At 61.8% G+C, this 44,065-nt stretch carries 33 protein-coding genes and 2 pseudogenes (1 of these 35 only partly in view); 16 read left to right on the top strand and 19 right to left on the bottom strand.

Annotated features, from left to right (window positions below):
- Nucleotides 1-208, bottom strand: a 208-nt coding sequence (locus UB23_RS30210; RefSeq protein ID WP_236695844.1) for a hypothetical protein, incomplete at its 3' end; no start/stop codon positions are given.
- Between UB23_RS30210 and UB23_RS07305 the strand changes: the two genes are divergently transcribed.
- The 5 genes from UB23_RS07305 to UB23_RS07285 all read left to right on the top strand — a co-directional run bounded on the left by UB23_RS07305 (nt 198) and on the right by UB23_RS07285 (nt 2,722).
- The gene (locus UB23_RS07305; RefSeq protein ID WP_045058649.1) at nt 198-494 is read left to right on the top strand and encodes a DUF5629 family protein; all 297 of its coding nucleotides are present in this window, start codon (nt 198-200) and stop codon (nt 492-494) included. The genes UB23_RS30210 and UB23_RS07305 overlap by 11 nt on opposite strands.
- A complete protein-coding gene (locus tag UB23_RS07300) occupies nt 481-1,656 on the top strand; it encodes a lactonase family protein (protein ID WP_045058648.1) in 1,176 nt (391 codons plus the stop codon). The genes UB23_RS07305 and UB23_RS07300 overlap by 14 nt, the downstream gene beginning before the upstream one ends.
- A gap of 156 nt (nt 1,657-1,812) precedes the next feature.
- Nucleotides 1,813-1,992: a hypothetical protein gene (locus UB23_RS07295; protein ID WP_045058647.1), complete on the top strand. Its 180-nt coding sequence runs from the start codon at nt 1,813-1,815 to the stop codon at nt 1,990-1,992.
- Nucleotides 1,993-2,255: 263 nt separating this feature from the next.
- Nucleotides 2,256-2,468, top strand: coding sequence for a hypothetical protein (locus UB23_RS07290; protein ID WP_045058646.1), 213 nt, complete (start codon nt 2,256-2,258; stop codon nt 2,466-2,468).
- A complete protein-coding gene (locus tag UB23_RS07285; RefSeq protein ID WP_045058645.1) occupies nt 2,465-2,722 on the top strand; it encodes a hypothetical protein in 258 nt (85 codons plus the stop codon). The genes UB23_RS07290 and UB23_RS07285 overlap by 4 nt, the downstream gene beginning before the upstream one ends.
- Before the next feature lie 36 nt (nt 2,723-2,758).
- On the opposite strand, the gene UB23_RS07280 is transcribed toward UB23_RS07285, so the two are convergent.
- The 10 genes from UB23_RS07280 to UB23_RS07235 form a co-directional block, all read right to left on the bottom strand.
- A complete protein-coding gene (locus UB23_RS07280; RefSeq protein WP_045058644.1) occupies nt 2,759-3,355 on the bottom strand; it encodes a glutathione S-transferase in 597 nt (198 codons plus the stop codon).
- Nucleotides 3,352-6,993: an AAA family ATPase gene (locus UB23_RS07275; RefSeq protein WP_045058643.1), complete on the bottom strand. Its 3,642-nt coding sequence runs from the start codon at nt 6,991-6,993 to the stop codon at nt 3,352-3,354. The genes UB23_RS07280 and UB23_RS07275 overlap by 4 nt, the downstream gene beginning before the upstream one ends.
- Nucleotides 6,990-8,234, bottom strand: coding sequence for an exonuclease SbcCD subunit D C-terminal domain-containing protein (locus UB23_RS07270; RefSeq protein WP_045058642.1), 1,245 nt, complete (start codon nt 8,232-8,234; stop codon nt 6,990-6,992). The genes UB23_RS07275 and UB23_RS07270 overlap by 4 nt, the downstream gene beginning before the upstream one ends.
- A 180-nt stretch (nt 8,235-8,414) precedes the next feature.
- Nucleotides 8,415-10,055, bottom strand: a complete 1,641-nt coding sequence (locus tag UB23_RS07265; protein WP_045058641.1) for a BatD family protein — start codon at nt 10,053-10,055, stop codon at nt 8,415-8,417.
- Nucleotides 10,052-11,794, bottom strand: a complete 1,743-nt coding sequence (locus UB23_RS07260) for a tetratricopeptide repeat protein (protein WP_045058640.1) — start codon at nt 11,792-11,794, stop codon at nt 10,052-10,054. The genes UB23_RS07265 and UB23_RS07260 overlap by 4 nt, the downstream gene beginning before the upstream one ends.
- A complete protein-coding gene (locus tag UB23_RS07255; RefSeq protein WP_045058639.1) occupies nt 11,791-12,870 on the bottom strand; it encodes a vWA domain-containing protein in 1,080 nt (359 codons plus the stop codon). Before UB23_RS07255 ends, UB23_RS07260 begins: the two co-directional genes overlap by 4 nt.
- Entirely contained in the window at nt 12,863-13,357 is a 495-nt protein-coding gene (locus UB23_RS07250) for a DUF4381 domain-containing protein (protein WP_045058638.1), read from the bottom strand. Before UB23_RS07250 ends, UB23_RS07255 begins: the two co-directional genes overlap by 8 nt.
- Nucleotides 13,354-14,298, bottom strand: coding sequence for a DUF58 domain-containing protein (locus UB23_RS07245; protein ID WP_045058637.1), 945 nt, complete (start codon nt 14,296-14,298; stop codon nt 13,354-13,356). Before UB23_RS07245 ends, UB23_RS07250 begins: the two co-directional genes overlap by 4 nt.
- 5 nt (nt 14,299-14,303) lie before the next feature.
- Entirely contained in the window at nt 14,304-15,263 is a 960-nt protein-coding gene (locus UB23_RS07240) for an AAA family ATPase (protein ID WP_045058636.1), read from the bottom strand.
- 188 nt (nt 15,264-15,451) lie between these two features.
- Complete coding sequence (locus tag UB23_RS07235; protein ID WP_045058635.1) at nt 15,452-15,805, bottom strand: hypothetical protein; 354 nt, start codon at nt 15,803-15,805, stop codon at nt 15,452-15,454.
- Between the two features lie 504 nt (nt 15,806-16,309).
- On the opposite strand from UB23_RS07235, the gene UB23_RS07230 reads away from it, so the two are divergent.
- Nucleotides 16,310-21,211, top strand: coding sequence for an NAD-glutamate dehydrogenase (locus UB23_RS07230; RefSeq protein WP_045058634.1), 4,902 nt, complete (start codon nt 16,310-16,312; stop codon nt 21,209-21,211).
- A 178-nt stretch (nt 21,212-21,389) separates the two neighbouring features.
- Here UB23_RS07230 and UB23_RS07225 read toward each other — a convergent pair whose 3' ends face one another.
- The 4 genes and pseudogenes from UB23_RS07225 to UB23_RS28345 all read right to left on the bottom strand — a co-directional run.
- Nucleotides 21,390-22,100 carry a hypothetical protein gene (locus UB23_RS07225; RefSeq protein WP_045058633.1) on the bottom strand — a complete coding sequence of 237 codons (711 nt, stop codon included), beginning with the start codon at nt 22,098-22,100 and terminating at the stop codon, nt 21,390-21,392.
- A gap of 228 nt (nt 22,101-22,328) precedes the next feature.
- Nucleotides 22,329-22,745: a cupin domain-containing protein gene (locus UB23_RS07220; protein ID WP_045058632.1), complete on the bottom strand. Its 417-nt coding sequence runs from the start codon at nt 22,743-22,745 to the stop codon at nt 22,329-22,331.
- A gap of 97 nt (nt 22,746-22,842) precedes the next feature.
- On the bottom strand, nt 22,843-23,136 hold the full coding sequence (locus UB23_RS07215) for a putative quinol monooxygenase (protein ID WP_045058631.1): 294 nt from the start codon (nt 23,134-23,136) through the stop codon (nt 22,843-22,845).
- 242 nt (nt 23,137-23,378) lie between these two features.
- Nucleotides 23,379-23,558, bottom strand: a pseudogene (locus tag UB23_RS28345) (aminotransferase class I/II-fold pyridoxal phosphate-dependent enzyme); the annotation flags it as partial.
- A gap of 148 nt (nt 23,559-23,706) precedes the next feature.
- Between UB23_RS28345 and UB23_RS07210 the strand changes: the two are divergent.
- On the top strand, nt 23,707-24,228 hold the full coding sequence (locus UB23_RS07210; protein ID WP_045058630.1) for a GNAT family N-acetyltransferase: 522 nt from the start codon (nt 23,707-23,709) through the stop codon (nt 24,226-24,228).
- Between the two features lie 109 nt (nt 24,229-24,337).
- Nucleotides 24,338-24,832: a hypothetical protein gene (locus UB23_RS07205; protein ID WP_045058629.1), complete on the top strand. Its 495-nt coding sequence runs from the start codon at nt 24,338-24,340 to the stop codon at nt 24,830-24,832.
- 143 nt (nt 24,833-24,975) lie between these two features.
- Here the strand turns inward: UB23_RS07205 and UB23_RS07200 are convergent, their stop codons facing one another.
- Entirely contained in the window at nt 24,976-27,324 is a 2,349-nt protein-coding gene (locus UB23_RS07200; protein WP_045058628.1) for a tetratricopeptide repeat protein, read from the bottom strand.
- An 87-nt stretch (nt 27,325-27,411) separates the two neighbouring features.
- On the opposite strand from UB23_RS07200, the pseudogene UB23_RS28340 reads away from it, so the two are divergent.
- From UB23_RS28340 to UB23_RS07165, 8 genes and pseudogenes are all read left to right on the top strand, one after another.
- Nucleotides 27,412-27,573, top strand: a pseudogene (locus UB23_RS28340) (DUF3313 family protein); the annotation flags it as partial.
- 248 nt (nt 27,574-27,821) lie between these two features.
- Nucleotides 27,822-28,322: a thiol peroxidase gene (gene tpx / locus UB23_RS07195; protein WP_045058627.1), complete on the top strand. Its 501-nt coding sequence runs from the start codon at nt 27,822-27,824 to the stop codon at nt 28,320-28,322.
- A 184-nt stretch (nt 28,323-28,506) separates the two neighbouring features.
- On the top strand, nt 28,507-29,817 hold the full coding sequence (locus UB23_RS07190) for an MdtA/MuxA family multidrug efflux RND transporter periplasmic adaptor subunit (RefSeq protein WP_045058626.1): 1,311 nt from the start codon (nt 28,507-28,509) through the stop codon (nt 29,815-29,817).
- The gene (locus tag UB23_RS07185; RefSeq protein WP_045058625.1) at nt 29,814-32,918 is read left to right on the top strand and encodes an MdtB/MuxB family multidrug efflux RND transporter permease subunit; all 3,105 of its coding nucleotides are present in this window, start codon (nt 29,814-29,816) and stop codon (nt 32,916-32,918) included. The genes UB23_RS07190 and UB23_RS07185 overlap by 4 nt, the downstream gene beginning before the upstream one ends.
- Nucleotides 32,915-36,022, top strand: coding sequence for an efflux RND transporter permease subunit (locus UB23_RS07180; protein ID WP_045058624.1), 3,108 nt, complete (start codon nt 32,915-32,917; stop codon nt 36,020-36,022). Before UB23_RS07185 ends, UB23_RS07180 begins: the two co-directional genes overlap by 4 nt.
- Nucleotides 36,019-37,497, top strand: a complete 1,479-nt coding sequence (locus tag UB23_RS07175) for an efflux transporter outer membrane subunit (protein WP_045058623.1) — start codon at nt 36,019-36,021, stop codon at nt 37,495-37,497. The genes UB23_RS07180 and UB23_RS07175 overlap by 4 nt, the downstream gene beginning before the upstream one ends.
- 270 nt (nt 37,498-37,767) lie before the next feature.
- Nucleotides 37,768-39,849 carry a putative bifunctional diguanylate cyclase/phosphodiesterase gene (locus UB23_RS07170; RefSeq protein ID WP_045058622.1) on the top strand — a complete coding sequence of 694 codons (2,082 nt, stop codon included), beginning with the start codon at nt 37,768-37,770 and terminating at the stop codon, nt 39,847-39,849.
- Between the two features lie 104 nt (nt 39,850-39,953).
- On the top strand, nt 39,954-40,700 hold the full coding sequence (locus tag UB23_RS07165) for an SDR family oxidoreductase (RefSeq protein ID WP_045058621.1): 747 nt from the start codon (nt 39,954-39,956) through the stop codon (nt 40,698-40,700).
- Nucleotides 40,701-40,724: 24 nt separating this feature from the next.
- Here the strand turns inward: UB23_RS07165 and mapR are convergent, their stop codons facing one another.
- The 3 genes from mapR to UB23_RS07150 all read right to left on the bottom strand — a co-directional run.
- Complete coding sequence (mapR, locus tag UB23_RS07160) at nt 40,725-42,134, bottom strand: GntR family transcriptional regulator MpaR (protein WP_045058620.1); 1,410 nt, start codon at nt 42,132-42,134, stop codon at nt 40,725-40,727.
- Between the two features lie 106 nt (nt 42,135-42,240).
- Nucleotides 42,241-43,671: a cytochrome c oxidase accessory protein CcoG gene (gene ccoG, locus UB23_RS07155; RefSeq protein WP_045058619.1), complete on the bottom strand. Its 1,431-nt coding sequence runs from the start codon at nt 43,669-43,671 to the stop codon at nt 42,241-42,243.
- A gap of 195 nt (nt 43,672-43,866) precedes the next feature.
- Nucleotides 43,867-44,065: the 3' portion of a DUF3203 family protein gene (locus UB23_RS07150; protein WP_045058618.1), read on the bottom strand. The gene runs 35 nt beyond the window's last position; the window shows 199 of its 234 coding nt (coding positions 36-234); the start codon falls outside the window, past its right edge; its stop codon occupies nt 43,867-43,869.

Here is a 44,065-nt window from a genome sequence, read left to right as displayed (position 1 = left end):
GATACAAGGAGCTGCCGCAGGCTGCGATCTTTTGATCTTTTGATCTTTTGATTTTAAATATCTTGAAATTGCGACAAAGCAGATCAAAAGATCGCAGCCTGCGGCAGCTCCTACGGGGAGGGTGTGTGATATAGGGGTGGTGGGCAGGATAATCCCGACCACCGCATTGAGCTATCATTGCGTCTTTCTTTTGAAGATTGACTGCCATGACCGATACCTTGCTCAACGCCCTCGAACACTGCGACATGCTGGAAATCGACGGGCTGCATGCCTTCGATTTCTCTCTCGATGACGACGATAACCTGCATATCGAATGCATGGACGGCCGTGCGCTCAAGCGGTGGGCGTTCAGCATGGCGCAAATCCAGGCGGCGACGTTTGATGCGGCCTTGAAGAGCTGGATCATCACCGGCGACTCCGGCGAGCACCGCCTGGTGCCGATGGAAGCCATCGGCGGTGACAACGAGGAGGACGACGAGCATGCGGATGCGTAATTTCTGGCCGTTGCTGATGGCTGGCAGTGTGGGCGCCATGGGTGTGCAGGCAGCACCCCCGGCGGATTACCAGTTGCTGGTTGGCACCTACACCGCCGGCGCGAGTCAGGGCATCTACCGCCTGAACTTCGACAGCGCCACCGGCCAGATCGACGCGAAGCCGCTGCAGGTGGTCGAGAGTGAAAATCCTTCCTGGCTGACCTTGTCCCGGGACCAGCGTCACCTGTTCGTGGTCAACGAAAACGGCCCCGGCCAGAAAGACCCGGTCGGGCGGGTCAGCAGCTACTCGATCGATCCGAAAACCCATGCCCTGAGCCTGATCAATCAGGTGCAGAGCCTGGGCAACGAGCCGACTCATTCAAGCCTCAGTGCAGACGCCAGCCACTTGTTCGTCAGCAATTATTCCGTGGTCGAAGACCCGGGCGGCACTCTGGCGGTGTTGCCGGTGGGCGCGGATGGCAAGCTGAAAACCGTGGTGCAGTTGAGCAGCCATGCCTCAAGCCGGGTCAACCCCGAGCGGCAGATGTCGGCGCACGTGCATTCGACCGTATCTTCGCCAGACGGCAACTACGTCTTTTCCAACGACCTGGGCGCCGATAAGGTGTTTGTCTATCGCTTCGACCCCAAGGCCAATCCGGATTTGCCGCTGGTGGCAGCCACCCCTGCGTCCGTCCAGTTACCACCCGGTAGTGGGCCGCGGCACTTGCTGTTCAGCGGCAATGGCAAGCATGCCTGGCTGACCATGGAAATGAGTGCGCAAGTGGCCGTCTTTGACTATCAGGACGGCAAGCTTGCGCAGACGCAAATGGTCGAGCTGGCCGCCGGCCAGCCGGCATCGGACAAAGCCGCCGCTGCGCTGCATGCTTCGGCGGATGGCAAGTTCCTGTATGTCAGCAACCGGGGTACCGCTAACGAGCTGCTGGTGTTCGCCATCGATCCTGGCACTGGCCAGCTCAAGGAGCTGCAGCGGCGCTCGGTGGAAGGCGACCACCCGCGCGAGTTCGCCCTCGACCCAAGCGGCAAGTTCCTGCTGATTGCCAATCAGAAGAGCAACCAGATTGTCGTGGTCGAACGCGATGCCCAGAGCGGTCTGCTGGGTAAAACCGTGCAGAAGCTGCCAATGGATGCCCCCAGCGACCTCAAGTTTCTGGTGCGTCAATAGGCCGCAGCCCCCGGCTGATGGGGCTTGCGCTGTTCTATCAATGAGGCTGATATCTGGAAGTGCTACAAAGCATTTCAGGACGCTAACCCTCGGAGGTTAAGTTTGCTTCACGGCCCCACCGGGCAAGTAAGCCAACTGACTCCGAGGATTACCGCCATGAACTTCAATCTCTTCTCCGTAATCGCCGCATCCGCCATTTCCGCTACCGTTGTGTTGCCCACCAGCGCCAGCGTGGAAATCAGCAACAAAAAATCCCACACCCAGAGCTACACCCAGAAATACCTGCAGCAGAGCGCCAACTTCTATGCTGCGCTGGATCACAAAACCCAAGCCTGAAATCCACGAATTTCTTCGCACTCCCCCCGTAGGAGCTGCCGAAGGCTGCGATCTTTTGATCTTGCTTTTTAAAGATCAAAGTCAAAAGATCGCAGCCTTCGGCAGCTCCTACGCGCGCGTGTGCTCATTGGTTTGTTTAAACGTCGCGATAGACGGGTTTAATGATCAAGCAAGCTGATGATCACTATGGAAAACCCTGAGTGGTTGGCCCGGGGTTTTTGATTGATCCTGTGGGCTCTGAAACATGCCCACGGGAGAACACCATGGCCAGCGCAATCCTCACCTCCGCCAAACACGGCGCCTACCTGGCCATCGGTCTCTACGTGGTCCTGGTGTCGTTCGTCAGTATCTCGGCGCACATGCAGCATGATTTTGAAGCACCGATTCAGGTCGCTTATCCCGCCATCCAGTTTGAACACCGCGTGCAGAACGCCGTGGTTGATCACCCAGACGTGGCGGGAGTGGCAGGGTCATGAAAGGCAGCAAACTCGGGGTGGTGGCTTTTTTGGCGTTTATGACCAATGTCACGTCACTGGCAGGCGTCGGGCAAGGCTCGGCTGGCGCTGTAGCACGGTCAATCGAAGCCAATCACAACATGGCTCACAATATTCAGACCGCCAAGTCCCTGGGGCTCATGGCTGGAAACCCTCCTGCCAAACGCGCCGGTGATTTTTTCGGGCCGTTCCAGGTGGATTGCGCGGTGCTGCGGATGTGTGAAGTGTTGGCCTAACCCACCGAACCCGCGGGCATACGGGTACACGGGGGTTCATTTGTGCATGATTGAGGTGAACAACTCTGATTCGATGAAGCGCTGCAACCAGGCCTGCAACCGAACATACGGCGTCTGCGCAAACCACTCCCTGTCCACGTGCGCAAATTGCCGCACGAACGGCAGCAATGCCACATCCGCCAGACACGGATGATCGGCCAGCAAGTAGTCATTACGCTGCAGCATCTCATCCAGTTTGCTCAAGAATTTCTCACCCTCGGCCCGGTAGAACGCCATCGGCTGTTCGGGATAACGCTCGGCGTACTTGTAGTGATTGAGGTGCACCTTGAACGCCTGGTCGTTCTCCTCGATCAACGCACGGGTCTGCGCCTGACCGGCAGGATCATCCTTGAGCGACCAGTCCGCCGGATCGTTCTGTTCCAGTGCCCAGCGCATGATCGCCAGGCTCTCATCGATCACCGCGCCGTCGATGCTCAGCACCGGCACCGTGCCCTTGGCCGACAGTGCGAGCATCTCCGGAGGCTTGGCCTTCAGGCTGACCTCGACGATGTCCACGACCACCGCCGAGTAGCGCAGGGCCATGCGTGCCCGCATGGCGTATGGGCAACGGCGGAAGGAGTAGAGCGTAGTCATTTGACCTCCAGGGTACTCAGGCCATTGCCCTGGCGGTGGACCTGGATCTGCACCGGAATCCGCTCATGCATTTCCTGTACGTGGGAAATCACCGCGACCTTGCGACCCTGGGCCTGCAGGCCGTCGAGGGCGTCCATGGCCAGTTGCAGGGATTCCGGATCGAGGCTGCCGAAGCCTTCGTCGATGAACAGCGATTCGATCTTCAGGGTGCTCGAGGCCATCGATGCCAGGCCCAGGGCCAGGGCCAATGACACCAGGAAGGTCTCGCCGCCGGACAGCGAATGCACGGACCGCAGCTCATCGCCCATCTCGGTGTCCATCACCAGCAGACCGAGCATGCTGCCACCGCGCTTCAAGCGATAGCGCCGCACCAGCTGGCGCAACTGCACGTTGGCGTGGTGCACCAGCAAGTCGAGGTTGTAAGCCTGGGCGATCTTGCGGAAGGTGTCGCCGGTGGCCGAGCCGATCAGCGCGCTGAGCCGCGCCCAGCGCTGGTATTCGGCATAGGCGTCGGCAATTCGTTGCGCCAGTGCCTGATTGGCGGTCTGCCGGCGTTGGTCCTCCGCCTGCTCGGCGCGCAACTCGGCGCAAAGGTGTTCGCTGGCGGCGAGCTGGCCCTGCAGCTCGGCGAGCGCGGTCGCCAGTTGCTCTGCGTCCAGATTGCCGTTGTGCTGCGCCTGATGACTGGCCAGGCGCTTGTCGCGCTCATGCAGCAGCACCTTGGCTTGCTCCAGGGCTTTTTCATTGAGCTGCAAGCGTTGACGTAATTGGCCGAGCTGCTGGTCGTCGACGCCAAGTAGCTGTTCAAGCCCGCCGTCATCCAGCTCCGGGTGCAAGGCGCGCCAGTCGACGATCTTCGCACTCAGCTCGCGCTCTTCGGCTTCCAGGGCGATCAGGTGCTCCTGCTGCGCCTTGAGCTCGGCGGCCAACTGCACCAGGCCCGTGCGCACCGATTGCAGGTCCTGGCTGACTGCCGATTGGGCATTGCGCGCCTGCTCAACCGCCTGATCCAGTTGCTGCTGCCAGTGTTCGGCGCTGTCATGGGCACCCAACAACTGGGCAAGTTGCTGTTGGCAGGCCTGTTGCTGCTCGGCGAGGGCGTTGAACTGCTGCAGCGCCGCTTCCAGCTGCTGGACGCGCGTCAGTTGGCGATCCTGTTCCTTCTCCAGCGTCTGCTGGCGTTGTTGCTGCTCACTGAGTTCGTCGCGTTGCTGATCAAGCTGTTCCAGGCGCTGGGTGATCTGCCGGTCCAGCTGCATGAAGGTCGCGGCCGGCTCATTGCGCAAGGCGTCCAGCGTCTGGGCGGGGAGCAGGCTGCTGAAGGCGCTCAGTTCCTCATCCAGGCGCTGGCGATCATTGCCCAGCTCGCGTTGCTGATTGGCCAGGTGCTGGGTCGCCTGCTGGCTCGCGGTCTCGGCGTTGCGCAGCTGCTGTTGCAGGCGCGCGGCGTCCTGTTGCAGGGTGAGCAGGGCGGTTTGGCGCTGTTCGTCCTGGCTGATGCTCTGGTTTAACTGGCTGTTTTGCTGGGCCAGCCAGGCATCGCGCCGAGCGCCGTCCTGGTTGAACAGCTGGGCCGACAGCGGGTGCGCTTCGAGGCTCGGCGCCAGGCTGCCTTGTTGCGCGACCAGTTGCTCCTGCTGTTGCAGCAACTCCTTTTGCTGGGCGATGACGCCGCCGACCTCGGTGCGCAGGTCCGTGAGTTTTTCCTTGAGCGCATCCACCGCTTGCTGGGCGTTGGCCTGTTCACTCTCATCGTGGCGGCCCAGGCTTTGCAACAACGCCTCGGGCTGATGATAAGGATGGTCGGGGCTGCCGCAGACTGGGCAGGGCTGATCGTCCTGCAATTGCTCGCGCAGCTCTTCGACACTGGCGCTGCGGGCCAGGCGCTGGCGCTCGAGCAGTTCACGGGTGACGGTCAGGGTCTGTTCGGCGACAGCCAGTTCGTTCCTGGTCTTGACCCCGTCCTGGGTCAGCCGCTCGCGTTCCTGCTGGGCTGCGCCCTGGCGCTGCTGCAGTTCGGCGACGCGTTGGTCGAGCGCCTGCTGGCTGGCCCACAGTCGCGTCAGTTCTTCGAATGCGCGCAGTTGCTTGCGATTGTCCTGCAACAGATTGCCGAGCAACTGGATCTGTTCGGCCACCGCCTCCGGCTCGGCACCAGCCTCTTTGTAGAGCACTTCCAGATTGTGTTTTTGCCCGGCCCATTCTGCAGCGGCCTGGCTGGCGTGTTGCTCCAGGGACGCCAACTCCGCCTGGCCCTTGTTCAGGCGATTACCGATCAGCATCAATTGCTGCAAGCGGTCGCGGTAGGCATTCCAGGCATCGCTCAGCGGGGCCAGGTGAGTGCTTTGCTCAAGCTCGGCGCCAATGCGCTGCAGGCGTTCGACCACTCGTTGCTGCTGATCGAGCAGCCCTTGAATGGTGTTTTGACCTTCGGTGCAGGCCTGTTCGGCTTGCTGCTTGCGTTCGGCGCTGAGGCCGGTGTCCTTGATCAGGCGGGCGAGGCTGCTTTGTGCTTCGAAGGCCTGGCGCAGCAGTGGCGCGCCCGATGTGTGCTGAGCCTGTGCCTCGCTCAGCGCTGCTTGTGCATTGCCCAGGCTCTGTTCGAGTTGTGCCTGGCGCGCCTGCAGATCCTGTTGTTGCCGGGTCTGCTGCTGAATCTGTGCAGCCAACGGCGCAAGCCGGGCCTTGAGTTCGCTCTGGCGGGCGAACTGGTGCCTTTGTGGCGCCAGTTGCTCCAGGCGGGTCAACTTCAAACGATCGCCGGCCAGGTGCTGCCAATCCTGTTGGGCGCTGGTCCATTGTTCGGTGGCGCCCCGTTGTTCGTCCTGCAAATGGCGCAGTTCCTTGAGCCAGGTGTGCTGCAACTCAAGCTGCTTGAGTTGCGCCTGCTGGTGCTTGAGTTGCTGCTGCGCCTGGTTGAAACGTTCATCGAGTTCGGCGCGAGCTTCGGGCGGCAGCGGCGTCACGCCGGTGGCCTGGTCCTGCAGCAACTTGTGGGCCTCACGGGCGTCCCTGGTCTTGTCGAACGCGCGACGACCGAGACGGGTGTACAAGGCCGTGTCGGTGAGTTTCTCCAGCAGTTCGCTGCGTTCGTTGTCGTTGGCCTTGAGGAAGGCGCTGAATTCGCTCTGGGCGAGCAGGACGGCGCGGGTGAACTGCTCGAAATTCAGGCCCAGAACGGCTTCAAGCTGCACCTTGAATTCGACCTTCTGACTGGCCAGCAATTGATCCTGGTCGAGGTCGCGCAGGCTCTGGCGACTGGCCTGCAGCTTGCCACCGGCTTTCTCCCGAGCGCGATTGGCTTCCCAGCGCGCGCGGTAGCGGCGGCCGTCGATGCCGACGAAGTCGACTTCGGCATAGCCTTCGCCCGTACCGCGACGCAGCAGGGTGCGTGGGTCGCCGGTACTGATTTCGCCGTCGGCGTCGGGGGCCTTGGCGGACACCTGGGCATTGCTCAGCCGTGGCACGGCGCCGAACAACGCCAGGCACAGGGCATCGAGCAAAGTACTTTTGCCGGCACCGGTGGGCCCGGTGATGGCGAACAGACCCGCGCTGGCCAACGGCTCGGCGGTGAAGTCGATTTCAAATGGCCCGGCCAGGGAGGCGAGGTTTTTCAGGCGGATCGCGAGGATCTTCATGGCTGTTCGCTCTCGGTCTGAACGTCCTGCAATAACTCGGCGAAGTCTTTGAGCGTCTGCTCATCGACCTCACTCCCGTAGTTGTCCTGCCAGGCGCGGCTGAACAGTTCCTGCGGCGTGAGCTGGTCCAGTTCGATCAGCGCCATGGCGTCATCGGCACCGTCGCGCCCGCCATTGCCGGCGTACTCGGCGGCGATGCGCACCAGGCGCACGGCCTTGCCTTGCAGGGCGGTCTCGACCTGGTGGCGCAAGTCCGGCTGCGGCTCGTCGAGGCGCACGCGCACCTCCAGCCAGGGCTGGCGCTGGACGTCGGCCAGCAGGTCGATGTTCGGCAAGTCGGCCAGTTGCAGGAGAATGTCCGCCAGGGGCGCGGGGCCGATGCGCTGCAGGTTGACCGCCCGGGGGATGAGCTTGGGTTCGACGCTGACCAGGGTCTCGCCATCCAGCGTGATGTCGAGGATCTGGTGCCGATAACCGATTTCGGAAAACGACAAGGGGATCGGCGAGCCGCTGTAGCGGATCCGTTCTTCGCCGTTGACCTTCTGCGGCTTGTGCAGATGACCCAGTGCCACGTAGCTGATGCTTGGGCCGAACAGGCTGGCCGGCAGCGCTTCGGCATTGCCGATGATCAGGCTGCGCTCGGAGTCTTCGGACACCGAGCCGCCGGCCATGTGGGCGTGGCTGATGGCGATCAGCGCCTGCCCGGGCTTGCGCTTGGCGTTGGCGGCGGCGATCAGCCATTCGTGCACCTGGCCGATCCCGCGCAGGTAGTTGTCGCCCAACTGCGCGCCGGTGACTTCCGCCGGGCGCAGGAACGGCAGCGCCAGGCACCAGCCTACGACCTTGCCTTTGGCATTGGGCAGCGGCAGCAGCAGGCGTTCGGCGTCGAGCTGCCCGTCGTCGAGCCACAGCACCCGACCCAGGGCATGCGTGCGCAAGCGGCGCATCAAGGGGGCTGGCAGTTCGATACGTGAACCGGAATCGTGGTTGCCGGCGATCATCACAATGGTCAGCTTGGGTTGCTGCTCATGGGCGCTGACGATGAAGTCGTAGAGGCGTTCCTGGGCCTTGACCGGCGGGTTGACGGTGTCGAACACGTCGCCGGCGATCAGCAGCACATCAGGCTGGTCGAGTTTCAGTTGGCGCAGCAGCCAGTCAAGAAAGCAGCCGTGTTCGAAATCGCGTTCCTGCCCGTGCAGGTTTTGCCCAAGGTGCCAGTCGGAGGTGTGGAACAGACGCAAGGCAAACTCCGTTGGAGATAAGGTGATGGCCGCGTGAACAATGAAAGCGGCGAAAGGGGGAGAGTTTACTGGCAAAAAGTCAGGAATGCCGTAAGGCAGAAAAGATCGCAGCCTGCGGCAGCTCCTACGGGTGTACGCCGTCCTTTTGCAGGAGCTGCGGCAGGCTGCGATCTTTTGATCTTATTTGGGATACAACGGCGGCAGGCCACTGTCGCCCACCGGGTCCTGGACCCGCTCGGCAATCGGGATCGCCTTGATCGCCCGCCACAGGTCATCGCCTTGCCAATACTGGCCGGTCTCGCTGTACAGGGCGCCATTGAGGCCGTCCAGGGCATCGGACAGCGGGACGAAGCGTGCGGCCATGTCGGCCAGGGTTTCCGGTTGTTGTCGAGCCCAGGCATCCAGGGCCTGGCGGGTGGCGTGGGAATCGTTGGCCTGGCAGGCGCGCTTGAGCTCGTCGAGCACGGTGCGTGGGCTCGGGCCTGTCTGCGCAGCACGCAGGATCGCCGGTTGCCAGCGCGCACGCCACCACAGGCCGAACCCCAGTAATGTGGTGCAGGCCAGAAGCAACGTGCTGAGTTTCCACCACCACAGGGTTTCGCTGTCGGCGCTGCTCATGGCTTGCGGGGTGCTCGCGGGGGTGTCGACCACCAGGCTGGGGTTGTTGGCCACCTGCAGGGTTTGCGCGGCCAGGCTGGTGTGCTCCAGGTGATCTTCGAACGTGTTCCACCAGACCACGTCGACGGCAGGCAACTCGATCGCACCGCTGCGGGTCGGTACCAGGGCCTCGCGTTCCTCGCGGCTGCCCACCAGGCCGCGCTCACCGTTGTGGTTGGCCAGTACCGGTTGATCGGGATAGCGGCGCAGCCCATTGATCTCGGTGGCCGGTAGCGGTGGCAGCTGCGAACTGGCCAGGCCCTCGGCCTTCAGGGTCAGGCTGCGGGTCAGTGAATCGCCCACTTGAGCCTGGTCCGCAGGTGGGTTCCAGCTCTCGCTCAGGCTGATGCTGCGCGCCGGCAGCCAGGGTACGTCGGCGGGCCAGGTGGCGGGCTTGGCCTTGACGTCGAGCAGGATGGCCGGGGAGCCGACGCGCATCAGTTTTCCGGATTTCGGTGCCTGGGCGTCGCCGTCCTGGGCCGGTTGCGTATCGACCAGGGTGGCGCTGAATACCTGCGCCGGAATGGTTAATTCGCCGCTGTGCTGGGGGTAGATGGCATAGCGCATCTCGATCACGCCGTGGCGCAGGTCGTTGATGACTTTCTCGTAGGTCCGCGACTCGCCCAATTGCTCGATGCGCGCATCGGGGATCTGCAAGGGCGTCAGGCTGCTGTCGTCGTACAGCGACACCGAGTGATAAATGCGCAAGGTCAGGATCGCCTGGGCCTGCACGTACACGCTTGTCTGATCCAGGCTGACTTCGAGGAAAACCGGCTGCAGCTTTTTCGCGCCGTCCTGGGTTTCGCCCTCGACCACTTGCACGGTAAGTGGCTCGCTGTGCGCATCGCCCAGCTGCAACGAGGGAATGACCACGCTGCCGTTCTGCCGGGGCAGCAGGGTGACGATCCAGCGGGTGGTGGCCTGGTTATCACCGTTGAGGGTATTGAGCTGGTTGACCTGGCGGGTACCGCGTACTTCGAAGAAGGGCTCCAGTGGCGCCAGGTCCGGTTTGCCGAATTGGGTCACATCATCCGATTCCAGGGTCAGCTCCACGGTCTCGCCGGAGCTCAGGCGGCCGCGATCGACGCTGGCGACCAGGCCCGCCGCCTGGGCTTGAACGGTGCAGCACAGCAGTGCGAGTAAGGAGGCGGTGAAGCGGTTCATCGAGTGGTTCCCTGATCCTGATGTTGTTGCTGTTCGTACCAGAATTTGCGTCTGAGCAACTCTCCCGGGTCATCCGGGATCTTGCGCAGCCATTGCTCCAGGGCCTGGCGCTGCTCGCCGTCAATCGCCTCGGCGGCCGGGCGCAACGGCGGCGTGGTGTGCTGTTCGTCGCCCAGTTCGCTGCCGGGCACTTCATCGGCCCCGGGTTTTGGCGGGGTGGTCGGCTCATCTTCGCCGGGCTCCGGGCTGCCCTGCGGTGCATCGCTGGCGGACTCACCTTCGCTGGCCGGCTGGGTCGCGGCGCCAGGGGCCGGCTCGGGCTCGGAAGCCGGTGACGGGTCGTCGGGTTCCTGCTGCGCCTCCACCGCCGGCGGGGTGGTCTTCTGCTTGAGCAGGTCTTCCACCAGCGCCTTGTTGGTCAGCGCCGGACGCAAATCCGGCTGGCGTTCCAGTGCCTGGTCGTACGCGTCCAGTGCCGCTTCGAGTTCGCCGCTGCGAGCCAGGGCATTGCCACGATTGTAGTGGGCATGCGCGTCGTCGCCCTGGGCAAACCGCTGGGCGGCGCCACTGTAGTCGCCGGCCTCATAGAGCGCGACACCTTGCCACTGCGGATCCTGGAAGTGCTGCGCAGCCTCGGCCGGGCGTTTCTGCTTGAGCAGGTGCAGCCCTTGCTGGTCCGGGCGCAACCACAGGTCTTCGAACTCGAAGGCATAACTTTTCTGCGGCATCAGCAACAGCAGCGGCAGGCAGAACAGCCAGCCCCGTCGACCGGCGCACGCCGCCAGCAACAGCAGCGGCAACAACAGCCAGTAACCCTGATCCGCCCAGGTGTCGAGGCGCAGGGTCTGGCCGTCGTTGCGCATTGCCCGCGGACCGTCGAACAGTCCCAGGGCCCGCAGGTCGGTGTCCTCCAGGCGAGCGTGGCGGTAGCGGCCGTCCATGGCGTTGGCGAACGCTTTGAGGCCGGGCTCGTCGAGGCGAGGCACCAGGATCGCGCCCTGGTCGTCCTTGAGGAAGCTGCCATCCTCCTGGGTGATCGGCGCGCCCTCGGCGGTGCCGATACCGAGCATCAGCAATTGCGTGGACTGGCCCCCCAGTGCCTGGCGAATGCCCTGACGCTCCTGTTCGGTGAGGGTGGCGCCAATCAGCAGGATGCGTCCGTCGCCAAGCGCCGCCTGCTTGAGCAGCGCAAGTGCCTTGACCACCGCCAGGTCAGCGCGATGGCCCGGTTGCGGCATCAGCGATGGCTTGAGTGCGTCCAGAAGATTGCGGCTGGTGGCCAGGTCGTCGGTCAGGGGCACCAGTGTATGGGCGCTGCCGGCATAGACAACGATCGCCGTTTGCGCATCGCTGCGATGCTGCAGCAGATCGAACAGCTTGCGCCGCGCTTGCTCCAGGCGGTTTGGCGGCACATCCGTGGCGAGCATTTCCGGGGTCAGCTCCAGCACCACCACCAGTGGGTCGGCAGGTTTCTGGCTGGTTTGCTCGACGCGCTCCCAACCCGGCCCAAGCAGGGCCACAAGCCCCAGCGTCCAGGCCAGGCCGAGGGCCACCCAAGGCAGCTTGCTATCGCGTCCACTGCCGCCACTGAGCAGCGCCGCATGGAAGGCCGGCGGCAAGATCATCTGCCAGCGACCCGCCCGTTTTTGCCGGTGCCACAGCTGCCACAGCAACCAGGCCAGCAGCGGCAATACCAGAAGCCAGGCGGGACGGAACCAGAAGGGCCAGAGCGCGCTCATCGGCGTCTCCGCAGGCGCAGGCGCTCAAGTCGTTTGCGCCAGTCGGGCAGTTGCGATTGCAAGAACAGTTCCTTGGTGAACAGGCGTTGCAGCAGGTTGTTTGGCCAGCGTTCGCGGGCCACCAGCAACATGCTCAACACCAGCGCGAGTGCCAGCGGCCAGTGGTAAAGCGATTGGGCCGGGCGCGCCTGGGTCGGCTGCTGAGTCACCGGCTCCAGCTGGTCGAGGGTGTCTTTGATCGACTCCAGCTCCTTGCCGTCGCGTGCGCGGAAGTAGCGGCCGCCGGTGACCTCGGCGATCGCGTTGAGCGACGGCTCGTCCAGGTCCAGGCTCGGGTTGACGCCGAGAAAACCTGCAGTGCCGCTTTCCTCGGGATCGGCGCCGATACCGATCGGGTAGATCTTTACGCCCTCATTGGCGGCCAGGCGCGCGGCCGTCAGCGGATCGATCTCGCCACCATTGTTGGCGCCGTCCGTGACCAGGATCAACACGCGGCTGTTGGCCGGGCGCAATCGCAGGCGTTTCAGGGCCAGGCCAATGGCATCGCCAATAGCGGTGTTCTTGCCGGCGATGCCGATGCGCGCCTCGTCAAGCCATACCCGCACGGTGCGACGGTCAAAGGTCAGCGGGGCTTGCAGGTAGGCCTGACTGCCGAACAGGATCAGGCCGACCCGATCGCCCTCGCGACCTTCGAGAAAATCCCCCAGCAGGTGCTGGACCAGCACCAACCGGCTGATGTCTTCGTCCTGCCAGCGCATGTCGGGGAAATCCATGGAGCCTGAGACGTCCACGGCCACCAGCAGGTCGCGGCCACTGGCGGCGATTGGCAGCGGCTCGCCGAGCCATTGCGGGCGTGCAGCAGCTATCAGTAACAACAGCCACAGCAAAATGTACGGTGCCTGCTGGCGCCAGGCCGGGAGATTGGCGCGGGCACGACGTCGAGCCAGGCCTTCAAGGTCATTGAGAAAGCTGACTTTCAGTGCGGGCTCGCCACTGTCGGCCACCGGCAGCAGCACCCGCATCAACCAGGGCAGCGGCAGCAGGGCGAAGATCCACGGCCAGGCGAACTCAAACATGTTTGCGAATCCAGGTGTCGATGGCCTGGGTCAGGCCGGCGATGGCCTTGTCATCGAGTTTGCACTCGGGCTTGTAGGCGCCTTCGACCAGCACCATCCAGCGCGTCAGTCCGGCAGCCGGGCAGCGGTTATCGAGGAACGCCAGCCATTTGCGCCCGTTGAGCGTGTGGCTCTGGCTGTAGGGGTAGTGGTTGCGGCACAGGCGTTTGAGCAGCCCGTTGAGTTGCTGCAACCAGGCGCCCGCCGGCGCGCCATCGTAGGGCTTGGGCATCATGGCCAGTTCCGCCAGGGCGGCGATACGCACCGGGTCCAGCGGTTGCTCGGCGCGCACGATCGGGCGCTTGTCGGGAATCAACCGACGCAGCTGCCACAGGCCGAAGCCGAGCAGTGGCAGTAGCAACAGCAGCAGCCACCAGCCGGGCGCGGGTGGCCAGAAACCGATCGGGGAGGGGGTGATCAGCGGTTGCAATTGCTCGAGGCTGCTCATCGACCTTTCCCCGGTTTTTGCGGGTTGAGGTACTCGCGCAGTTGCTCGACCATTTCACTTTGGGTGCTCAGGGGCATCAGCAGCACCCGCAACTTCTGCGCCAGCAGTTCCCAGCGGGCGACGCGCGCTTCAGCCTGGGCGCGATAGGCCTGGCGCAGCTCGAAGTTGAGGGTGTCGAGTTCCAGTTGCGCGCCGCGCTCGGCGAAGCGCAACAGCCCCGCAGCGGGCAGGGCATGATCGAGTGGGTCGGACACCGGCAGCAGCAGCAGGTCGCAATGACGGGATAACAGGCTCAGCTGTTGCTCGGAGCCTTCTGTCAGGGCGCGCTCATCGCAGATCACGATCACCAGGCTGCCCGGACGGAGCACTTCCCGGGCGCGGCGCAGGGCCAGGTTGAGGGCGTCGCGATGGGTCTCGCCCTCGGTGTGCAGGGACTGGTTGACCCGCACCAGGCGGTTGAGCAGTTGCAGCAGGCTTTGCTTGCTGCGGCGCGGCTTGATCTCGTAATGCTCATTGTCGCCGAACACCAGGCCGCCCACGCGGTCGTTATGGCCCAACGCAGCCCAGCCGATCAGGCTCGCTGCCTGGGCAGCCAGCACCGACTTGAACATCAGTCCGGAGCCGAAAAACAGCCGGCGGCTCTGTTCGACCATGATAAAAATCGGCCGCTCGCGCTCTTCATGGAACAACTTGGTGTGGGGTTCCTGAGTGCGCGCGGTCACGCGCCAATCGATGGTGCGCACATCGTCCCCTGCCTGGTAGACCCGTACCTGATCGAAATCCACGCCCCGGCCGCGCAGCTTGGAGTGATGCAGGCCAATCAACGGGCTGCGCTGGCTCGGCGTGGAAAACAGCTGCACCTCGCGCACGCGATGGCGCATTTCGATCAATTCGGCGAGGCTGACACGAATACCCGGCTCGGGCTGCGGGAGGCTGTTCATCGGAGTCAAGCGACGGCTACGACGTCGAGAATCCGCTGGACCACCCGGTCCTGGTCAATGCCTGCGGCTTCGGCTTCGAAGGACAGAATGATGCGGTGACGCAACACGTCGAACAACACCGCCTGGATGTCTTCCGGGCTGACGAAGTCGCGACCCGCGAGCCAGGCATGAGCCCTGGCGCAGCGGTCCAGGGCGATCGAGCCCCGCGGGCTTGCGCCATAAGCGATCCACTCGGCCATCTCCGGATCGAACTTGCCCGGGGTGCGGGTGGCCATGACCAGTTGCACCAGGTACTCCTCCACGGCGTCAGCCATGTACAGCCCGAGGATTTCCTTGCGCGCGGCGAAGATCGCCTGCTGGCTGACCCGACGCTCGGGTTTGGTTTCGCCGTTAAGCGCTTCGCCGCGGGCCTGCAGCAGGATCCGGCGCTCGACTGCAGCATCCGGAAAGCCGATCTTCACGTGCATCAGGAAGCGGTCAAGCTGGGCCTCGGGCAGGGGATAGGTGCCTTCCTGTTCGATGGGGTTTTGCGTCGCCATCACCAGGAACAGCGGCGACAGGTCATAAGTACTGCGCCCAACGCTGACCTGGCGCTCGGCCATGGCCTCCAGCAACGCCGACTGCACCTTGGCCGGGGCCCGGTTGATCTCGTCAGCCAGCACCAGGTTATGGAAGATCGGCCCTTGCTGGAACACGAAACTGCCGGTTTCCGGCCGATAGATTTCCGTGCCGGTGATGTCGGCGGGCAACAGGTCGGGGGTGAACTGGATTCGATGGAACTGCGCCTCGATGCCCTCGGCGAGCTCCTTGATGGCCTTGGTTTTAGCCAGCCCGGGAGCGCCCTCGACGAGCATATGGCCGTCGGCGAGCAAAGCGATGAGCAAGCGCTCGATGAGTTTTTCCTGGCCGAGAATCTGCGTTGAAAGAAAGGTTCGCAGCGCGAGCAGCGCTTCACGATGTTCCATCGATGACTGTTCCTGGAAAGGGTGACCGCAGACGTTGCGATAACGCCGAGGGCTGGGGGCATTACTTTAATGCATGGTGGGGGGTGGCGACTAACGGCTTTTTGCGTGAAGTGAGGGAAATGATGGCAGAGATCGTTTGAAATTTGCAGGGCCGGGGCTTGCCCGCGATGAGGCCCGTCTGAACGCCATCAAAGCTCGCTGATATAGGTCCCGGTCCCCTTGAGAATGTTCTGCAAAGTCTCCTCCACCTCAGGCAGATCACCCGCCGCAGTGCTGTGAATGATCTCCAGGCAATCATCCCCATTCAGCGCATCGACATCCCCTGGAGCGATTTCGATCAGCAGGCGGGTAGGGCTCAGGGTCACTTTTACACCTTCCAGGGTCGAAGGCTCACCGTCCAGGGTGATGTCCAGCGCGTCTTCGTCCGGGTAGCGGGTCATCAGGAACATCTCGCCCTGCTCGCTGTGGCAGGCGAGCATGGCCATGTTGTCTTCTTCGTCATCGCATGGGTTGACGATCAACAGGGCGGTGGTCATTTGCATGGGTAAATCCTGGCTCGAGGAGCGTTGTTGAGGTGAAGAAAGGGCAATTCTGCCAGCCGCCGGGAATTTCTGCTCGTCTGAGTGTCAGAGCATGTGTCGTGAACATCCGAGGCGTTACTGGTCACTTCCAGCACGAATGCGCCGCAAAACAGGGCTTAAGCCGGCCTTTTTGTCACACGACTGCTAGTGTTGTTCGATGCGCAGCCTACAACCTGCGTGCGGATGACCGAATATGTCGCAGCACCGCAAGCAGGCACATTGTCGCACTCGTTAAGCTGCGCATCGAATGGATACCCGTAAAGACAGTGCGCAATCCATCGCGCAGTGGTTTTTGCAGATGCCCATTCATGGAAGGTGAATGTGACCCGAGTGTCTCGTCCAGCTTCACCCACCTGTGACCCTGTTTCCTCTGCCCGAGAATCAGGAACAGGGTGACGGATCGCCCCGCGAGGGGTTTTGCACGCGACGCTTCCATCAATAACAAGCCCAAGCGGAGTACCACAGATGGCGTTCTTCACCGCAGCCAGCAAAGCCGACTTCCAGCACCAACTGCAAGCGGCACTGGCGCAGCACATCAGTGAACAGGCACTGCCACAAGTGGCGCTGTTTGCTGAACAATTTTTCGGCATCATTTCCCTCGACGAGCTGACTCAACGTCGGTTGTCCGACCTCGCCGGGTGCACCCTTTCTGCGTGGCGCCTGCTTGAGCGCTTCGATCACGCGCAGCCGCAAGTGCGCGTCTACAACCCTGATTACGAACGCCACGGCTGGCAGTCGACCCACACTGCGGTCGAAGTGCTGCACCACGACCTGCCGTTCCTGGTGGACTCGGTGCGTACCGAGCTGAACCGTCGCGGCTACAGCATTCATACCCTGCAAACCACTGTGCTGAGCGTGCGTCGCGGCAGCAAGGGCGAGTTGCTGGAAATCCTGCCAAAAGGCACCCAGGGCGAAGGGATTCTCCAGGAATCCCTGATGTACCTGGAAATCGACCGCTGCGCCAACGCGGCCGAACTGAACGTGTTGAGCAAAGAGCTGGAGCAGGTGCTCGGTGAGGTCCGCGTGGCGGTCGCCGATTTCGAGCCGATGAAAGCCAAGGTCCAGGAAATCCTGACCGGCCTCGATAACAGCCAGTTTGCTGTCGACCCTGAAGAAAAGAACGAAATCAAAAGCTTCCTGGAATGGCTGGTGGGCAACCACTTCACCTTCCTCGGCTACGAAGAATTCGTGGTAAGCGATGAAGCCGATGGCGGCCACATCGTCTACGACCAGGATTCGTTCCTTGGCCTGACCAAATTGCTGCGCACCGGCCTGACCTACGACGACCTGCGCATCGAAGACTATGCCGTGAAGTACCTGCGCGAACCGACCCTGCTGTCGTTCGCCAAGGCCGCGCACCCAAGCCGTGTGCACCGTCCGGCTTACCCTGACTACGTGTCGATCCGTGAGATCGATGCCGACGGCAAGGTCATCAAGGAATGCCGTTTCATGGGCCTGTACACCTCTTCGGTGTATGGCGAGAGCGTGCGGGTCATTCCGTACATCCGCCGTAAGGTCGAGGAAATCGAACGCCGCTCCGGCTTCCAGGCCAAGGCTCACCTGGGCAAGGAACTGGCGCAGGTGGTTGAAGTACTGCCACGCGACGACCTGTTCCAGACCCCGGTCGACGAGCTGTTCGCCACCGTGATGTCGATCGTGCAGATCCAGGAACGCAACAAGATTCGCGTGTTCCTGCGCAAAGACCCGTACGGTCGTTTCTGCTACTGCCTGGCCTACGTGCCGCGCGACATCTACTCCACCGAAGTGCGCCAGAAGATCCAGCAAGTGCTGATGGATCGACTGAAGGCCTCGGACTGCGAGTTCTGGACCTTCTTCTCCGAGTCCGTGCTGGCCCGTGTGCAACTGATTCTGCGGGTTGATCCAAAGAACCGCCTGGACATCGACCCGGTCCTGCTGGAAAAAGAAGTGGTGCAGGCCTGCCGCAGCTGGCAGGACGACTACGCCAGCCTCACCGTTGAAAGCTTCGGCGAAGCCAGTGGCACCAACGTGCTGGCAGACTTCCCCAAAGGCTTCCCGGCCGGCTATCGCGAGCGTTTCGCGGCGCATTCGGCTGTGGTCGACATGCAGCACCTGTTGAGCCTGAACGAAAAAAATCCGCTGGTGATGAGCTTCTATCAGCCGCTGGGCCAGGTCTCCGGCAAGCGCGAGCTGCACTGCAAGCTGTATCACGCCGATACCCCGCTGGCCCTGTCCGACGTGTTGCCGATCCTGGAAAACCTCGGGCTGCGTGTGCTCGGTGAGTTCCCGTACCGCCTGCGCCACAACAATGGCCGCGAGTTCTGGATTCACGATTTCGCCTTCACCGCCGCCGAAGGCCTGGACCTCGATATCCAGCAACTCAACGACACCTTGCAGGACGCGTTCGTCCACATCGTGCGTGGCGATGCCGAGAACGATGCGTTCAACCGCCTGGTACTGACCGCCGGCCTGCCATGGCGTGACGTGGCGCTGCTGCGTGCCTACGCGCGCTACATGAAGCAGATCCGCCTGGGCTTCGACCTGGGCTACATCGCCAGCACCCTGAACAACCACACCGACATCGCTCGCGAGCTGACCCGGTTGTTCAAGACCCGTTTCTATCTGGCGCGCAAGCTCACCGGCGACGATCTGGAAGACAAGCAGCAACGTCTGGAACAAGCCATCGTCACCGCACTGGACGATGTCCAGGTGTTGAACGAAGACCGCATCCTGCGTCGCTACCTGGACCTGATCAAGGCCACGCTGCGCACCAACTTCTACCAGACTGATGCCAACGGCCATAACAAGTCGTACTTCAGCTTCAAGTTCAACCCGCATCAGATTCCCGAGCTGCCAAAGCCAGTACCGAAGTTCGAAATCTTCGTCTACTCGCCTCGTGTTGAAGGCGTGCACCTGCGCTTCGGCAATGTCGCTCGTGGCGGCCTGCGCTGGTCTGATCGTGAAGAAGACTTCCGTACCGAAGTCCTGGGCCTGGTAAAAGCCCAGCAGGTGAAGAACTCGGTCATCGTGCCTGTGGGTGCGAAGGGCGGCTTCCTGCCACGGCGCCTGCCATTGGGCGGCAGCCGTGACGAGATCGCGGCAGAGGGCATCGCCTGCTATCGCATCTTCATTTCCGGCCTGCTGGACATTACCGACAACCTCAAAGACGGTGCGCTGGTACCGCCGGTCAACGTCGTGCGCCATGACGACGATGACCCGTACCTGGTGGTGGCTGCGGACAAGGGCACTGCGACCTTCTCCGACATCGCCAACGGCATCGCCATCGACTACGGTTTCTGGCTCGGTGACGCGTTCGCCTCCGGTGGTTCCGCCGGTTACGACCACAAGAAAATGGGCATCACCGCCAAGGGCGCGTGGGTGGGCGTACAACGCCACTTCCGCGAGCGCGGCATCAACGTCCAGGAAGACAGCATCACCGTGGTGGGCGTCGGCGACATGGCCGGCGACGTGTTCGGTAACGGCTTGCTGATGTCCGACAAGCTGCAACTGGTCGCAGCGTTCAACCACCTGCACATCTTCATCGACCCGAACCCGCAGCCGGCCAACAGCTTCGCTGAGCGTCAGCGCCTGTTCGACCTGCCGCGTTCGGCCTGGTCGGACTACGACACCAGCATCATGTCCGAGGGTGGCGGGATCTTCTCCCGTAGCGCCAAAAGCATCGCGATTTCCCCGCAGATGAAAGAGCGCTTCGACATCAAGGCAGACAAGCTGACCCCGACCGAACTGCTGAACGCCTTGCTCAAGGCGCCGGTGGACCTGTTGTGGAACGGCGGCATCGGCACCTATGTCAAGGCCAGCAGCGAAAGCCACGCCGACGTTGGCGACAAGGCCAACGATGCACTGCGCGTGAACGGCAACGAGCTGCGCTGCAAGGTCGTGGGCGAGGGCGGTAACCTGGGCATGACCCAGCTCGGTCGCGTGGAATTCGGCCTCAATGGTGGCGGTTCCAACACCGACTTCATCGACAATGCTGGTGGCGTGGACTGCTCCGACCACGAAGTGAACATCAAGATCCTGTTGAACGAAGTGGTTCAGGCCGGCGACATGACCGACAAGCAACGCAACCTGTTGCTGGCGAGCATGACCGACGAAGTGGGCAACCTGGTGCTCGGCAACAACTACAAGCAAACGCAGGCGCTGTCCCTGGCAGCTCGCCGTGCCTTGCCGCGGATTGCCGAATACAAGCGCTTGATGAACGACCTGGAAAGCCGCGGCAAGCTGGACCGCGCCATCGAGTTCCTGCCGTCCGAGGAAGCGATCAACGAACGCATCGCCGAAGGCCATGGCCTGACGCGTGCCGAGCTGTCGGTGCTGATCTCCTACAGCAAGATCGACCTCAAGGAGCAGTTGCTGGGCTCCCTGGTGCCGGACGACGACTACCTGACCCGCGACATGGAAACCGCTTTCCCGCCAAGCCTGGTGAGCAAGTTCTCCGCGGCCATGCGCCGTCACCGTCTGAAGCGCGAAATCGTCAGCACCCAGATCGCCAACGACCTGGTCAACCACATGGGCATCACCTTCGTTCAACGACTCAAAGAGTCGACCGGCATGAGCCCGGCGAACGTGGCCGGCGCCTATGTAATCGTGCGCGACATTTTCCACCTCCCGCACTGGTTCCGTCAGATCGAAGCCCTGGACTACCAGGTGTCGGCAGACGTGCAGCTGGAGCTGATGGACGAGCTGATGCGCCTGGGTCGCCGCGCTACGCGCTGGTTCCTGCGTGCCCGTCGCAACGAGCAGAATGCTGCCCGTGACGTCGCCCACTTCGGTCCGCACCTGAAGGAGCTGGGTCTCAAGCTCGACGAACTGCTCAGTGGCGAGATCCACGAGAACTGGCAGGCGCGCTACGAGGCGTACGTTGAAGCCGGTGTGCCGGAACTGCTCGCACGCATGGTGGCTGGTACTTCGCACCTGTACACGTTGCTGCCGATCATCGAGGCCTCCGACGTGACCGGCCAGAACCCTGCGGACGTGGCCAAGGCCTACTTCGCCGTGGGCAGCGCACTGGACATTACCTGGTACCTGCAGCAGATCAGTGCCTTGCCGGTTGAAAACAACTGGCAGGCCCTGGCCCGTGAAGCGTTCCGCGACGACGTCGACTGGCAACAGCGTGCGATCACCATCTCGGTCCTGCAACAGGGCGACGGTTCCCAGGACGTGGAAACACGCCTGGCACTGTGGATGGCAGAGCACGCGAGCATGATCGAACGCTGGCGCGCAATGCTGGTGGAAATCCGCGCCGCCAGTGGCACGGACTACGCCATGTACGCCGTGGCCAACCGGGAGTTGCTGGACCTGGCCTTGAGCGGGCAAGCCGCAGTGCCTGCTCCTGCGACGGTCAGCGCAGAGCTGGAACCGGCGGCTTGAACAGTCGCTGAATGAAAAAAACCCGCATTGAGAGATGCGGGTTTTTTTTGTTGGGGTGTAGCTGCAAGGGCCCCTTCGCGGGCAAGCCCGCTCCCACTGAGTTTTGTGTTGGACACATAATCTCCACACTACACCGAACCCTGTGGGAGCGGGCTTGCCCGTGAAGGGGCCCTTAGACTCAATACAACTTATCGCTTTTATTATCATCAATCATCGATACATTACTTGTCGGTCCGGTCAATAAATTACTGAGCGACTGGTCAAACTTCTGCAATGCCCGAACTTGCACTTCCTGCTGTTCGTTGATGTCTGCAACTATCTCTTCGCTGCGCTTGTAATCAGCCCATAAAGGGCTCAATGACCTGGTGTCGTACCCGCGAGCGGTGCCGATATAGTCAAGGTTGCGATCATAGAAGTGCGCACTGACATCCGCTTCCACATCCGAACTGCGCGAGGTAATCAACTGGCTGCGGGCATCGACGACTGCTGCCACATCAGGCCTCGCCGCGCGCAGGCTCTGCATGTCCGGGTATTCCGTCACAGAGCCAAACTGGCGCTGCAACGAAGCCTTGACCCAGTCCACTGCCCTGTCCGGTGCAGAGGTGGCCACGTAGGCGTCATGAATGGATTGCACCAGCAGGCTCTGGCCGAAGCCCGTCCCCGCGTTGGCGCGGTAATCATTGAGGTAAGCGCGATTGGTCTGGGTATTGCGACTGTAGACAATGCCTACGGATTTGTCGGGCCCGCTGGGCACCTTGGTGGAAGCGCTGCGGCCTACCGGTTGGGAGAATATCCCATGCAGAGGACCAACCGATTCAGGTGCAGTTGGAACGGAGCAGCCCGTTATGATAACCGTCATTGTCAGTGTACTGATCAGCACTCGTTTCATGGTGTTTCTCCAGTGAAACAGCTTAATTCATGAAGTTTGTCGCCGACATCGATTCGGCAGTCATTCAAAGATTAGCCCTGTCAGCATTTAATGAAATGGCGCATGTGACGGCACGGATGCAGTCATTAGTTTTGTTCGGCGTAAAGATTGGCGACTCATCGCTCGGAGAAATAAAAAGGCCCAAATAATTGAAATGGGCCTGATTATTTATGGACCTTTGCTCAGCTATCAGTTTTTCAACGGGATCAACACTTTCTCGTCCGGCGACAGCACCATGAATACCAACAGTTTCGCGGGTTGGGTTGCGCTGGCGTTTTTCGAGACCAGGTGTTCCGAGCCGGCGGGCTCGTACCAGTATTCACCAGCCTTGTACGACACTGCTTGTTCGCCTTTGACCTGCGAGATGATCTCGCCGGACAGCACGTAGGCCATGGCGGTGCCTTCATGCTTGTGAGCGATAGAGGCCTGTCCGGGCTGGTAATCGACCTCGATCATCAAGGCTTTTTTGCCGGGCACGTTTTTCAGCATCTGGTCTTGCAGCACCGTGACCTTTTCCGATGGCGCAGCTTCGTGGGCCAGTGCAGCAGCGGAAACGGTCAGGGCCAGTGCCGCAAGGGGAGCAGCAAAGTAATGCAAGGCTTTCATGGTCGGTCACCTCGGGTAGTGGGTTGTCCAAACCCACATTAGTGCGCAGGTGAGGCCAGGCAAACAGCCAATTCCCTGGAAGGTCAGGTGACCAATCTCAGCGGATGGGGAAACTGTTGAAATCCACCGCATTGGCCAGTTGGTTGTCGATCAGGCCGATAAAGCCTTGTACTTCAGGGCAGTTGAAATGCATCTGCATGGCCGCTTCCGATTGCCAGCGGGCGCTGACGTTCCAGCGGTTACTGTCCTCGGGGCAGCGGTCGACCATGTACGACTCGCAGCCTGGCTGCTGGCGCAGGGTTTCAACAATTCTCTGCAGTTGCTTGCCAAGCTCTTCGGAACGGCCGGCAGCAGCCTGCACCTGTACGGTATTGATGACTTCGGTGGACATTGCTCACACTCCTGAATCAGGCCGGACGAATCCTGCTCACTGAGGGATTAGCGCCTTAGCAGGATAGGCCTGTGCCCCGAGACCACCAATAGCCAATCGCCGGATAAACCCCTACGCCAATCGATCAGGCGACGAGCTGTAGAATGTCGCTTACGGTTCAGGGCAAGGTCGATGTCCAGGGTTTCAATGGCACCAAAACCCATGAGCAACCCGTCTCTTGGCGCCTGCTGCAGTAGAAACCCTCGATTCGGTGGATAGCCTGGAGCCTCCATGGCCACCAGGCTGCCGGGACGGGTCAGCACCCTGGATATCAGGTCCAGTGCCCGTTGTGCGCCGTTGCACACCACCACATCGTCATACTGGCAATTGACCCCACGGGAAAAAGCGATATGCCGGGCAATTGCATTGCGCAGCGCCTGCAGGGGAATATGCAGAAGTTGCGTGGCTGAAATGGCCGACTTCAACGCCTGGAAGAGCCTAGCCTTGGGTTTGCGCCAACCCCCCGGTTGTTGACGGGTGCAGGAAGGTTATACAGTGGGTGGCCATGTCTGTATCAAGGATGAGTCACCCATGTCTGGCATCGATTCCGTCATAAGCCTCGAACGTTTCAACGAATCCCATCTCGAAGGCGTCGCCGCGCTCTACAACGAAACGGCGATCACGCGCCAGGTGCTGCAGATGCCGTATCAGTCCGTAGAGGTCTGGCGCTCGCGCATTGAAGCAGGCAACGAGCGCGCACTGAAACTGGTGGCACTGCATCAGGGCGCTGTCATCGGCCACCTGGGGCTTGAACAGTATTCGCGAGTGCGTCGCAGCCATGCGGGCAGCTTTGGCATGGGCGTCGCTTCAGCGTGGCAGGGCAAGGGCGTCGGCTCGAGATTGCTCGGCGCCGCCCTGGATATCGCCGACAACTGGATGAACCTGCTGCGGGTCGAGCTTTCGGTGTATGCCGACAATGAAGCGGCTATTGGCTTGTACCGCAAATTCGGCTTCGAGACCGAAGGCCTGTTTCGTGACTACGCCGTGCGTGACGGGGTGTTGGTGGATACCTTGAGCATGGCGCGCCTGCGTCGCACGCTCACCTCCCACTGATTGGGCCGGCAGCGCAAAAAAACACCGCTGGCGCGTTTAGTCGTACGCCGGCGGCTCGCTTCTGCCATGCTCCATGTCCGCAGCACTGCTTCAACCAAAGGACACCGCAATGGACGACGTACAGCAATTGGGTCAGATGCTTCGCCAATACGCCGATAGCGAAGCGCACAAGAAGCAACTGTTTGAGGCGCAATCGGCCGTGTGGGCGACGCGTATAGGCGAGTTGTTCGACCAGATCCAGCTGTGGCTGGAACCGGTCAAGACGCCCAACCTGCTGGAAGTCAGTCGCGAGGCTTATGTTGCATTCGGGCCAAGTGTTCCGGTGGAAACGTCGAAGTTCAATACCGAGAAGCTGAGCATCGTGATCGCTGGCAAGCCTGTGGAATTCGTTCCCGATGTGATGGGCACGGGCGGGCAGATTTCCCTGGCGGTCATGGGCCTGACGGCTGCCCGTTATGGCAGCGTTTCGCTGGTCTGCCTGCCGCCCTCCAACAGCTGGCAGTGGCGCAAGACCAACGGCCTGAAGGACGCGGATACCTTTGCCTTCGATGCGAATTTCCTCGCGCAGCAACTGCAAAGCCTGATCCCCCGCGAGCGCGGCTGAAAGACAGATAACACACTCTGATCTTGCGGGATTTGACTCTGCGGGCGTCAGCCTGCGCAGGGTCGAATCGGTGCGTAACTGATGCCAGGTGCCCGAGAGCGCCATCAGGCAGGGGAACCTGGAGTGCGGTGCCGGACGGGCCGTTATTTCAATGCCGGGTCGCCCACGTTCATTTTCTTCCAGCCTTGCAGCAACACCTGGGCCTTGGGTTCCTGGCCGTTCTCCAGGTAATACTGGATCAGCGAAAGTCGTGCGTTGCGATTGGCCGGCTGTTCCTTGAGCAGCCGTTCCAGCTCCAGGCAAGCCTCGTCAACCTTGCCGCTGTCGTGCAGCGCTACGGCCAGTACATAGCCGTATTGCGCGTTCTGCGGCTCCAGTCGGGCCGCCTTGAGCAGGGCAGGCATGGCTTGGGCGGTTTTGCCGGCGCGAATCAGGGCCAGGCCAAGGGAATGCTGGAGCAGCGCTGCTTGCGGGTGGTCCTTGAGGCCCTGGTCGAGGAGTGCCTGCGCTTCCTGTTTGCGTCCGGCCGCTTCCAGCCATTGCACCAGGGTGACCAGTGCCGGGTAGAAGTCGGGGTCGCGCTTGAGCGCAGTGCGCAACAACCCTTCGACTTCAGCGCTGCGCCCGCTGGCCTGATACAGCATGGCGAGGTTGAGGTTGGCTTCGGCACGTTCGGCCAGGCTCTTCTGCACTGCTTCATACTCGCCGATTGCCACGTCCCAATTGCCCCGGGCGTTGCCCAAACCATCGCGGGCCGCGCCGAGCAGGTCGCGTGCGGCGGCAATCCGTACGGCCTTCACCGGGTCAACCAGCAATGGCGTCAGCAGGGGTGCGCGTTCGGCCGGCGGCAGGATGGCGCTGATCGCCCGGATGGCGCTTTCACGTACCTGTGGCGCCAGGTTGTTCAAGTCTTTGCTTGCCAGCTTCAAGGCCTGTTCGCTGGGGTACAGCGCCAACTCGGCCAGCAGCGTCGCGCGCTGGATGGCCGGCAAATTGCTGCGTTGCAACTGCTCGTACAGGGCTTGGGCGGCACCGGGCTGGCCATTGCGGATCAGCCACAGGCTTTCGTCGTAGCGCGGGGCCTGCGGGGCAGAGGCGGCATTCCAGAGCTTGAACTGTTCAGTGACCTTGTCACTAGCCCTGCCCTGGTGACAGGTCAGGCAGGCGTCCGGCGTGCCGAGTTTTTTTGCGCGTTCCGGGTTGGGAATGCTGAAGCTGTGGTCGTGACGGAAGTCGTTGCCCATGTAGAACTTGCCGGGCATATGGCAATCCACGCATTGCGAGCCGGGTTGCCCCATGGTGTGCCGGGTGTGTTCGATGGAGTCGTAGTTCTTCGCTTGCAAGCCCTTGCCGTCCACCCCGGCGACGGCGGTCTTGCCCGCCGTGTTGTGGCATTGCAGGCAGACGCCATTACCGGGCGCCTTCAGTTCGTTACTGTGAGGGTTGTGGCAATTGCTGCAGCGCACGCCCTTGTCGGCCATTTTGCTCTGGGCGAAGGAGCCGTGCTCGAACACCTCATCCTTGATCTTGCCGTCCAGCGCATACAGTTCGCGCGTCAGTGCGCTGGGCAGGTAGTCGTCCATCAGCCGCTTGCCGACGGTAAAACCGTCTCCCAGGGGCGCTCGCCGGGAATGGCAGCGGGCGCAGGTTTCCAGTTCGACGGTTGCGTTCTGGTCCTTGAGATCCACGGCAAAACCCTTGTGGACCAGGTCACCTTTTTTCGCCGTCCACTGCAGATGGTTCGAGGCCGGGCCATGGCATGCCTGGCAGCCGACACCGAGGCTATTCCACTGACTGTCGAAGGTGTTTTTTGCGGCATCGAAATTGCGCTTGAAGCCGGTGGTGTGGCACTCGACGCACATGAAATTGGCGTTCTGGCTCGGCTTGCTCCAGTGCAACGGATTCTTGAAGTTGACGCCCTGGCCCGGGTACAGGTGAAACCAGCGATGCTTCTCGGTATCCCACGCCACACCCAACGCCTGCAGCCGACCTTCGCCGACTTCTATCAGGTATTGCTGCAACGGCGCGATGCCAAAGGTGTAGGCCACCTTGAAGTCCGCATTCTGGCCATCGATGCCAGGGGTGTTGACCCAGAAAGCATCGTCCTTGCGCGAGAAGCGTGTGGTTTCGTTTTCCGCCTTGAAGCTGACGTTATTGAAGTCACCCAGCACCGTGTCGGTATTGGCGTCCTGCATGGCCAGCTGGTGATGGGAACCTTGCCAATCCTTGACCTGGGGACTGTGGCAGCCTTGGCATTGCGCTTCGTCGACCATGGTCGCGGGGGCCATTGCGACGGGGCGCGCCTTGGCTGGTTGGGCAGTCGGAGCAGGTGCGAGGGCAACCGGGGTTGGTGTGCTGCTCAGCAGAAACCAGCCGATCCCCGCCACTGCCAGGAGCAGCGTCGCGATGATGACCGGAAACAGCAAGCGCCCCGTCAGGTTGGAAGGCGAATCAGGCTTCGGATCTGCAGCTTTATTCTTATGTTCAGGCATTGCGACTTCCGTAGTCCAGGTGCGATTGCCTTCAGGCGCGCGTGCAGCATCGGTGCAGCTTTGCCGGATGCCCGGCCCGTGTCAATCGACCAGGCGCTCAAGCGCGAAATTGGCAAGTCCTTGCCGCTGGCCGCAGGGCCTGGCCCGGGTGTGATCGTGGTGCGCGCCGCCATTACCGCCGCCAGCAGCAAGACTGAAGGCCTGAAGCCTTACGAAGTGATCCCGATTGCTCTGGTAGCTGCTGCGATCTTTTGATCTTGTTTTTTATAATCAAGATCAAAAGATCGCAGCCTTCGGCAGCTCCTACTGGGTTTTGGTGACAAGCACCATCCGTCCCGACAGCGCCTGCGCAGCTTGTGCAGGCGATCGACGTCAACGATTACAGTCACTGGCTGATACACCACAATTTGTATCCGGGCATAGGTCGCCAGCCCATTTCGTGGTTAACTTCGGCCTCTTCAAAAATCTCCACATCAACGTTCAGAAGGACTCAGTTCATGGCTCAAGTCACTCTTAAAGGCTCTCCGGTTCAAGTCAACGGCCAACTGCCACAAGCCGGTTCCAAGGCGCCAGCCTTTTCCCTGGTTGCCGGCAATCTGTCCGACGTGACCCTGGCAAGCTTCGCCGGCAAGCGCAAAGTGCTGAACATCTTCCCAAGCGTCGACACTCCGACCTGCGCCACCTCCGTGCGCAAGTTCAACGCCCAGGCCAACGACGTGGCCAACACCGTGGTGTTGTGCATCTCCGCTGACCTGCCGTTCGCCCAGGCGCGTTTCTGCGGTTCCGAAGGCCTGGAAAACGTGCAGAACCTGTCGACCCTGCGCGGTGCCGAGTTCATCGAGAACTACGGCGTGGCAATTGCCGACGGTCCGCTCAAAGGCCTGACCGCCCGTGCGGTGGTGGTCCTGGACGAAAACGACAACGTCCTGCACAGCGAGCTGGTCAAGGAAATTGCTGAAGAACCGAATTACGAAGCGGCGCTTGCTGTATTGAAATAAGTTCGGGCTTACAATTGTTAACGGCCTGGCCCTGTCCAGGCCGTTTTCATTTGTGTATCTGTATCAGTGTCTTGGACAAACATCCTGTTACGTAAGCCGAAGGTAAATTGCCGGTAAAGCCGCTTTGCTTAATACCCGCCAGTGCTTATCGTTCAGCCTCCCGTAGAAGAAGCCCACGCGCCCAATGGTTGATCATTCAATGCAATCCTCCTCCCGTAGTCCCCGTCGCTGGCTGTTCGGCCTGCTAGTTCTGTTGGTCGTCGCTGGCGTCTGCTGGAAATTCTGGCCCGCAGGCGACCAGAAAGAGTCTGCAGGGCAGAAAGCTGCGGCCGGGCATACCGGCAAATCCGGGGGGATGCGGCCGGGGTTCGGCGGCGCGACCGGGCCGATTCCGGTGCGTGTGGCGCCGGCTGTGAAGGGTGATTTTCCCCTTTACTACAAGGCGCTGGGTACTGTAACCGCGCTCAACACCATCAATGTGCGGAGCCGGGTCGGCGGCGAACTGGTGAAGATTGCCTTTGAGGAAGGCCAGATGGTCAAGGCCGGCGACCTGCTGGCGGAGATCGACCCGCGTCCATACCAGAATGCCTTGCTTCAGGCCGAAGGAACCCTGCTGCAGAACCAGGCGCAGCTGAAAAACGCCCAGGTGGATGTCGAACGCTACCGTGGCCTGTATCGCGAAGACAGCATTGCCAAGCAGACCCTGGACACAGCCGAGGCGCTGGTCGGCCAGTATCAGGGCACGGTCAAGACCAATCAGGCAGCGGTCAATGACGCCAAGCTCAATCTCGAATTCACCAAAATTCGCGCACCGATTGCCGGCCGTGTAGGTTTGCGTCAGCTGGACGTCGGCAACCTGGTGGCCGCCAATGACACCACGGCCTTGGCCATCATCACCCAGACCCAACCGATCAGCGTCGCCTTCACCTTGCCGGAAAACAACCTGAGCGTGGTGCTGGAGCGTTATCGTTCGGGGGCCAAGCTACCTGCTGAAGCCTGGGACCGGGGGGACACCAAATTGCAGGCGACCGGCGTGCTGCAGAGCCTCGACAACCAGATCGACGTGACCACCGGCACCCTCAAATTCAAGGCCCGCTACGACAACCGCGACCAGTCGCTGTTTCCCAACCAGTTCGTCAACGTCCACCTGTTGGCCGACACCCTGAAAAATGTCGTGCTGGCACCTTCGGCCGCCATCCAGTTCGGCACCAATGGCACCTTCGTCTACGCCCTCGATGGCGACAAGAAGGTCACCATTCGCCAGTTGAAAGTCGGTGCCAGTGACGGTGACAACACCGTGATCACCGAAGGCCTGGCCGCCGGCGACCGCGTAGTGCTCGAGGGCACCGACCGCCTCAAGGAAGGCAGTGAAGTGGAAGTGGTCAATGACAGCAAGGACGTGCCGACCGCGCCCACCGAACACCTTCAGGGCAAGTCGGCGGCCTCGTCGCCTGATAGCACTGCGACCGACAAGGCGAAAAAGGGCGGCGCATGAACATCTCGCGGCTGTTTATCCTTCGCCCGGTAGCCACGACGCTTAGCATGCTGGCCATTATCCTGGCCGGCATTATCGCCTACCGCTTGCTGCCGGTGTCGGCGCTGCCTCAGGTCGATTACCCGACCATTCGCGTGATGACGCTGTATCCCGGCGCCAGCCCGGATGTCATGACCAGCGCCGTGACCGCGCCGCTTGAACGCCAGTTCGGGCAGATGCCCGGCCTCACGCAGATGGCTTCGACCAGCTCCGGCGGCGCATCGGTGCTGACCCTGCGCTTCAGCCTCGACATCAACATGGACGTCGCCGAGCAACAGGTCCAGGCCGCGATCAACGCCGCTACCAACCTGCTGCCCAGCGACCTGCCGGCACCACCGGTGTACAACAAGGTCAACCCGGCGGACACCCCGGTCCTGACCCTGGCGATCACCTCCAAGACCATGTTGCTGCCCAAGCTCAATGACCTGGTCGATACGCGCATGGCGCAGAAAATCGCCCAGATCAGCGGGGTCGGCATGGTCAGCATCGCCGGCGGCCAACGCCAGGCGGTGCGGATCAAGGTCAACCCGGAGGCCCTGGCGGCCAACGGCCTGAACCTGGCCGACGTACGCATCCTGATCGGTGCGTCCAACGTCAACCAGCCCAAAGGCAACTTCGACGGCCCGACCCGGGTGTCGATGCTCGATGCCAACGATCAACTGACGTCGCCTGCGGACTACGCCAACCTGATCCTCGCGTACGCCAACGGCGCGCCGTTGCGGCTCAAGGACGTGGCAGAGATCGTCGACGGTGCCGAGAACGAACGGCTGGCCGCGTGGGCCAATGAAAACCAGGCGGTGCTGCTCAATATCCAGCGCCAGCCCGGGGCCAACGTCATCGAAGTGGTGGACCGGATCAAGGCGCTGCTGCCGAGCATCACTGACAACCTGCCGGCCGGCCTCGAGGTCACCGTGCTCACCGACCGGACCCAGACCATCCGCGCTTCGGTGACGGACGTGCAGCACGAACTGCTGATCGCCATTGCCCTGGTAGTCATGGTCACGTTCCTGTTCCTGCGTCGTGCCAGCGCCACCATCATCCCCTCGGTTGCCGTGCCGCTGTCGCTGATCGGCACCTTCGGCGTGATGTACCTCGCCGGGTTCTCGGTCAACAACCTGACCCTGATGGCCCTGACCATCGCCACCGGGTTTGTGGTGGACGATGCGATCGTGATGCTGGAAAACATTTCCCGCTATATCGAAGAAGGCGAAACCCCGTTGAACGCCGCGCTCAAGGGCGCCAAACAGATCGGTTTCACCCTCATTTCCCTGACGCTGTCGCTGATCGCCGTACTGATTCCGTTGCTGTTCATGGCCGACGTGGTAGGGCGCCTGTTCCGCGAGTTCGCCATCACCCTGGCGGTGGCCATCCTGATTTCCCTGGTCGTATCCCTGACCCTGACGCCGATGATGTGCGCGCGGCTGCTCAAGCGCGAGCCCGAAGAAAAGGAGCAGGGGCGTTTCTATCGTGCCAGTGGCGCCGTCATCGACTGGATGATCGCCGCTTATGGGCGCAAGTTGCAGTGGGTGCTCAAACATCAGCCGCTGACGCTGCTGGTGGCGGTCGGCACACTGGCGCTGACGGTGTTCCTGTACATGATCGTGCCCAAGGGTTTTTTTCCGGTGCAGGATACCGGGGTGATCCAGGGCATCTCCGAAGCCCCGCAGTCGATTTCCTTTGCCGCCATGAGCCAGCGTCAGCAGGACCTGGCGAAAATCATCCTGGCTGATCCGGCGGTGGAAAGCCTGTCGTCCTACATTGGCGTCGATGGTGACAACTCGACGCTCAACAGCGGGCGTTTGCTGATCAACCTCAAGCCTCACAGCGCCCGGGACCTGAGCGCCAGCGAAATCATCGCCCGCCTGCAACCCGAAGTAGACAAACTGGTCGGTATTCGCCTGTTCATGCAGCCGGTGCAGGACCTGACCATCGAGGATCGGGTCAGCCGCACGCAGTACCAGTTCAGCATGTCGTCCCCGGACTCGGATTTGCTCAGCCTGTGGAGCGGCCGTCTGGTCGAGGCCCTGGCGCAGCGACCCGAGCTGACGGACGTGGCCAGCGACTTGCAGGACAAGGGCCTGCAGGTCTACCTGGTGATCGACCGCGACGCGGCGTCCCGGGTTGGGGTTTCGGTAGCGAATATCACCGACGCCCTGTATGACGCGTTCGGCCAGCGACAGATCTCTACCATCTATACCCAGGCCAGCCAGTATCGCGTGGTGCTGCAGGCGCAGTCCGGCGAGAAAATCGGCCCGGATGCCTTGAACCAGATCCACGTCAAGACCACCGATGGCGGCCAGGTGCGCCTGTCCAGCCTGGCCCACATCGAGCAACGTCAGGCTCAGCTGGCAATCACCCACATTGGCCAGTTCCCGGCGGTGATGATGTCGTTCAACCTCGCTCCCGGCGTGGCGCTGGGGCATGCCGTGGACATCATTGAACAGGTGCAGCAGGACATTGGCATGCCGCTGGGCGTGCAGACCCAGTTCCAGGGCGCGGCCGAAGCGTTCCAGGCGTCGTTGTCGAGCACGTTGCTGCTGATCCTGGCGGCGGTGGTGACCATGTACATCGTGTTGGGCGTGCTTTACGAGAGCTACATCCACCCGATCACCATCCTCTCGACCTTGCCCTCGGCCGCAGTGGGCGCCTTGCTGGCGTTGCTGTTGAGTGGTAATGACCTGGGCATGATCGCGATCATCGGCATCATCCTGCTGATCGGTATCGTCAAGAAGAACGCGATCATGATGATCGACTTCGCCCTCGACGCCGAACGTAATCAGGGGCTGGACCCGGAGACGGCGATCTACCAGGCGGCATTGCTGCGCTTTCGGCCGATCCTGATGACCACCCTGGCAGCCTTGTTTGGTGCGGTACCGCTGATGCTGGCCACCGGCTCCGGCGCGGAACTGCGCCAGCCCCTGGGGCTGGTGATGGTGGGCGGGTTGCTGGTGAGCCAGGTCCTGACCTTGTTTACCACCCCGGTCATCTACCTCTATTTCGATCGTCTGGGTCGTCGTTGGGGTCATAAATCCGAACCCGTGGAAGCGGTAGAGCAGCCATGAACCTGTCCGGACCTTTCATCAAGCGGCCGGTCGCTACCATGCTGTTGAGCCTGGCGATCATGTTGCTGGGCGGCGTGAGCTTCGGCCTGTTGCCGGTATCGCCGCTGCCGCAAATGGATTTCCCGGTGATCGTGGTCCAGGCCAGCCTGCCGGGTGCCAGCCCCGAGGTCATGGCGTCGACCGTGGCCACGCCGCTGGAACGTTCGTTCGGGGCGATTGCCGGGGTCAACACCATGAGCAGCCGATCCAGCCAGGGCTCGACCAGGGTGATCCTGCAATTTGACCTCGACCGCGATATCAACGGCGCGGCGCGGGAAGTGCAGGCGGCGATCAACGCGTCGCGCAATCTGCTGCCCAGTGGCATGCGCAGTATGCCGACCTACAAGAAGGTCAACCCGTCCCAGGCGCCGATCATGGTGCTGTCCCTGACCTCGGATGTGCTGGAGAAGGGCCAGCTGTACGACCTGGCCTCGACCATTCTGTCCCAGAGCCTGTCGCAGGTGCAGGGCGTGGGCGAAGTGCAGATCGGCGGCAGTTCCCTGCCTGCGGTGCGCATCGAGCTCGAACCCCAGGCGCTCAACCAGTACGGCGTGGCCCTCGATGACGTGCGCACGGCCATCGCCAACGCCAACGTGCGCCGCCCGAAGGGCGCGGTCGAGGACGGCGAGCGGCTGTGGCAGATCCAGGCCAACGACCAGCTGGAAAAGGCCAAGGACTATGAGTCGCTGATCATTCACTACGCCGACGGCGCGGCATTGCGCCTCAAGGATGTGGCCAAGGTCAGCGATGGCGTCGAAGACCGCTACAACAGCGGCTTCTTCAACGACGACGCCGCAGTGCTGCTGGTCATCAACCGCCAGGCCGGCGCCAACATCATCGAGACCGTCAACGAAATCAAGGCCCAGCTGCCCGCGCTGCAGGCCGTGCTGCCGGCCAGCGTCAAGCTGAACCTGGCCATGGACCGTTCGCCGGTGATCAAGGCCACCCTGCATGAAGCGGAAATGACCTTGCTGATCGCCGTGGCGCTGGTGATCCTGGTGGTGTTCCTGTTCCTCGGCAACTTCCGTGCTTCGCTGATTCCGACCCTGGCAGTGCCGGTGTCGCTGGTCGGTACGTTTGCGGTGATGTACCTCTACGGGTTCTCCCTGAACAACCTGTCGCTGATGGCGCTGATCCTGGCGACCGGGCTGGTGGTGGACGACGCCATCGTGGTGCTGGAGAACATTTCCCGGCACATCGACGAGGGTGTGCCGCCGATGAAGGCCGCTTATCTGGGGGCCGAAGAGGTCGGTTTCACCCTGTTGTCGATGAACGTCTCGCTGGTGGCTGTGTTCCTGTCGATCCTGTTCATGGGCGGCATCATTGAAAGCCTGTTCCGCGAATTTTCCATCACCCTGGCGGCGTCCATCGCGGTCTCGCTGGTGGTTTCGCTGACCCTCACGCCAATGCTTTGCGCCCGCTGGCTCAAGCCCCATACGCCGGGCCAGGAGAACCGCCTGCAGCGCGTCAGCCGCCGGACCAACGACTGGATGGTCGCCAAATACGCCACCAGCCTCGACTGGGTGCTGCGCCATCGGCGCCTGACACTGCTCAGTCTGTTCGTGACAATCGGCGTTAACATTGCCCTGTATGTTGTTGTTCCTAAAACATTTATGCCGCAGCAGGATACCGGTCAGCTGATCGGTTTCGTGCGCGGGGATGACGGGCTGTCATTCACCGTGATGCAACCCAAGATGGAGGTTTTCCGTCGTGCAGTATTGAAAGACCCGGCTGTTGAGAGCGTCGCCGGTTTCATTGGCGGCAGCAACGGCACCAACAACGCCTTCATGCTGGTGCGCCTCAAACCGATTAAGGAGCGCAACATCTCCGCCCAGAAGGTCATCGAGCGCCTGCGCAAGGAGATGCCCAAGGTTCCCGGTGCGCAACTGATGCTGATGGCGGACCAGGATTTGCAATTCGGCGGTGGCCGCGAGCAGACCACCTCGCAATACTCCTACATCCTGCAAAGCGCGGACCTGGGCTCATTGCGTGAGTGGTACCCGAAGGTCGTGACCGCGCTGAAGGCTTTGCCCGAACTGACGGCCATCGACGCCCGTGAAGGCCGCGGCGCTCAGCAAGTCACGCTGATTGTCGACCGCGATCAGGCCAAACGCCTGGGCATCGACATGAACATGGTCACTTCGGTGCTCAACAACGCCTACAGCCAGCGGCAGATCTCGACCATCTACGACAGCCTGAACCAGTATCAGGTGGTGATGGAGGTCAACCAGAAGTACGCCCAGGACCCGATTACCCTCAAGCAGGTGCAGGTGATTACTGCCGACGGTGCACGGGTTCCGCTTTCGACCATTGCCCATTACGAAAACAGCCTGGAAGACGACCGGGTCAGCCACGAGGGCCAGTTCGCCTCCGAAAGCATCTCCTTCGACATGGCCGAAGGCGTGACGGTGGAGCAGGGGACCGCCGCCATCGAGCGGGCGATTGCGCGGCTGGGCATGCCGGAAGACGTGATTGTCAAAGTCGCCGGGACTGCTGACGCGTTCGCTGCCACGCAGAAGAGCCAGCCATGGATGATCCTTGGCGCGCTGGTCGCGGTGTACCTGGTGCTGGGCGTGCTCTATGAAAGCTACATACATCCACTGACCATCCTCTCGACCTTGCCGTCTGCCGGCGTCGGCGCATTGCTGTCGATCTATGCGCTGGGCGGGGAATTCAGCCTGATCTCGCTGCTGGGGCTGTTTCTGCTGATTGGCGTGGTGAAGAAAAACGCCATCCTGATGATCGACCTGGCCTTGCAGCTCGAGCGGCATCAGGGCCTGGCGCCGCTGGAATCGATTCGCAGCGCCTGCCTGCAGCGTCTGCGGCCCATCCTGATGACCACCCTGGCCGCGATTCTCGGGGCATTGCCCTTGCTGCTCAGTCGCGCCGAAGGGGCCGAAATGCGCCAGCCGTTGGGCCTGACGATTATTGGCGGGCTGATCTTCAGCCAGGTGCTGACCCTTTACACCACCCCGGTGGTCTACCTCTATCTCGACAAACTGCGCCATCGCTTCAACCACTGGCGTGGGGTGCGTACCGATGCTGCTCTGGAAACTCCGCTATGACTGACCGTTCGCTTTTCACCCTGGCAGCACCCCTGGTCCCGGCTCGCGGCTCGCGCCTGCTGAGCATGGCACTGTGCGTGTCGTTGCTCAGTGCTTGCGCCATCGGCCCGGATTACCAGCGCCCGCAAGCGGCGGCCCCGGTGCAGTACAAGGAAGCGGCCGGCTGGCGTCAGGCCAACCCCAGCGATTCGCTGGCGCGCGGAGCCTGGTGGGAGCTGTATGGCGATCAGCAGCTCAACGGCCTGATCGACAAACTCAACAGCGCCAACCAGACCGTCGCCCAGTCCGAAGCCCAGTACCGCCAGGCCCAGGCCCTGGTGCGCAGCGCCCGTGGCGCATTTTTTCCGACGGTGGACCTGACCGTGGGCAAGAACCGCTCCAGCCAGGGCACCGGCAGCAGCAGTTCCAGCCTGAGCAGTTCTTCCAGTGGCATCCGTGACACCTACACGGCGCAGGCCGGCGTGAGTTGGGAGGCTGACGTCTGGGGCAAGCTACGCCGTGGCCTGGAAGCCGACACCGCCAATGCCCAGGCGAGTTATGCCGACCTGGCGGCCATGCGCCTGAGCCAGCAATCGGAACTGGTGCAGAACTACCTGCAGTTGCGGGTCATCGACGAACAAAAACGCCTGCTGCAAGCGACGGTGGAAGCCTACGAGCGCTCGCTGAAAATGACCCAAAACCAGTACCGCGCCGGAGTCTCCGGCAAGGATGCAGTGGCCCAGGCGCAGACCCAGCTCAAGAGCACCCAGGCCGACATGGTCGACCTGATCTGGCAGCGCGCGCAGTTCGAAAATGCCATTGCGGTGCTGATCGGCTTGCCGCCAGCACAGTTCAACCTGGCCGAATCCCGTGATATCCCGACCTTGCCCGAGGTGCCGCTGAACCTGCCTTCACAACTGCTGGAACGGCGGCCGGACATTGCCTCGGCCGAGCGCTCGGTAATGGCGGCCAATGCCAACATCGGCGTGGCCAAGGCGGCGTATTACCCGGACCTGACACTGAGCCTCAACGGCGGCTACAGCAGCAGCACCTCTTCCAACTGGATAAGCGTGCCGAATCGTTTCTGGTCCGTCGGCCCCCAACTGGCCATGACCCTGTTCGACGGCGGCCAGCGCTCGGCTGAAGTGGATCGCAGCGAAGCCGCCTATGATGAAACCGTGGCCAAGTATCGCCAGACCGTACTCGACGGCTTCCGTGAAGTGGAGAACTATCTGGTGCAGTTGAAGGTGCTGGAAGACGAATCCGAAGTGCGCCAGCAGGCGCTGGATGCGGCCCGAGATTCCCTGCGCCTGACCCAGAACCAGTACAAGGCGGGGTTGATTGCCTATATTGACGTGGTGGTTGTACAGGCGACGGCTCTGAGTAATGAACGCAGCATGCTCAGCCTGTTGCAGAGCCGGTTGATCGCCAGCGTGCAGTTGATTGCAGCGCTGGGCGGTGGTTGGGATGGGCAGCTGGAGCAGAGCGCACAGTAGCGTCCCTCCTGTAGGAGCGAGCTTGCTCGCGATGGACGTCAGAACACCGCGTTATTCCAGGCAAAACGCGTCATCGTTAGCGTCCATCGCGAGCAAGCTCGCACCTACAGATAAGGGTATTGCCCCACCGTTTAACTGTTCAAACAAGCGTTTCATCGGCTTGATGGCCTTTTGCTGATTTTCTCAGTGCGTTCCTCCTGAGAGTTAGTACAATCGCCAACTTCAACACCGCCGGGCAGGGAAGCAGTACGGGTCATTTCGAGAACTCCGATGCTTATTGGTAGCTATTCCCCCACGCTGGTTATCATTTCCCTGTTCGTCGCGATTCTCGCTTCCTACACTGCGCTCAACCTCACCGAACGTATTGCCACGGCCAAGGGCCCTGCGGTTGCGTTGTGGACGGCTGGCGGCGCCTTTGCCATGGGTGTAGGCGTATGGTCGATGCATTTTATCGGCATGCTTGCGTTCACCCTGCCCATAGACCTGGGCTACGACGTCACGCTGACCCTGCTGTCGTTGCTGATTGCGATGCTGTCCTGTGGCTTCGCCCTGTGGCTGGTCAGCCAGCCTCGACTACCTGCCTGGCAGCTGCTGTTCGGCGCGCTGACCATGGGCAGCGGGATCAGCGCCATGCACTACACCGGCATGGCAGCCATGCGCATGCAACCGGGCATCGATTACGATCCCGCGTTGTTCAGTGCTTCGCTGTTGATCGCGGTGGGTGCCTCGGGCGCGGCTTTAGGGATCGCCTTCCGGCTGCGTCAGCACGCGCCCCACGTTGCGCTGATGCGCGCCGGTGCGGCAGTGGTCATGGGCATTGCGATTGTCGGCATGCACTATACCGGGATGGCTGCGGCGCGCTTTCCCGACGGCAGCTTTTGCGGTGCTGCGTCGAGCGGCCTGAGCGGGAGCGGGTTGGACAACCTGGTGCTGATTACCACCCTGGCGGTGCTGACCATCGCCTTGCTGACTTCGATTCTCGACGCGCGGATGGAAGCGCGAACGGCGCATCTGGCCCAGTCACTGACCGAGGCCAACCGCGAACTGACCCAACTGGCCCTGCATGATCCATTGACCGGGTTGCCGAACAGGGTGCTGCTCGCCGACCGAATCGACCAGGCGATGCTGGTGGTGCGTGAACAGGGCGGCTGTTTTGCGCTGATGTTCATCGATCTGGACGGTTTTAAACCAGTCAATGATGCATTCGGTCACCATATGGGCGATCAGTTGTTGTGCGAAGTGGCCCAGCGCCTGCGGGTGGATCTGCGCAGTCAGGACACCCTGGCGCGAATTGGCGGTGACGAGTTCGTCTTGCTGGTGCAACTGGCCGAGCAGGATGACGCGCTGAATCTGGCCGCGCGCCAGGTCGGCTTGATTGCGCGTTCGTTCCGCGTCGCCGAACATGACCTGCAGATATCCGCCAGCGTCGGCATTGCAGTCTATCCGGGCAACGGCGAAACCGCCCAGGAATTGCTGATGAACGCCGATGCCGCGATGTCTCACGCCAAGGGCACCGGCAAGAACGGCTACAGCTTCTTTGACGCTTCAATGAACAGCAACGCGCGCAAGCAACTGCAGCTGTTGCAGGACCTGCGCGCGGCACTGGAGCAACAGCAATTCAGTCTTTATTACCAACCCAAGTTCGATGCGACCAATGGCCGTCCGATCGGTGCCGAGGCGTTGTTGCGCTGGGTGCATCCGACCCAGGGCATGCTGCTGCCGGACAAGTTCATCGAGCTGGCGGAAAAGACCGGGTTGATCATTCCGATCGGCGAATGGGTGCTCAATGAAGCCTGCCGGCAGATGCGCGAGTGGTATGTGCTGGGGTACACCGACTGGCGCATCGCGGTGAATCTTTCGGCGTTGCAGTTTTGCCATGCCGGTCTGGTCCAGAGCGTCGCCAAGGCCCTGGCGACTCACCATCTGCCGGCCAACAGCCTGACTCTGGAAATCACCGAAACCACGGCCATGAGCGACGCCGATGCGAGCATGACGGTGCTGCAGGCGCTGTCGGACATGGGCGTGGACCTGTCTATCGATGACTTCGGTACCGGCTATTCCAGCCTGATGTACCTCAAGCGCCTGCCGGCCAACGAATTGAAGATCGACCGTGGTTTCGTTCGTGATCTGGAGCGCGACAGTGATGACGCCGCCATCGTTTCGGCCATCGTCGCCCTGGGGCGGGCGCTGGGCCTGCGGATAGTGGCGGAGGGGGTGGAGACCGACGTGCAGCAGGACTTCCTGACGCAGTTGGGCTGTGACTCGTTGCAAGGGTATCTGCTCGGCCATCCGCTGCCGGCCGAGCGCTTCATGATGGATATTGTTCGTGGGGAGCAGATGGCGGCGGTCTGATGGACCGCGATGGCGTCAGTAATGACACCCCTGACCATGCAAAAACCGCCGATGGCGGTTATTCTTGACCCCGACTGCTTACGCAAAAAATGGGGAAAGTCAGCATGGACAAAGTCATCGTCATCACCGGTGGGGGCCGAGGTATCGGCGCCGCGACAGCGCTCCTGGCCGCTGAACGGGGCTATCGGATCTGCATCAATTATCAGGCTGACGAAGAAGCTGCACACGCGGTACTCGAACAAGTGCGCGCAATGGGGGCCCAGGCGATCGCGGTACGCGCCGATGTGAGCATCGAGGATGAAGTGGTCGGGCTGTTCAACTGCGTGGACGCCGAACTGGGCCGTGTGACCGCCCTGGTGAACAACGCCGGCACCGTCGGGCACAAATCCCGCGTGGACGAAATGTCCGAGTTCCGTATTCTCAAAATCCTCAAGACCAACGTCCTGGCGCCCATTCTATGCGCCAAGCACGCGATCCTGCGCATGTCCCCCAAGCACGGCGGCCAGGGTGGCAGCATCGTCAACGTGTCGTCGGTGGCGTCGCGCCTGGGATCGCCTAACGAATACGTCGACTACGCGGCTTCCAAAGGGGCGCTGGACAGCTTCACCATCGGCTTGTCCAAGGAAGTAGCGGGCGAGGGGATTCGGGTCAATGCGGTGCGGCCAGGATTCATCTACACCGATTTCCATGCCCTCAGTGGCGACCCGGATCGGGTGAGCAAGCTGGAGTCAGCGATCCCGATGGCCCGGGGTGGGCGGCCGGATGAGGTGGCTGAGGCGATTGTCTGGTTGCTGTCGGACAAGGCGTCGTATGCGACGGGGACCTTTATTGATCTGGGCGGCGGACGCTAAGAGCTCAAGCTCAAGCTTTTGACTTTAAAAAGACCGGACAATCCGTCCCAACGTCTCCATCGCCTTTTCCGCCGTCTCATCCCAGGGACTGCCATAATTCAGCCGGATACAATTCCTGAACCGTCGGGTCGGTGAAAAAATCGGCCCCGGCGCGATGCTGATGCCTTGGGCGAGCGCCATCTGGAACAGCTTCAACGAGTCCATCTGCTCCGGCAACTCCAGCCACAGGAAGTACCCGCCAGCAGGCTGGCTGACCCGCGTCTGTGCCGGGAAGTACCGGGCAATGGCCGCGAGCATTGCGCTTTGCTGCTCCTCCAGCGCATAGCGCAATTTGCGCAAGTGTCGATCGTAACCGCCGTGCTGCAGGTAGTCGGCAATTGCTGCCTGGGCTGGCATCGATGCGCAGAGTGAAGTCATCAGCTTCAGGCGTTCGATCTTCTGTGCGAACCGCCCGGCAGCTACCCAGCCAATGCGGTATCCGGGGGCCAGGCTCTTGGCGAACGAACCGCAGTGCATCACCAGGCCCTCGGTATCGAAGGCCTTGGCCGGTTTGGGGGCCTGTTGGCCGTAATACAGTTCGGCGTAGACATCGTCCTCGATCAGCGGCACCTGATGCCGACGCAACAACTCGACCAGTTCCTGTTTCTTCGCCTCGGGCATGGTCGCGCCCATGGGGTTCTGGAAGCTGGTCATGCACCAGCAGGCCTTGATCGGATGGCGCTCCAGGGTTTGCGCGAGCACGGCCAGGTCAATGCCCTCGCGTGGGTGCACGGGAATTTCCACCGCCTTGAGCTTGAGCCGCTCGAGAATCTGCAAGCAGGCGTAGAAGGCCGGCGCCTCGATGGCGACCAGGTCGCCGGGTTCGGTCACGGCCTGCAGGCACAGGTTCAGTGCCTCCAGGGCGCCGTTGGTGATCAACAGCTCCTCCATCGGCAACATCAGCCCGCCCACCATATAACGCAGGGCAATCTGCCGGCGCAGCTGTGGATTGCCCGGCGACATGTCGGTGACCACCATGCGCGGATCCATGTCCCGGGTGGCGCTGGCCAGGGAGCGTGACAGGCGCTGCAGGGGAAACAGCGCCGGGCTGGGGAAGGCCGAGCCAAAGGGCACGGTGTTCGGGTCCTTGATCGAATCGAGCACCGAGAACACCAGTTCGCTCACGTCGACCTCGGTTGACTCGTTCACCTGGCTGCTGATCTCCGGCTCGGAAAAAGGGCTCGGGGCGTGGGTGTTGACGAAGTAGCCGGAGCGCGGCCTGGCGCGGATCAAACCGCGCCGCTCCAGCAGGTAATAAGCCTGGAACACGGTGGATGGGCTGACCCCGTAGGTCTGGCTGGCGTAGCGTACCGACGGTACCCGCTGACCGGGGCCGAGGACGCCGGAGCGGATCAGTTCAGCGATGTCGTCGGCGAATTTTTCGTAGCGTTTCATCTAAAGCCCGGTTGGGTTGTTCTGTGAAATCGGGGGACTTCTTCGCGGGCAAGCCCGCTCCCAAAGGTTTTGCAGTGCGCTTGTGGCAGCACAGCAGTCTAAGGGATCAACGGTTCATCGGCGCAACAAACCGGCTCTTGGCTTCGCTGTAGATCCCGGGCTCATCCGTATCGACGATCTTGAACACAATGCTTTGCGAGCTGCTGCTCGGGCGCTGCGTGGTCATCGCCACGGACACCGGCACGTCGACGATTTCCCCTGGCGCCAGGCTTAGTTCGGTCTTGCCTTGCAACTGGAAGTCGTCACCCTCCACCAGCATCAGGCGATAGTCCTGGTGCTCCTGGGTCTTGTTGATGACCTTCAAGCTGTAGATGTTTTCGATCTGCCCCTGGCTGTTCTCGCGGAACAGCCCGCGGTCCTTGCTGACATCCAGCGAGACCATTGGCCGTTCCACCAGCGCTAGGGCGAGGGCGCCGATCATCGCCAGCAGCACGGCGGTGTAACCGATCAGTCGCGGTCTTAACAGACGGGTCTTGCCACCCTGCAGTTCGTGTTCGGAGGTATAGCTGATCAATCCACGGGCGTAGCCCATCTTGTCCATGATCGAATCACAGGCATCAATGCACGCTGCGCAACCAATGCACTCCATCTGCAAACCGTCGCGGATGTCGATGCCGGTCGGGCACACCTGTACGCACAGCTGACAGTCGATGCAGTCGCCCAGGCCGACAGCAGCCGGTGCTACGTCACGCTTGCGCGGGCCACGGTGTTCCCCGCGAGCGAAGTCGTAGGAAATGGTCAGGGTGTCCTTGTCGAACATCACGCTCTGGAACCGCGCATAGGGGCACATGTGCATGCACACCGCTTCACGCAACCAGCCGGCATTGATGTAGGTGGCACCGGTAAAGAACAGGACCCAGAACAGGCTGACACCGGCCATTTGCAGGGTCAGCAATTCTTCGGCGAGGGGCCGGATCGGGGTGAAATAGCCGACGAAGGTAAGACCGGTGAGCAGACTGATCGCCAGCCACAGCGTGTGCTTGGCCGAACGCCGCAGGAGCTTGTTCAAAGTCCAGGGGGCCGCCTGCAGTCTGATCCGCTGATTGCGTTCGCCTTCGGTGATTTTCTCGCACCACATGAAAATCCAGGTCCAGGAGCTCTGGGGGCAGGTGTAGCCACACCAGACCCTCCCGGCGAATACGGTGATCGCAAACAGCCCAAATGCGGCGATGATCAGCAGCGCCGAGAGCAGGATGAAATCCTGTGGCCAGAAGGTTGCACCAAAGATGTGGAATTTGCTTTCGGACAGGTCCCAGAGCACGGCCTGGCGCCCACCCCAATTGAGCCACACCGTGCCGAAGAACAGCAGGAACAGAAACCCTGCACCGCTCATGCGCAATGTACGAAACAGGCCGGTAAAACTGCGGGTGTGAATCAGATTGTCGCTGGACCCGGTCTTCGTCTTTGCACGCGAAGGCTCAAAAGTCTGGACGGACGGGGCACTCTCAAGGGTTCGGACGGGAATTCTTTCGCTCATGGTCTTTCGCTCATCAGCCTCCATCAGGCCGGAGCACTATGAGCGTCGATCTGTTTGCATAACAGACTCAGGTATCGCAATAAAAAGCGGATCAGATGGGCTCTGATCCGCTGTCTGCGACACTTTGAAGCAGCTGTCAGCCCGGTCCCTGCGCGCCTGTTGCAAGCACTCGCCGGCCGGGTTGATCTGCGTCGGTCAAATCACCGAATCACTGTCGGTGGCTTTCAAATGCTTACGCCCATCTACGGCGCCTGCTACGGTCAATGCATCAGCTTCTGCTTCAGTGATGTAGACGCGCTGACCATCGAGTTCGACCGCCGACATGGCTTTGTCCGAGTCGGTGATCACGGTGACGTCGGGACACAGGCGGATTTCTTCGCCGTTCTCGGTAGTG

This window comes from Pseudomonas sp. ES3-33 (genome assembly GCF_000952175.1).
In the GTDB taxonomy this organism is placed as follows: Bacteria; Pseudomonadota; Gammaproteobacteria; order Pseudomonadales; family Pseudomonadaceae; genus Aquipseudomonas; species Aquipseudomonas gregormendelii.
The sequence above is the reverse complement of the archived record's forward strand: the minus strand, read 5'-3'. Positions and strand labels throughout refer to the sequence as shown.

Coding starts and splice junctions, on each gene's coding strand:
- UB23_RS07300 (WP_045058648.1), top strand. CDS start 481: ATGCGGATGCGTAATTTCTGGCCGTTGCTGATGGCTGGCAGTGTGGGC.
- UB23_RS07295 (WP_045058647.1), top strand. CDS start 1,813: ATGAACTTCAATCTCTTCTCCGTAATCGCCGCATCCGCCATTTCCGCT.
- UB23_RS07290 (WP_045058646.1), top strand. CDS start 2,256: ATGGCCAGCGCAATCCTCACCTCCGCCAAACACGGCGCCTACCTGGCC.
- UB23_RS07285 (WP_045058645.1), top strand. CDS start 2,465: ATGAAAGGCAGCAAACTCGGGGTGGTGGCTTTTTTGGCGTTTATGACC.
- UB23_RS07280 (WP_045058644.1), bottom strand. CDS start 3,355: ATGACTACGCTCTACTCCTTCCGCCGTTGCCCATACGCCATGCGGGCA.
- UB23_RS07275 (WP_045058643.1), bottom strand. CDS start 6,993: ATGAAGATCCTCGCGATCCGCCTGAAAAACCTCGCCTCCCTGGCCGGG.
- UB23_RS07265 (WP_045058641.1), bottom strand. CDS start 10,055: ATGAACCGCTTCACCGCCTCCTTACTCGCACTGCTGTGCTGCACCGTT.
- UB23_RS07260 (WP_045058640.1), bottom strand. CDS start 11,794: ATGAGCGCGCTCTGGCCCTTCTGGTTCCGTCCCGCCTGGCTTCTGGTA.
- UB23_RS07255 (WP_045058639.1), bottom strand. CDS start 12,870: ATGTTTGAGTTCGCCTGGCCGTGGATCTTCGCCCTGCTGCCGCTGCCC.
- UB23_RS07250 (WP_045058638.1), bottom strand. CDS start 13,357: ATGAGCAGCCTCGAGCAATTGCAACCGCTGATCACCCCCTCCCCGATC.
- UB23_RS07245 (WP_045058637.1), bottom strand. CDS start 14,298: ATGAACAGCCTCCCGCAGCCCGAGCCGGGTATTCGTGTCAGCCTCGCC.
- UB23_RS07240 (WP_045058636.1), bottom strand. CDS start 15,263: ATGGAACATCGTGAAGCGCTGCTCGCGCTGCGAACCTTTCTTTCAACG.
- UB23_RS07235 (WP_045058635.1), bottom strand. CDS start 15,805: ATGCAAATGACCACCGCCCTGTTGATCGTCAACCCATGCGATGACGAA.
- UB23_RS07230 (WP_045058634.1), top strand. CDS start 16,310: ATGGCGTTCTTCACCGCAGCCAGCAAAGCCGACTTCCAGCACCAACTG.
- UB23_RS07225 (WP_045058633.1), bottom strand. CDS start 22,100: ATGAAACGAGTGCTGATCAGTACACTGACAATGACGGTTATCATAACG.
- UB23_RS07220 (WP_045058632.1), bottom strand. CDS start 22,745: ATGAAAGCCTTGCATTACTTTGCTGCTCCCCTTGCGGCACTGGCCCTG.
- UB23_RS07215 (WP_045058631.1), bottom strand. CDS start 23,136: ATGTCCACCGAAGTCATCAATACCGTACAGGTGCAGGCTGCTGCCGGC.
- UB23_RS07210 (WP_045058630.1), top strand. CDS start 23,707: ATGTCTGGCATCGATTCCGTCATAAGCCTCGAACGTTTCAACGAATCC.
- UB23_RS07205 (WP_045058629.1), top strand. CDS start 24,338: ATGGACGACGTACAGCAATTGGGTCAGATGCTTCGCCAATACGCCGAT.
- UB23_RS07200 (WP_045058628.1), bottom strand. CDS start 27,324: ATGCCTGAACATAAGAATAAAGCTGCAGATCCGAAGCCTGATTCGCCT.
- tpx (WP_045058627.1), top strand. CDS start 27,822: ATGGCTCAAGTCACTCTTAAAGGCTCTCCGGTTCAAGTCAACGGCCAA.
- UB23_RS07190 (WP_045058626.1), top strand. CDS start 28,507: ATGGTTGATCATTCAATGCAATCCTCCTCCCGTAGTCCCCGTCGCTGG.
- UB23_RS07185 (WP_045058625.1), top strand. CDS start 29,814: ATGAACATCTCGCGGCTGTTTATCCTTCGCCCGGTAGCCACGACGCTT.
- UB23_RS07180 (WP_045058624.1), top strand. CDS start 32,915: ATGAACCTGTCCGGACCTTTCATCAAGCGGCCGGTCGCTACCATGCTG.
- UB23_RS07175 (WP_045058623.1), top strand. CDS start 36,019: ATGACTGACCGTTCGCTTTTCACCCTGGCAGCACCCCTGGTCCCGGCT.
- UB23_RS07170 (WP_045058622.1), top strand. CDS start 37,768: ATGCTTATTGGTAGCTATTCCCCCACGCTGGTTATCATTTCCCTGTTC.
- UB23_RS07165 (WP_045058621.1), top strand. CDS start 39,954: ATGGACAAAGTCATCGTCATCACCGGTGGGGGCCGAGGTATCGGCGCC.
- mapR (WP_045058620.1), bottom strand. CDS start 42,134: ATGAAACGCTACGAAAAATTCGCCGACGACATCGCTGAACTGATCCGC.
- ccoG (WP_045058619.1), bottom strand. CDS start 43,671: ATGAGCGAAAGAATTCCCGTCCGAACCCTTGAGAGTGCCCCGTCCGTC.